The sequence below is a fragment of the Frigoribacterium sp. MEB024 genome, from assembly GCF_000878135.1.
In the GTDB taxonomy this organism is placed as follows: Bacteria; Actinomycetota; Actinomycetes; order Actinomycetales; family Microbacteriaceae; genus Frigoribacterium.
In genome coordinates, this window is the sequence record NZ_JXQZ01000001.1 from 115,344 (window position 1) to 173,014 (window position 57,671).

Consider the following 57,671-nt stretch of genomic DNA (forward strand, 5'->3'; position numbering starts at 1 on the left):
CGAAGAGGTCGAGCTCGCCATGCGCATCGAGGCGGGCCTGTTCGCCGACGACAAGCTCGCCAACAGCACCGGCCTGAGCCGCGAGCTCGAGCGTGAGCTGCGCTGGGTGTCGCGCGACGGCCAACGCGCCAAGAGCCACCTGCTCGGTGCCAACCTCCGACTCGTGGTCAGCCTGGCCAAGCGCTACACGGGCCGCGGCATGCAGTTCCTCGACCTGATCCAAGAGGGCAACCTGGGTCTGATCCGCGCCGTCGAGAAGTTCGACTACACCAAGGGCTTCAAGTTCTCCACGTACGCCACCTGGTGGATCCGCCAGGCCATCACTCGTGCCATGGCCGACCAGGCCCGCACGATCCGCATCCCGGTGCACATGGTCGAGGTCATCAACAAGCTCGCCCGCGTCCAGCGCCAGATGCTGCAAGACCTGGGACGCGAGCCCACGCCCGAAGAGCTCTCCCGTGAACTGGACATGACGCCCGAGAAGGTCGTCGAGGTCCAGAAGTACGGTCGCGAGCCCATCTCTCTCCACACGCCTCTGGGTGAAGACGGCGACAGCGAGTTCGGTGACCTCATCGAGGACACCGAGGCCGTCGTGCCCGCCGACGCCGTCGGGTTCACGATGCTGCAGAAGCAGCTCGAGTCGCTGCTCGACAGCCTGTCCGAGCGTGAAGCCGGCGTCATCCGCATGCGCTTCGGCCTGGGCGACGGCATGCCGAAGACCCTCGACCAGATCGGTGACACGTTCGGCGTGACGCGCGAGCGCATCCGCCAGATCGAGTCCAAGACGATGGCGAAGCTCCGCCACCCGTCGCGTTCGCAGTCGCTCCGCGACTACCTCGAGTAGGCCCGTGCGTTACCTGGTCCCCGTGCTGGCCGGCCGACTCGTCCGGGCGGTCGCCCGGTTGCGGGGCGGCGGGTCCGCGTACCCGGGGCAGACCGTCCTGAAGCTCGCGCCCGATTTCCTGACGCACGTCTCGTCGCAGTTCGAGCGCGGCGTCGTGTTCGTGCTCGGATCGAACGGCAAGTCGACGACGACGATGATGCTGACCGAGACGCTCCGGGCCCACGGGCTCAAGGTGTTCACGAACCCGACGGGTGCCAACCTGCCTCAGGGCATCGCGTCGGCCTTCCTCCGCGAGGTGACGCCGTTCGGTCGCGTCCGCGACGACATCGGCGTGATCGAGGTCGACGAGGCGTTCGCCGTCGAGTTGACGAAGTCCCTGCACCCCTCGACGGTGCTCATGCTCAACGTGCAGGTCGATCAGCTGTACCGGTTCTTCGAGACCGAGCGGGTCGGCACGATGATGACCGACACGGCTGCCGTGGCCACCGCCGCGGTCGTGACGAACCGCGACGACCAGCACCTGGGCCCGTACCAGGCCGTCGGTCGCCAGACGGTGACCCGTTTCGGTGTCTCACCCGAGGTCGTCTCCGCGTCACCCAACGGCCTCCAGAACGCCAACGACTTCAGCCGTGAGGCCGACACCTCGCTGACCGCCGAGACCGAGGTGACCGCTCTCACGGGCACGGGTGCCACCATCACCGTCTCCGGCACCCCGATCGACGTCCGGCTGCCGGCGCGTGGTCTGCACTACGCCGTGGACGCCGCGGCGGCCCTCCAGACGGCGTCGGTCGTCCTGGGGCACCCGGTCGACCCGACTGCCGTCCAGCGGGCCTTCGAGAGCATGAAGCCGGCCTACGGTCGCGGTGAGCGCATGTCCCTCGGCGCCGACGAGGCCGAGTTCATCATGTTCAAGAACGCGGCGAGCCTTCAGATGAACCTCGACGCACTCCCGCAAGGCGTCGAGCAGGTCATGTTGGCGATCGACGAGGGCACGCCCGACATCTCGTGGATCTACGACATCGACTTCTCGCACCTCGACCACGTCGACGTCCTCGCGGGAGCGAAGGCCTGGCAGTTGGCCTTGCGACTCGAGCACGAGGGCATCCCCGTCCACGTGATCGAAGAGGACATCTCGAAGGCCATCCGCCTCATGCGGGCCCTTCCGTCCCCGAGCGACAACACGAAGCACTTCGTGACGAACTACGAGCAGATGATGCTGGCCCGCCGCATCCTCGGCCACCCCGACCTGGAGAAGACCGCGTGAGCGACGACGTCCTCCGAATCGTCCACCTCTACCCGGAAGAGCTCGGTGTGAGCGGTGATCGGGGCAACGTGACGACGCTCGCGGTGCGCGCGCGCCGAGCCGGGGTCGACAGCTCGGTCCTCGAGTACCGGATCGGTGACGACGTGCCGACCGTTGCCGACGTGGTCGTGGTGGGGCACGGCCCCCTGTCGGGCGTCCGTGCCGTCGCCGCCGACGCTCGTCGCCTCGCGCCGGCACTCGAGTCGTTCGCCGCCTCCGGCGTCCCCGTGGTGGCAGTGGGGGGCGGTCTCGAGCTCCTGAGCCGCGGAGTCGAAGGCGTCGACGGCGAGTCGGTCGAGGGAGTCGGCTTCTTCGACGCCGTCGTCCGCCGTGGGGCTCCTCGGAGGACGAACTACCTGCAGGTGACCACCGACTACCAGGGTGACGAGATCACCCTCTTCGGCTTCGAGGACCACGCCGCCCACCTCGAGCTCGGCACGGACGCCGAGCCGTTCGGTTCCGTGGTCCACGGCGGCGGGAACGGCGACGGCCGCGAGGGGGTACGCCGAGGGGTGTCGTTCGGCACCCAGCTCAAGGGACCGGTTCTCCCTCTGAACCCCGCCCTGACCGATCGGGTCCTGCGAGTCGCGTTGAGCCGCCGCATGATCTCTTACTCGGCGGGCGCAGAGCACGCGAAGCTCGACGAGTACGCCGCCGCGTCGCAGAAGGTGATCGCCGACAACCTCGAACGCTCGTTCAAGGCCATGTGACGACCTCGGCACGGCAGCACGACGAAGGCCCCGCATCGATCGGATGCGGGGCCTTCGTCGTGCTGCCGACCTGGGCTGTGGTCCGGGGCGGCGTCGTGTCTCAGTGCGCGAGGAGCTTCGAACTCTCGTCGAGCCATTCGATGGCGGTGGGCTGCAGCTTCTCTTTGAACTTCGCGCCGTGGTGTGCGCAGAAGAGCAGTTCGCCGGTGGCCATGGTCGCGCGGATGTAAGCCTGGGCTCCGCAGCTGTCGCAGCGGTCTGCCGCGCTCAACTGGTAGCGGGAGCCGAGCTCGTCGACGGCGGTCTGGTCGGTGGCCATCTGAGTCATGTGATGCTCCTCCTGACGGTGGTGCGGTGGGTGAGACACTCATCAAAACACGCCGACGTCCGTATCGTGTGACATCGGCCCCGGATTTCGCTCATCGCGTAGCGGCGACCGGGCCGGAGAGTGTCGGAACTGCCGTGTCGGTAGCCCTCGGTAGGCTGTAACGCGGCCACCGCCTCCCCGCATTCCCGTCGTCGAGAGATGACGGCGGGCCCTTCAGGAGAACCATGCCCCCCACCTCGTCCGCACCCGCCTCCGACTACTCGGCCCGGCACCTCTCGGTGCTCGAAGGCCTCGAGGCCGTGCGCAAACGTCCCGGCATGTACATCGGGTCGACCGACTCGCGTGGCCTCATGCACTGCCTCTGGGAGATCATCGACAACTCGGTCGACGAGGCGCTCGGGGGGCACGGAGACACGATCGACGTCGTGCTGCACTCCGACGACAGCGTCGAGGTCCGCGACAGCGGTCGTGGCGTGCCGGTCGACATCGAACCCAAGACGGGCCTCAGCGGTGTCGAGGTCGTGTTCACGAAGCTCCACGCCGGGGGCAAGTTCGGTGGTGGCTCGTACACGTCGTCCGGTGGCCTCCACGGTGTCGGGGCCTCCGTCGTCAACGCGTTGTCGGAGCGGCTCGACGTCGAGGTCGACCGGGGCGGCAAGACGTACGCCATGTCGTTCCGCCGTGGCGAACCCGGCACGTTCGACGACGAGGGGGAGCCCACCCCCGATTCACCGTTCACCCCGTTCGTCTCGGGCAGCGTGCTCCGCGAGGTCGGCAAGACCAAGCGCGGTGTCACCGGCACCCGGGTGCGGTACTGGGCCGATCGGCAGATCTTCACCCGGGGGGCCTCGTTCCAGACCGACGAGCTGTCGGCAAGGGCACGACAGACGGCCTTCCTCATCCCGGGGCTCACGCTCACGCTGCGCGACGAGCGTGCCGGATCGCTCACCGACGGCGGCTTCCCCCTCGAGAGCACCTTCCGCTTCGACGGTGGGATCAGCGAGTACGTCGAGTTCCTGGCGCCCGACACGGCGGTGACCGACACGTGGCGCCTGACCGGGTCGGGCACCTACACCGAGACGGTGCCCGTGCTCACGGACGGTGGAGCCATGATCGCGACCGAACTCGAGCGCCAGTGCGACGTCGACATCGCACTGCGCTGGGGCGGGGGATACGAGACCGTCTTCCGCAGCTACGTGAACATCATCGCCACGCCGAAGGGCGGATCGCACCAGACCGGCTTCGAGACCGGGCTGCTGAAGTTCGTCCGTCAGCAGGTCGAGGCCAACGCCCGTCGCCTCAAGGTCGGCACCGACAAGATCGAGAAGGACGACGTCCTGGCCGGCCTGACGGCGGTGCTCACCGTGCGCCTCCCCGAGCCGCAGTTCGAGGGCCAGACGAAAGAGATCCTGGGCACGCCGGCCGTACGGGCCATCGTGGCGAACGTCGTGGCCACCGAGTTCGGCAAGCTGTTCACCTCGACCCGCCGTGAAGACAAGGCCCAGACCGCCCTCGTGCTCGACAAGGTCGTCGCCGAGATGAAGACCCGCATCGCCGCCCGGGCGCACAAAGAGACCCAGCGTCGCAAGAACGCCCTCGAGAACTCGACCCTGCCGGCCAAGCTCGTCGACTGCCGGTCGAACGACGTGGCGAACAGCGAGCTGTTCATCGTCGAAGGCGACTCCGCGTTGGGCACGGCCAAGGTCGCCCGGAACAGCGAGTTCCAGGCCCTCCTGCCGATCCGCGGCAAGATCCTGAACGTCCAGAAGGCCTCGGTCAGCGACATGCTGTCCAACCTCGAATGCGCCTCCATCATCCAGGTGCTGGGGGCCGGGTCGGGGCGGTCCTTCGACCTCGAGGCAGCCCGCTACGGCAAGGTCATCATCATGAGCGACGCCGACGTGGACGGTGCCCACATCCGGACGCTGCTGCTCACGCTGTTCTTCCGGTACATGCGACCGATGATCGAGGCCGGTCGCGTCTTCGCGGCCGTTCCCCCGCTGCATCGGGTGGTCGTGATGCACCCCGGCAGCAAGCCCAACGAGACGATCTACACGTACTCCGAGAAAGAGCTGCACGGCGTCCTCGCGGGGCTCAAGCGCACCAACAAGAAGTTCCAGGACCCCATCCAGCGGTACAAGGGTCTCGGCGAGATGGATGCCGAACAACTCCGGACCACGACGATGGAACGTCAGAACCGCATGCTGCGCCGCGTCAAGGTCGACGACGCCGAGAACGCCGCACGGGTCTTCGAGTTGTTGATGGGCAATGACGTCGCCCCTCGCAAGGAGTTCATCATCGACGGAGCCGGTCTCAGCCGCGACCGCATCGACGTCTGAGTCCCGACCGACTCGTGGCCGACGAGGACGGCGCCGCCTCTCGACTTCGAGGTGCGGTGCCGTCCCGGTCGGTCGTCCGAGGCGTCACTCGCCGGGTTCGGCGCCTGCCTCGAGGCCCGTGGCCGAGTCGGTGATGTGGGCCACCGAGGCCCCGACGGACCCGACGGGTGCGTCGAGGGGCATGCCGGAGCCGTCCCGGCGTGACAGCTCGGTCGGCAGGCTCCGGACGGAGCCGTCCGGGCCGACCGCCTGCGCGGGGGCCGGTCCGACCCAGGCCAGCGACAGGGCGTCTTCGCCCTTGAGCAGCGAGTGGGACCGGACGCCGCCGGTGGCGCGCCCCTTGCCCGGGTACTCGTCGAAGGCACTGAGCTTCGCACGTCCGGGGTCGGTGCCGGCGATCGTCGAGCTGCTCGACGACACCGTCGCGACGACGGCCTCGTGACCTGCGGGCACGGCGCCGAAAAAGATGACGCTCGCGTCGTCCGGGAGGTTGATGCCGGCCACCCCGCCGCCGGCGGGCCCCTGCGGTCGTACCGCCGAGGCGGTGAACCGGAGCAACTGCGTGGCGGAGGTGACGAAGACGAGTTCGTCCTCGTCGACCCCCTGGGCGACTCCGACCACCTGATCGCCCTTCTTCAGGGTGATGACCGGGAAGTCGGGTCGGGCGGGGTACTGGCCGGTCGCGACCCGTTTGACGACACCCCTGGCCGTGCCCAGCGCGATGCTCCGTTCCGCGGTGAGCGAGACGAGCCCGAGCACCCGTTCTTTCTTGTCGACCAAGCCGATGTAGTCCCTGATGGGCACCCCCGCACCGAGTTGGACCGACGTGGGTGGCACCGACGGGAGGTCGACGGGCGTGAGACGGATCAGACGCCCGAGGTTCGTCACGGCACCGATCTCGGTCCGCGTGGTCGTGTCGATCGACGACAAGACGGCATCGTGCTTGGTGCGGCGGGTCGGGGGAGTGGGGGCCGCGGAGTCGGGGTCGAGGTGGTCCACGCGCAGGACGCGACCCGTCGTCGAGAGGAACACCCGGGTCGGGGTGTCGGCGATCTCGAGGACGGGGGTGGACCTGCTGCCGCGACCCGTCGTGGCGACGCTCGGCTTGGCCTCGGTGAGGAGGGTCCGCCGCGGCGTGCCGAACTGCTCCGCCATCTCGCCGAGCTCGCTCGAGACGAGGGCACGGAGGCGGGCCGCGTCGGCCAACAGGTCCTTGAGGTCGGCGATGGCCGCGAGCAGCTCGTCACGTTCGGCCTCGAGTTCGATGCGACTGAACCTGGTCAGCCGGCGCAACTGCAGGTCGAGGATGTACTCGGCCTGGATCTCGCTGAGGTCGAACACCTCGCGCAGCCGAGCGCGGGCAGCGGCCGTGTCGTCGCTGGTCCGGATCACCTGGATGACCTCGTCGATGTCGACGATGGCGACGAGCAGGCCCTCGACGAGGTGGAGTCGGTCTTCTTTCTTCGCCAACCGGTAGCGGCTGCGACGCGTGACGACCGACAGGCGGTGGGCGACGTAGACCTCGAGCATCTCCTTCAGCCCGAGCGTGCGCGGCTGCCCCTCGACCAGGGCGACGTTGTTGATGCTGAAGCCGTCCTCGAGCGGCGTGTACCGGTAGAGCTGCTCGAGGACGGCTTCGGGGCTGAACCCCGTCTTGATCCCGATCACGAGACGGAGACCGTGCTTGTGGTCGGTGAGGTCGGTGACGTCCGTGATGCCGGTCAGCTTCTTCGCCTGCACCCCGTCCTTGATCTTCTCGATCACCTTCTCGGGCCCCACCAGGTACGGCAGCTCGGTCACCACGAGCCCGTTCTTCCGCGCCGTGATGCTCTCGACGCCGACCCGCGCCCGGGTCTTGAAGCTGCCCCGACCCGTCGCGTAGGCGTCGCGGACCCCCGCGAGCCCGGCGATCGTGCCGCCGGTGGGCAGGTCGGGCCCGGGCACGAACGCCATGAGGTCGTCGAGGCTCGCGTCGGGGTGGTCGATGAGGTGTCTCGCGGCGCCGACGACCTCGACGAGGTTGTGTGGCGCCATGTTCGTCGCCATGCCCACCGCGATGCCGCTCGCACCGTTCACCAACAGGTTGGGGAAGGCCGCGGGAAGCACCTCGGGCTGCATCAGCTGGTTGTCGTAGTTGGGGACGAAGTCGACGACGTCCTCGCCGAGTCCCTGCGTCATGGCCAGGGACGCCTCGGCGAGACGGGCCTCGGTGTACCGCGGTGCAGCGGGCCCGTCGTCCAGGGATCCGAAGTTGCCGTGCCCGTCGATCAGCGGCACGCGCATGGTGAACGGCTGCGCCTGACGCACCATGGCGTCGTAGATCGCGGTGTCGCCGTGTGGGTGGAGCTTGCCCATGACCTCGCCGACGACGCGCGCGCTCTTCACGTGACCGCGGTCGGGCCGCAGGCCCATCTCGGACATCTGGTAGAGGATGCGCCGCTGGACCGGCTTGAGGCCGTCCCGGGCGTCGGGGAGCGCCCGCGAGTAGATGACCGAGTACGCGTACTCGAGGAACGACCCCTGCATCTCGAGCGAGACGTCGATGTCCTCGATGCGTTCGCCGTGGTCGGGGCTGCTCGTGTTCTCGGTGGTGGTCATGCACTTCTCACGGATCGGGGTGGACGGGGCACCCGATCGTCGCTGTGCCAGACTGGGGCCGGTGTCCTCCATCGTACCGGCGCGCCCCCAGGGGGCCGTGAGCCTGGCCGACGTGGTGCCCTCGTGTCTCGCGTCCCTCCGCGGTGAGACCAACGCGCTCCACCTCCCTGCCGCACGGGCCGCCGTCGTCGTCCTGGTGGACGGTCTCGGCCAGGCGGCTCTCGGAGCCCGTCGAGGCCACGCCAGGACGTTGTCGAGCGTGAAGGGCAGCCTGTGGTCCGGGTGGCCCACCACCACCGCGGCGGCGCTCACCACGTTGACGACCGGGGCTCTTCCCGGCGAGCACGGCCTCGTCGGCTACTCGGCCCTCGACCCCGAGAACGATCGTGTGGTCAAGCAGCTCTCGGGCTGGGACGACCGCATGCGACCCGACGAGTGGCAGCGCCGTCCCACGCTGTTCGAGACGGCTCCCGACGTGGAGTCCCATGCCGTGGGCCCCAAGCGCTACCGATCGTCCGGCCTGACCGAGGCCATCCTGCGAGGAGCCACCTACGACGTGGCGGAGAGCGTGGGAGACCGCTTCGCGACCGCGGCGAGACTGGTCGAATCGACCCGCGCCTCCTTGGTGTACCTCTACGTCCCCGAACTCGACATGATCGCCCACCGCGCCGGATGGGAGTCCGACGAGTGGATCGACGCCCTCGAGGGCGTCGACGCCGAGGTGCGGGGGCTCGAGTCCACGGTCGCACCCGACGTCGGCGTGATCGTGACGGCCGACCACGGGATCGTCGACGTCGCCGAACGGCGACGCATCGTGTTCGGGGGGACGCCGGCCCTGGTCGACGGGGTGAGGCACGTGGCGGGGGAGCCTCGCTGCCTGCAGCTGCACCTCGAACCCGACGCGGACGAGTCCCGACGGAGTGCGTTGCTCGACGCCTGGCGGGCGGCGGAAGGGGACCGGGCCTGGGTGCTGACCCGAGCCGAGGCGGTCGAAGCCGGTTGGTTCGGGGCCGTCGACCCCGCCGTGCTGCCGCGCATCGGCGACCTCATCGTGGCTGCCCGTCGGGGGGTCGCCTACTACGACGGCCGAGATCGCGGCGGTGAGCCCGGCACGATGGTGGGCCACCACGGGTCGTGGTCCGACGACGAGACCCTGGTTCCCCTGCGCACGTTCGGTGCCTACCGGCGGTGACGGTCGCCGACCCTGGGCAGAGGGGTCAGGCGGGATCGTCGTCCGAGCGGGCGCCGAACACGATCTCGTCCCAGCTCGGCATCGAGGTGCGCCCACGCGACTTCTTCGCCGGCTGAGCAGCGCTGGGCATCTCGCGACGGCCCGCTCGTCCGCGGCTTCCCCGGATGCCCGTGGGCTGGACCGGCGCGTCGGCCGTCCCAGCGTCACCGTGGTCCGACGGGTGGGGCAGCACGGGCGTGGGCTTGGTGGCCCCCTCGGGCAGGTCGAAGTCGTCCAGGGGGACGTCGATCACGCGGATCGTCCCGGTGACCGGGTGGTCGGAACGCCCGTCGTCGTCCGAGAAGCGGGCGGCCTCGCGTTCTCCGCGACGCCGGCGCAAGGCCTCGAGCAGGTCGGCGGTCTGGTCGTGCCCGCTCGCGTCGTCCGGCGCCCGGTTGGCGGCGGCGAAGGAGGCGGTGCCCCGGACTCCGGGACGCAACCGATCGGTCGCGGTCTCGGCCGGCAGTTCGACGTCGTCGACCTGGTCCACCAGGAACGCCCCGCTGTCGAAACGACCCGAGGTGTCGTCGTGGCGTGGCTCGCGGGCCACGACCCGGAGGCGCGGCACGAGCGGCCCGGCCTCCTCGCCGTGCTGGGAGAGTCGGTGGGCGTCGCCGCCGAGGGGAGCCAGGACCGACTTCTTCGGGTCGAAGCGCCACGTCGCGTCGCGCTCGACCTCATGTGTCACGAAGGCCAGGTGGACCACCCAGCCGTGCTCGGCGTCCTTGTAGGCGCTCCACTCGCGTTGCGAGGTCTCGGCGCCGTCGAGTCGCTCGTCGATGACGGCTCCGAAGGTCGTCGCGTGCACGCCGGAGGCCGCATCGTCGGCGACGGACACCGTGACGGCCCGTGCGCTCTCGAGGACGAAGGCGCGCTCGGCCAGGACCGGTCCCTCGAAGCGGTGCACGTAGTCGAGGTCGGCGCCGGTCAGGTCGGCGACCTGCTGCGGAGTCTTGCCCGCCCGGACCAGGGCCTGGATCTCGCGTGGCGGAGCCTTCCGCTCGACCGGAGCGTCTCCCGGGTTGGCCGCCCGGAGCTGGGAGTGGAGGGTGTGGGTGACGGGAAGGCGGTACTCGCCACCGGCGTCGGTGGAGACGAGCAGAGCTCCGCTCTGGACGCCGATGACCCTGAGATCCTGCATTTTCCACGCCTTTCACCGTCGTGATACGGAGCCAAGAGTCGCACGTCGGCACCCGTTCTCGCGGGAATACGACGGGCGTGCCGTCAGTTCTTCCGAGGCGGCTGAAAGGCCGTGGGAACGGGTTTGCTATTCGACAACGAGTGATGCAAACTGCACCCGCCGAATCGGGCACACGAACGACCGAAGAACTGGATGGGCATGGCCACCGACTACGACGCACCTCGCAAGAACGACGACGACGGCTCGGAGTCGATCGAGGGGCTCAAAGAGAGGGTCCCCGACAAGATGACCGGCGTCGTCGACGACGACGCCGACAACCCGGGCTCGTTCGAGCTCGCCGGACAGGACCTCTCGGACCTCGACCTCGACGTCGTCGTCCTCCCCCCGCAGGTCGACGAGTTCACCTGTGTCGAGTGCTTCCTGGTGAAGCACCGCTCGCAGCTCGACCACGAGACGAAGCTGGGCGCTATCTGCCGGGAGTGCGCAGCCTGAGCTCCTCCAACCGCCGGACGACCTCGTCGGGACGACGGGTCGACACCAACCAATAGGGTGCCGGGTCGTCGAGGTCCGTCAACGAGATCTTGACCACCGGTCGCACCCACCCCCTGAAGAGGGTCCAGGCTCGCGCGTCGAGCCGGGGCCCTCTTTCTCGTGTCGCGTCGGCGCCGGTGAATCCCTCGGCCTCGCCGATCTCGTGCGCGTACAGCCGGGCGCGACCCGCGGTGAAGCCCTCGTCGTCGATCGTCAGCACGGGCGAGGTCAGGACGAGCAGGACGATGGCCGCTGCGTAGAACACGACGGCCATCACCACGCCCACGGTCGAGTTGATCGGCAGGAAGACCAGCAGGGTGGCCGGGACGAGCAACGCGCAGGCGAGGAAGACGGAGAGCGGCGGGAGCAGGCGCTCACGGTAGGGGTTCATGACATCCATTCGACCAGACTTCTGCACTACCCTCGACACGTGACCCAGACCCTCGACGTCCTCATCGCCGCCGAGGCGGGCTCCATGCCCGTCTACTCCCACCCGGGCGACGCAGGGGCCGACCTGGTCTCGACGCACGACCTCGTGCTGCGGCCCGGGCGCCGCGCACTCGTCGGCACGGGCGTGTCCATCGCCCTGCCCGAGGGTTTCGCCGCGTTCGTCATGCCCCGCAGCGGCCTGGCCGCCAAACACGGCATCACCGTCGTGAACGCCCCGGGCACCGTCGACGCCGGCTACCGCGGCGAGATCAAGGTCTCGCTGCTGAACACCGACCTCGAGGCCGAGCACCACGTCGCTGTCGGCGACAAGATCGCCCAACTCGTCATCATGCCGGTCGTCCGCGCGACGTTCGTCCCCGTCGCGACGCTCCCCGAGAGCGTCCGCGGGGTCGACGGGCACGGCTCCACCGGATACGCACACAACCCAGGAGGCACTGCGTGAGGAAGTCCAAACGCCGCGAGCAAGAACTGGCCGCCGTCGAGATCGACGTCGAGTCGGCGGACGTCGACGACGTCGAGATCGACATCGAGTCCCTCGACGACACCGAGGTCGAGGTGTTCGACGACTCCAAGTCGGCGCCCGAGGATCGCGCCGACGTCGGCCCCCTGGACGAGACCGAGGCCAACCCCGTCCGTCCGTACGTCGACCTCGGTGGCGTGAAGATCCTGCCCCGAGAGGGGCTCCACCTCCGACTCGAGGTCGAAGAGGGAAGCAAGCGGGTCGTCGCCGTCGGCCTCGACTTCGCCAAGTCGACGCTGCAGGTGCAGCCGTTCGCGGCTCCGCGCACGACGGGTCTCTGGAACGAGATCCGGGGCCAGATCAGCGAGCAGATCGAGAAGCAAGGGGGCACGACAGCCGAGGTCGAGGGGCCGTTCGGCCCCGAGGTCCGTGCCGAGATCCCCGTCATGGGTGGCGACCCCGGCACGACCAGGCGGGCCCGCTTCATCGGCGTCGACGGTCCTCGCTGGTTCCTCCGCGGCGTCATCGCGGGCGACGCGGCCCACGAGGGCGAGGCCGCCGAGAAGATCGAAGAGCTCTTCCGCAGCATCGTCGTGGTCCGCGGAACGACCCCGATGCCTCCGCGCGAGCTGATCCCGCTGGCCATGCCGAAGGCCGGCCCGACCGACGCCCCGGGCACCACGCCCTCGGTCGTCTGACCCGTCGTGTCCGCGTCCGACGAGCGGCCCGACCCGGCTGATCCGTCGCCGCTCGACGACCCCCGGGTCTCGCTCGCGGCCCAGTTGCAGGCTGCAGCCCGGCGGGCCGGCATCGGCCAGGTCGCACCCGGCGAGGTGCCCACGGCGTCCGCGCTGCTGACGGCCATCGGCGGGGTGCGAGGGCTCGTCGAGTCCATCGTCCCGGGCCTCGGTTTCGTGATCGTCTACACGATCACCCGCGACGTCGTGCCGTCGGTGCTGATCCCGCTGGCCCTTGCCGTGGGGTTCGTCGTCGCCCGGGCGGTCCAGCGAGGTCCGGTCGCCCAGGCACTCGCGGGCGTCTTCGGCATCGCCCTCTCCGCGGGGATCGCTCTGCTCTCCGGCCGGGCCGAGAACAACTTCGTCCCGGGGCTGCTGATCAACGCCGCCTCGCTCGCCGCCATGCTGGTCAGCATCGCCGTGCGCTGGCCGCTCATCGGCATCGTGGTGGGACTCCTCACGAACGACGGCACGGGATGGCGGGCCGATCGGGCCAAGCGGCGCGTGCTCGTCCTGGCCACGTGGCTGTGGGCCGGGCTGTTCGCCGCTCGCCTCGCCGTCCAGGTGCCCCTCTGGCTGGCCGGTGACGTGGCCCTGCTCGGCACGCTCAAACTCGTCATGGGCGTTCCCCTCTACGCCGGGCTGCTCTGGGTCACCTGGCTGCTCGTCCGGACGGTCTACCGCGGACGCGAGGCGGCGGACGACGCGCGGGGCCCCTCGGCCTGACCCGCGCCTCCTGGTGCTATGTTTTGTCTCGACATCGAGACAAATCGCTGGGATCGGCCCCGGGGACACCCCGCGGACTTAGGCTGACCTCGCTGGTGGGCGTCGCGCGCACCGGCCAAGATGAGGGCGTAGTCAGCAAGGGAGACGGCACGTGTCTGCAATCAACAGTTTCGGCTCGAAGAACACCCTCACGGTCGGGTCCACCGACTACGAGGTCTACCGCATCGACGCGGTCGAGGGTTCTTCGAAGCTTCCGTTCAGCCTCAAGGTCCTGCTCGAGAACCTGCTCCGCACCGAGGACGGTGCGAACGTCACGGGTGACCAGATCCGGGCCCTCGGGTCGTGGCAGCCCACGGCCGAGCCCGACACCGAGATCCAGTTCACGCCGGCGCGCGTGGTCATGCAGGACTTCACGGGGGTGCCCTGCATCGTCGACCTCGCCACCATGCGAGAGGCCGTCGCCGAACTGGGGGGAGACCCCACCAAGATCAACCCGTTGGCACCGGCCGAACTGGTCATCGACCACTCGGTCATCGCCGACCTCTTCGGCAGCGAGGACGCCCTCGAGCGCAACGTCGAGATCGAGTACGAACGCAACGGCGAGCGGTACCAGTTCCTCCGCTGGGGTCAGACGGCGTTCGACGACTTCAAGGTCGTTCCGCCGGGCACGGGCATCGTCCACCAGGTCAACATCGAGTACCTCGCGCGCGTCACGTACAGCCGCGAGGTCGGGGGCGTCCTGCAGGCGTATCCCGACACCCTCGTCGGCACCGACTCCCACACGACGATGGTGAACGGCCTCGGCGTGCTCGGCTGGGGCGTCGGCGGCATCGAGGCCGAGGCCGCCATGCTCGGTCAGCCCGTCTCGATGCTGATCCCCAAGGTCGTGGGCTTCAAGCTCTCCGGCTCGATCCCGACCGGCGTGACGGCCACGGATGTGGTGCTCACCATCACCCAGCAGCTGCGTCGACACGGCGTCGTGGGCAAGTTCGTCGAGTTCTACGGCGAAGGCGTGGCCGAGGTCCCGCTGGCCAACCGCGCCACCATCGGCAACATGAGCCCCGAGTTCGGCTCGACGGCGGCGATCTTCCCGATCGACGGCGTGACCCTCGACTACCTGCGTCTGACCGGACGCTCGGACGAGCAGATCGACCTCGTCGAGCAGTACGCCAAGCTGCAGGGTCTGTGGCACGATCCGTCGACCGAGCCCGTCTTCAGCGAGTACCTCGAGCTCGACCTCGCGACGGTCGTCCCGTCCATCGCCGGGCCCAAGCGCCCCCAGGATCGCATCGAGTTGACCGAGGCCAAGTCGCAGTTCGAGGTCGACCTCGAGAACTACGCCAGCACGGACCACTCGCACGTCGACGCCGCGGTCGAGGGCACGTTCCCCGCCTCCGACCCGATCGGCTTCACCGCCGAGGACGACGACGAGGCCCAGCCGCACTCGATCTCGCACACGTCGCACGCCCCGGCCAAGGTGTCCAAGCCGACGTCGGTCGCCCTCGATGACGGCTCGACGTTCACCCTCGACCACGGTGCGGTCGCCATCGCAGCCATCACGTCGTGCACCAACACGTCGAACCCTTCCGTCATGCTCGCCGCGGGCCTCCTCGCTCGCAATGCCAGCAAGAAGGGCCTGAAGGCCAAGCCGTGGGTCAAGACGACCCTCGCGCCCGGTTCGAAGGTCGTCACCGACTACTACGAGAAGGCCGGCCTGACGTCCTACCTCGAGGACCTCGGGTTCTACACGGTCGGGTACGGCTGCACGACCTGCATCGGCAACTCGGGTCCGCTCCTCGACGAGATCTCGACCGCGGTGCAGGACAACGACCTGGCCGTCACGGCCGTCCTGTCCGGCAACCGCAACTTCGAGGGTCGCATCAACCCCGACGTCAAGATGAACTACCTGGCGAGCCCGCCCCTGGTCATCGCGTACGCCCTGGCCGGGTCGATGAACTTCGACTTCGAGAACGACGCCCTGGGCACCGCCGACGACGGAACCGACGTCTACCTGCGGGACATCTGGCCCGACGCCGCCGAGGTGCAGCAGACGATCGACTCCTCCATCGACACCGGCATGTTCACCCACGAGTACGCGGGGGTGTTCGACGGTGACGAGCGCTGGCGCTCCTTGCCGACGCCCACCGGTGCCACCTTCGAATGGGACTCCGAGTCGACCTACGTCCGCAAGCCCCCGTACTTCGAGGGCATGACGATCGAGACCACCCCGGTCACCGACATCCGTGGCGCCCGCGTCCTGGCCAAGCTCGGCGATTCGGTCACGACCGACCACATCAGCCCCGCCGGGTCGATCAAGGTCGACAGCCCGGCCGGCCGCTACCTCGACGAGCACGGCGTCGACCGCAAGGACTTCAACTCCTACGGTTCCCGTCGTGGCAACCACGAGGTCATGATCCGGGGCACCTTCGCGAACATCCGCCTCAAGAACCAGCTGCTGGACGGCGTCGAGGGTGGCTACACCCGCGACTTCACGCAGGCCGAGGGCCCGCAGTCGTTCATCTACGACGCCAGCGCTCGTTACCAAGAGCAGGGGACACCCCTGGTCATCCTCGGTGGCAAGGAGTACGGCTCGGGATCGTCCCGGGACTGGGCCGCGAAGGGCACGAGCCTCCTCGGGGTCAAGGCGGTCATCACCGAGAGCTTCGAACGGATCCACCGGTCGAACCTGATCGGCATGGGCGTGGTTCCCCTGCAGTTCCCGCAGGGTGAGAGCTGGGAGTCGCTCGGACTCGACGGCACCGAGCAGATCGACATCGCCGGGATCGAAGAGCTCAACGAGGGCACGACGCCGAAGACGGTGCACGTGACCGCCACGCCGACCGCTCACTCGCCCGAGGGCAAGCAGCCGGTCGAGTTCGACGCCGTCGTGCGAATCGACACCCCCGGCGAGGCCGACTACTACCGCAACGGTGGCATCCTGCAGTACGTCCTGCGCAGCCTGGTCTGATCGACCGACCCCGCACCGACCAGACCCCCGGACGATCACCCGCGTCGTCCGGGGGTCGCACGGCGTTCTCGCCGGTCGCGTGCCTAGACTGGCGGGATGCCCGAGAGGGCCGAGAGGGAAGGCCAGCATGAGCCTGTTGCAGACGATCACGGGGCCTCGTGACCTCGACCGCCTGACGAACGAACAGATGGTCGAACTGGCCGCCGACATCCGCCGGTTCCTCGTGACCGAGGTGTCGAAGACCGGGGGCCACCTCGGGCCGAACCTGGGCGTCGTCGAGTTGACGTTGGCCATGCACCGGGTCTTCCACTCCCCGCACGATGCCTTCGTCTTCGACACCGGCCACCAGTCGTACGTCCACAAACTGCTCACCGGCAGGCAGGACTTCTCGGCCCTCCGCCTGCGGGGCGGTCTCGCCGGCTACCCGCAGCGGTCCGAGTCCGAACACGACATCGTCGAGAGCTCCCACGCATCGAGTTCGCTGTCGTGGGCCGACGGCATCTCACGAGCGTTCCAGCTCACGGGCCGCGACGACCGACACGTCGTCGCCGTCGTCGGCGACGGCGCGTTGACCGGGGGCATGACGTGGGAAGCCCTGAACAACATCAGCGACGACAACGACCGTCGCCTCACGATCGTCGTGAACGACAACGGCCGGTCGTACGCCCCGACCATCGGGGGAATGGCCCGCTTCCTCAACACCGTCCGCACCCGCCAGGCCTACCGCGAGCTCCACGTCGGCAGCCGGGCTGTCTTCGACCGGCTCGGACACCCGGGTCGCGCCGTCTACCGCGGTGTCCGAGGTGGACTGCACGGTTTCCTGAGCCGGTTCACCAACAACGAGGCGCTCTACTCGAACCTCGACATCAAGTACATCGGGCCGGTCGACGGTCACGACCAGGTGGCCATGGAAGAAGCTCTCCTCCAGGCGAAGAACTACGGCGCCCCCGTGATCGTGCACGCGATCACCGAGAAGGGCCGCGGGTTCGATCCCGCTCGCGCCGACGTGGCCGACCAGTTCCACGCGGTCGGTCAGATCGATCCCGAGACGGGCGAACCCCTCGAGACGGCCACCTCGCCGTCGTGGACGTCGGTGTTCGCCGACGAGATCGTCGACATCGCCGAGCACGACCCGAAGGTCGTCGGCATCACGGCCGCGATGCTGCGTCCCGTGGGCCTGCACAAACTCGCCGAGCGGTTCCCGAAGCGCGTCTTCGACGTCGGCATCGCCGAACAGCACGCGGTGACGAGCGCTGCGGGTCTCGCGTTCGGCGGCCTCCACCCCGTGGTCGCCCTGTACGCGACCTTCGTGAACCGCGCCTTCGACCAGGTGTTGATGGATGTCGCCCTCCACCGGGCGGGCGTCACCTTCGTCCTCGACCGGGCCGGCGTCACCGGGCCGGACGGTCCGAGCCACCACGGCATGTGGGATCTCGCGTTGCTGCAGATCGTGCCGCACATCCGGTTGGCTGCGCCCCGGGATGCGACACGCCTCCGCGAAGAACTCCGTGAGGCCGTCGCGGTCGACGACGCTCCCACGGTCATCCGGTTCTCCAAGGGAGCCGTCGGCGTCGAGCACGAAGCCGTCGAACGTCTCGAGGACGGTGTCGAGGTGTTGCGTCGCGCAGGGCACGACGACGTCCTCATCGTCTGCGTCGGCCCGATGGCCGGCATCGGGCTCGACGTCGCAGAGCGCCTGGAGGCCCAGGGCATCGGCGCGACGGTCGTCGACCCGCGATGGGTCGTCCCCGTGCCGGGCAGCATCATCGACCTCGCCGCGACCCACCGACTCGTCATCACGATCGAGGACGGTGTCCGGGTCGGCGGGATCGGCACCCGTGTGCGGCAGGACCTCCGTGGCGCAGGCGTCGACACGGCCGTGACCGAACTGGGCCTGCCCGACGAGTTCCTCGAGCACGGTTCCCGGGCCGAGATCCTCGAGGAGGCCGGCCTCACGCCACAGCACATCGCTCGCGACGTCGTGGCCCAGGTGCTCGGCAGCCGCATCCCCGTCGCGAGACCCCTGGACGAGACCACCGCCGCGTCGAGGCACGAGGACGCCCGACTCGACTGAGTCCCGGTGAGGTGACGTACGTCACCCACCGACGTCGAACGCTCCGTCTCGTCCGAGACGGGGCGTTCGACGTCGGTGGGCTCCTCGTCGTCCGCGGGCTACTCGACGCCGCGGATGGCCGGCTCGTGGAAGTCGCGATCTCGCACGCGCCGTGAGGCGCCGACGCGATCGAGGTACGGCGTGACCCCGCCCATCTGGAACGGGTACCCGGCTCCGAGGATCAGGCAGAGATCGATGTCCTCTGCGGCGGCCACCACGTGGTCGTCGAGCATGCGGCCGACCTCGTCGGCGAGGCCGTCCTCGATGCGGATGCGCAGCTCGTCGTCGGTGAGTGCCGTGCCCGGCCCGGCGGCGAGGGCGACGGCCTTCTTGTCGAACCCCTTGCGACGGCCCTTCGAGTCCCGCTCGAAGATGGTGCCGTGCTCGGCCAGACGGTGCAGTCCCTCACTGGCGAAGAACCGGTCGGGGAACGCGGCGTGGTGGGTGTCGAGCACGTGCGCCCCGACGGTCAGTCCCACCAGTTCGAGCAGCTCGAACGGCGTCATCGGCAGACCGAACGGGGCGGTCGCTCGATCGACCACCTCGAACGGCGTCCCCGTCTCGACGGCGTGCATGGCCTCGCCCAGCAACTTGGCCAGGATGCGATTGACGACGAAACCAGGGGTGTCCGCCGTGATGACGGCGTTCTTCCGGAGGGCCTTCGCCGTGACCATCGCCGTGCTGAGCGTCTCGTCGTCCGTCGCCGGGGTCTTGACGACCTCGACGAGGGGCATCACCGCGACCGGATTGAAGAAGTGGAACCCGACGAGGCGCTCGGGATGCGCGAGGCGCGCCCCGATCTGCTCGACGCTCAGCGACGAGGTGTTGGTCGCCAGCACCGCGGTGTCCGAGACGACGGCTTCGACGTTCGCGAACACCTCCTGCTTGACCGACAACTCTTCGAAGACGGCCTCGATGACCCAGTCGGCGTCGGCGAAGTCGCCGAGGTCGGTCGTGCCCGTGATCAGCGCCTTGAGTCGGTTGGACTCGTCACGCGAGATGCGTCCTTTGCCCTGCAACTCGTCGATCTCGCCCCTGATGCGGACGAGTGCCGTGTCGACGCGGGCCTGGTCGAGGTCGGTGATGACGACGGGCACGCGCAGGCGACGCACGAACAGCAAGGCGAACTGGCTCGCCATGAGGCCGGCGCCGACGATCCCCACCTTGCCGACTTTCCGGGCGAGGTCGGGCGAGGGGGCACCGGCGGGCTTCTTGGCACGCTTCTGGACGAGATCGAAGGCGTACATGCTCGCGTGGAACTGGTCTCCCGCCACGAGGTCGGCCAGTGCTTCGTCCTCCGCCGCGAAGCCGGTCGCCCGGTCGGTGTTCTTCGCGGCCTTGAGCAGGTCGAGCGCGGCGTAGGGCGACTTCGCGACGGTGCCGATCTTCGACTCGAGCGACTTGCGCGCCACCGAGATCGCGACGTCCCACTTGACCGCACGCTCGAGCTTGCCCGGGACGTTCGGTCGTTTGACGGTGACGCGGCCGGTCAGCACCCCGTCGGCCCACCGGATGCTGTCCTCGAGGAAGGACGCGGGGCCGAACATGACGTCGACGATGCCGAGTTCGAGCGCCTGGGCGGGCTTGAGCGTGCGGTTGTTCTTCAGGGGGTTCTCGATGACGACCTTGAGCGCGTTCTCGATGCCGATCAGGTTCGGAAGCAGCCAGGCGCCTCCCCAGCCGGGGATGATGCCGAGGAAGACCTCGGGCAGGGCGATGGCTGCCGCCGACGAGTCGACCGTCCGGTAGTCGGCGTGCAGACCGATCTCGACGCCGCCTCCGAGGGCGAGGCCGTTCACGAAGACGAACGTGGGCACCGCGGCGTCGTGCAGCTTGCCGAGGACGGCGTGACCGAGCCGGGCGAGTTCGCGGGCGACGTCTCGGCTGGGGATGGCGCTGACCTTGCTGAGGTCGGCGCCCGCCGCCAGGAAATACGGCTTGCCGGTGACGGCGATCGCCGCGATCTCACCCGAGGAGGCGCGGCTGCGGACGGCGTCGAGGGTCGCCCCGAACTCGTGCAGCGTCGCGGGACCCAGCGTGCTCGGCCGCGTGTGGTCGCGACCGTTGTCGAGGGTGATGAGGGCGAGCACGCCGCCGGAGGGCAACGGGACGTCGCGGACGTAGGAGTGCGTGACGACCTCGTCGGCCGACAGCTCGGTCAGTTGTTCGGTCGCCGAGCTCATGCGCGCGCCGCCTTCCGCGAGTAGTGGGGGTTCTCCCAGATGACGCTGCCGCCCTGGCCGAGGCCGATGCACATGGCCGTGAGGCCGTAGCGCACCTCGGGGTGCTGCTCGAACTGGCGGGCGAGCTGGATCATGAGCCGCACGCCCGAGGACGCGAGGGGGTGGCCCACGGCGATGGCGCCCCCCCAGGGGTTCACGCGCGGGTCGTCGTCGTCGATGCCGAAGTGGTCGAGCAGGGAGAGGACCTGCACCGCGAACGCCTCGTTCAGCTCGAAGAGGCCGATGTCGTCCATCGAGAGCCCGGCCTTGCGGAGGGCCTTCTCGGTCGACGGAACGGGGCCGATGCCCATGATCTCGGGCTCGACACCGGCGAAGGCGAAGCTGACCAGGCGCATCTTGGGGGCGAGCCCCAACTCTTTCGCGGCGGCGCCGGACGCCATCAGGCTGACCGTCGCCCCGTCGTTGAGGCCGGACGAGTTGCCGGCGGTGACGCGGCCGTGCGGTCGGAAGGGGGTGCGAAGACCGGCCAGCCCCTCCATCGTGGTCTCGGGACGAGGTGCCTCGTCGCGCGTGGCCAAGCCCCAGCCCTGGTCCGTCTTGATCGCCACCGGGACGAGGTCGGGTTGGATCTGGCCGGCGTCGTAGGCCGCCGCGAGCTTCTGCTGCGATCGCAGGGCGTAGCGATCGGACCGCTCTTTGGTCAGCTGGGGGAAGCGGTCGTGGATGCGCTCTGCGGTGTTGCCCATGTTCAAGGCCTCGCCGCTGACGAGCTTCTCGGCGACGAACCGGGGGTTCGGGTCGGCGGCGAACCCCATCGGGTGCCGACCCATGTGCTCGACCCCGCCGGCGAGGGCGACGTCGTACGCGCCGAAGGCGATGCCGCCGGCGACGCTCGTCACGCTCGTCATGGCGCCGGCGCACATGCGGTCGATGGCGTACCCGGGCACGGACTGGGGGAGCCCGGCGAGCAGCGCCGTCGTGCGCCCCAGGGTGAGGCCCTGGTCGCCCTGCTGCGTCGTCGCCGCGATCGCGACGTCGTCGATGCGTTCGGGCGGAAGGGACGGATTGCGTTCGAGGAGACCCTTCATCGCCTTGACGACCAGGTCGTCGGCTCGGGTCTGCCAGTACATGCCTTTGTCGCCGGCCCGACCGAACGGGGTGCGTACCCCGTCGACGAACACGACATCGTTGCTCTCGGCCACAGTGCCTCCAGTGTCAGGATCTGATGCCGATCTTAGGGACGACGTCTGGGGGCCGAGAATCGTTCGAGCAATCCTACGAAGCGCCGTCGCCCGTCGCCTCGGGCTCTTGGTGGGCGTCGACAAAGGCCTCGGCGACCGCCTCGGCGACGGCCTCGACCTGCCAGGCCCGGGCCCCCAGCTCGACCAGGGCGGTCGAGATGGTCGGTGCGTCGAAGGGGATGGGCGGATCCCAGGCCAGTCGCCTCAGGGTCTCGGGCGTGAGCAGGTTCTCGACCGGCAGGTCGAGCCCCTCGGCGATCGCGGTGACCTTGGGACGGACGGCCTTGTAGCGCGCGTCGGCGAGCGGGTTCTTGTCCGCCCAGGACCGAGGCGGGGGGAGGGTGTCGCTCGCCGGCCCCCGGTGGGAGGGCAGGTCCGTCGTCTCGCGGCCCCGTTCGATCGCCGCGAACCAGCGGTCGAGCTCGCTACGACTGGCGCGGCCGACGAACTCCTTGATGCCGGCCAGTGACCGTTTGTCGGTGGGCATGGCCTTGGTCGCGGCCACGAGGGAGGAGTCCGGGACGAGACGCCCCGGGGCCGTGTCGATCTCACGGGCGTAGTCGTCGCGGGCCTGCCAGAGCTCACGGGCCACGGCGAGCGATCGCGATCCGCGCACGCTGTGCAGCCCGGTCAGTCGACGCCACGGGTCGACCTTCGCCGGCTTGGCCTCGCGGCGCAGGGTCGCCTCGAACTCCTGACGCGCGATGTCGAGCTTGCCCGCGTCCGCGAGCACCGCCTCCATGGCGTCGCGCAGGTCGACGAGCAGCTCGACGTCGAGCGCGGCGTACACCAGCCAGCTCTGCGGCAACGGTCTCGTGGACCAGTCGGCGGCACTGTGCTCTTTGGCGAGGTGGATGCCCAGCAGCTGCTCGACGACGGCACCGAGCCCGACCTTGGGCAGACCGGCGAGGCGTGCGCCCAGTTCGGTGTCGAAGATGCGGCTCGGGTCGAGGCCTACTTCGCGCAGGCACGCCAGGTCCTGGCTGGCGGCGTGCAGCACCCACTCCTCGTCGCCGATGACGTCCTGCAGTTCGGCGAACGAGCCGATGGCGGGCGGATCGAGCAAGAACACCCCCGAGCCGCGTCGGAACACCTGGATGAGGTAGGCCCGCTGCGAGTAGCGATAACCGGAGGCGCGTTCGGCATCGATCGAGACCGGCCCGGTCCCGGCGCGGATCGCCTCGACGGCGGCCAGGTAGCCCTGCCGGTCGTCGATGACCGTGACCTCGCCGTGCAGCGAGTCGGCGGTCTCGACGACGGGTCGGACGGTGACCCGGGGTCGCGAGCCGCGCAGCGCGGAGCCGTCGGGTGCCGACTCGTCGGGTGCTGACTCGTCTGGTGTCGCTGTGGTCATGTCTCCGCTGTTCTCTCCGGGGGCGCTGTTCTGTTCCGGTGGTTCAGTCTCGTCCGACCCGCCGCGAGGCGAGGAGCGTGACGCCCTCGACCGTCGGGGGCAGACCTGCGAGCGTGCAGATCAACTCGCTCCAGGCCTCGATGTGGGGGGCCAGGTCGGTGGTGGTGGGGCTCCAGGACGCCCGGAGTTCGAGCTGGGCCCCGTCGCCGTGGCTGGCCAGCTCACCGTAGCCGGTCGAGAGGATCTTGGTCGCGGTGCCGGATGCCCGGTCGTACGAGGCCCCGCGGGCGTCGAGGCTGTCGACGAGCCAGGACCACGCGACGTCGGCCACGAACGGGTCGAGCGCGATCTCGGTCTCGAGGGGCGCCTGCGCGAAACCCACGACCCGGAACGGCCCGCCCCAGGCCTCGGGTTCGTCGTCGTCGTAGAGCAGCACGAAGCGGCCCGTGCCGAGATCGGGGTCGGGGCGGCCGGACGCACCGATGACGTCCCCGGCGAGGGCCAGCGCATGGGGGGCGAGGCCGTTCGGGGCGGGGATCTGGGTCACGGCGAGGGCATCCCGCGCGGCGGCACGGTGGACGGACTCGACGGCCGCGGCGAACGCGGGCGGCCGGGTCGGCGTCGGGGGGGTCTCGGACACCCTGGAAGACTAGGGTCGATCCCGAGGGCGACCCCCGCGGCACGCCGCGCCCGGCTCAGCAGATCCACAGGTCACCCTCGCCCCCACCTCACGCCGCACGAGGAGTCGCCCGTGAACCGCCCCGCACATGCCGAGCGACGGGGCGTCGGCCCGGTCGCCGTCGTCTCGATCGTCGTCGGGGGCACCGTGGTGGTGTCGTCCGCCGCCCTCGCCTCGGGGATCGTCGCCATCGCCCGCAAGATCGTCACGCCCGCCCGCCGCCGACGTGACGACGTGCGGGTCGAGGCCCATGACGCCGTCACCGGGACGATCACCCTCCGTTCGACGCCCGACACGCGCCTCCCCGGTCGCTACAGCTTCTGGTACGCCCGGGGCCGAGGCCACGCCCGGGTCGGCGACGTCGTCCGTGACGACGGCCGGTCCGTCGAGCGTCGCGTCGAGGGTGTCGACGGGCCCGGCCTCGAGCATGCCCACCGGGGTCGCATCGGCGGCTGGCTGTTCCCGACGCCGCGTGACGCGGGGCTCACGGGCGACGAGGTCGAGATCGACACCGAGGTCGGTCCGGCCCCCGCCTGGCTCGTCCCCGCCACGACCGGCCTCGCGGGCCCGTGGATGATCGGGGTGCACGGTCGCGGGGTCACCCGCGCCGAGACCATCCGGGCTGCTCCGGTCTTCCACCGGGAGGGCCTGACCTCGCTCCTCGTCTCGTACCGCAACGACGGAGAGGCGCCTCGATCGCCGGACGGCCGCTACGCCCTGGGCGATTCCGAGTGGCGCGACGTGGAGGCGGCGATCCGGTTCGCCCTCGACAGCGGGGCGACGTCCGTCGTGTTGATGGGATGGTCCATGGGTGGGGCGCTCGTGCTGCAGGCCGCGACTCGCTCCTCCCTGCGCGGCGTCGTCTCGGGCCTCGTGCTCGAGTCGCCCGTCGTCGACTGGAGGACGACCCTCGCCTACCAGGGGGCGGCCATGCGGGTGCCGCGGACCGTCCAGGGTCTGGTGCTGCGCCTCCTGGGTTCGCCCCTGCTCTGTCGGTTGGCCGGCAGCGCCGAGCCGATCGACTTCGACCGGCTCGACCTCGTCGCGCGGGCCGACGAGCTCGACCTGCCCGTACTGCTGCTGCACAGCGACGACGACGGTTTCGTCCCGTCCACCGCGTCACACGCGTTGGCCGAGGCGCGGCCCGATCTCGTCACCTTCGAGGTGTTCCAGGTCGCCCGGCACACCAAGCTCTGGAACCTCGACCCCGAGCGGTTCGAGCGGGCGATCGGTGAGTGGCTCGGTCGTCACCGACTCGCGGGGCCGCCGTCGACGGACCACCGCGCGTAGAGCGTGCTCTGCTCGTCGACCAGCAACTGGCCGAGCACGAGCGACGCGGGGTCGAAGCGTTCGCGACCGAAGACGGGCAGGCCGCTGCCGATCACGACGGGAGAGGTCGAGAGGCACAACTCGTCGACGAGGCCGTCGCGCAGGAACTGTCCGGCGAGCGAGGGGCCACCCTCGCAGACGAGCGAACGGAGGCGCTGGTCGCGCAGGCAACGCAGGATCGCGGCGGGCTCCAACCGTCCGTCGTCGTCCGGTGCCGTCAGCACGGTGGCGACCGCCCAGATCTCCTCGCCGAGGGTCGCACGGACCCGGTCGCGGGCGGATGCGGGGCACACGACGACGACCCGGCCGGCCTCCGACGGGTCCATGCGATGGCCCGAGAGGTCGCCCGACGACGTGACGACGACGAGTCGTGAGGACTTCGGCACCCGGTAGCCCTCGGCCCGCACGCTGGCCGCGCCGACGAGGACGCCGTCGGCGAGCGAGCGGATGGCCGCGAGGATCGTGCGGTCGGTGGCGTTGCTCAGGGTCTCCGAGGTGCCGTCGGAACCCGCGGCGTCACCGCTGACCGCGGCGATCAGGTTGAGTCGCAGCCAGGTCTCGCGGGGTGGGGCGTACAGCTCGCGGATCCGGGCGGGTGTCGAGTCCTCGTCGATGTCGAGCTCCAGCCCGACGTCGCCCGTCCGTTCGAGGGCGTGCAGCACCCGGAGCGTCACGCGCCGGCGGTCCGTTCGCGGATCTGGCGCTTGGCGCGACCGAGCAGGGCGGTCATGCCGCGGATCCGCAACGGGCTCACCGCCTCGGACAGACCGATGGTCTGCGGGTAGTCGTCGGGGACGTCGTCGAGCACCTGGGCGACGGTGAGCCCGTCGAGCCCCTGCGCGAGGATCGAGGCGAAGCCGCGCGTCGTCGGAGCCTCGCGCGGTGCGGTCGCGTGCAGGTGCACCCGGTCGTCGGTGACCTCGACGAACAGGAACACGGGGGACTGACACTCGACCACCCGTTCGAGCAGGTCGGGGTGGTCCGCGTAGCGGGCCGGCAGCTCGGGCAGCTCGTTCGAGAACTCGAGCAGCAGCTGCAGACGGTTCCGCACGTCGAGGGCGAGGAACTCCTCGCGGATGTCGACGAGCGCTTCGGGCAGGGCGGAGTCGGTCACCGGGCCGGCACCTCGCCCGGTTCGGTGCCCTGCACGATCGGCACGCGAACGGCGCTGCCCCACTCGGTCCAGGAACCGTCGTAGTTGCGCACGTCCTCGAAGCCCATCAGGTGCGTCAGGACGAACCACGTGTGGCTCGATCGCTCGCCGATGCGGCAGTAGGCGACGACCTGGTCGCCGTCCGAGAGTCCCGCGCCGTCGCGGTAGATGGCGTCGAGCTCGGCGAGCGGCCGGAAGGTGCCGTCGTCGGCCGCGGCCTTGCCCCACGGTACGTTCTGCGCGCTCGGGATGTGGCCGGCGCGAAGGGCTCCCTCGTCGGGGTAGGCCGGAGCCGTGGTGCGCTGGCCCGAGAACTCCTCGGGCGAACGAACGTCGATCAACGGCTTGCCGAGGTGCGCCAGCACGTCGTCCTTGTAGGCCCGGATCACGCTGTCGTCCCGCTCGACGACGGGGTAGTCGGTGGTCTCGACCGCGGGCGCCTCGGTCGTGTAGTCGCGACCTTCGGCCTCCCATGTGGCGCGGCCCCCGTCGAGCAGGCGGACGTCCTCGTGCCCGAAGAGCGAGAAGACCCAGAGGGCGTACGCGGCCCACCAGTTGTTCTTGTCGCCGTAGATGACGACCGTGCTGTCGCGCGAGATGCCGCTGCGGCTCATCAGCGCGGCGAAACCCTCGCCGTCGACGTAGTCGCGCTGCACCGGGTCGTTGAGGTCGAGGTGCCAGTCGATCTTGACGGCGCCGGCGATGTGACCGGTCTCGTACAGCAGGACGTCCTCGTCGGACTCGACGACGACGAGCCCGGGGGTGCCGAGGTGCTGCTGCAACCACTCGGTGCTGACGAGACGCTCGGGGTGGGCGTACTCGCCGAAACGGGCGGACGTGTCGTGCTCGACGGCCATGGTGTCTCCTTGTGCGGGTGTCGGGTGGAGCCGACGTCGGGCGACGGGTGGCGCCCGGCGGCGTAGGATCGCCTCTGGTCGGCCCCGTCGAGGTTACGCATGCCGCGTGACCGTCGCCCGGGAACCGTACGACTCTGACACAGATCCCCGCCCACACCGTTGCGAGGCCGCGCCCATGCCCCCCGAATCCGTCAGCACCCTCGTGTCGTTGACCGACCGCACCCCGACGATCACGGGGGCCGAGATCGTGACGCAACTCGTGCCTCCTCGTCAGTTCGCCGACGCCTCGCTCGAGAACTACCGACCCGACCCGGACTTCGCCTCACAGGCCGAGGCCATAGCCGCCGTGACCGCGTTCGGAGGCGCGGGTGCCGACGCCCCGCGGAGGGGTCTGTTCCGCAAGAAGCCGGCCGCCCCGGCCGTGCGTCCCGGCCTCTACCTCGACGGCGGCTTCGGTGTGGGCAAGACCCACCTGCTCGCCGCCCTCTGGAACCGCACGACCGGCCGTCGCTACTTCGGCACCTTCATCGAGTACACCGCGCTGGTCGGCGCCGTCGGCTACGCCGGTGCCGCGTCGCAGCTCAAGGGCGCCGCCCTGGTCTGCATCGACGAGTTCGAGCTCGACGACCCGGGCGACACGATGATGATGACCCGACTGCTCGGCGACCTGGCCGACGACGGCACCCGCATCGCCGCCACGTCGAACACCCCGCCCAACGCCCTGGGCGAGGGCCGGTTCGCCGCCGCCGACTTCCTCCGCGAGATCCAGGGGCTGAGTGACAAGTTCCTCACCCTCCGCATCGACGGGAACGACTACCGGCGGCGCGAGGTCGAGGCCCGGGCGCACGTGGCCGACGACGTCGACGCGGCGGCGGCCTCCCTCGGCGGCACCGTGTCGCTCGACGGCTTCGACGGCGTCGTCGCCCACCTCGCGACGGTCCACCCCAGCAAGTACGTCAAGCTCGTCGACGACCTCGACGCGGTCGGGCTCCGTGACGTCCACGTCCTCACCAGCCAGGTCGACGCGTTGAGGCTCGTGGCCTTCGTCGACCGCCTCTACGACGCTCAGATCCGGGTCGTCGCGTCGGGCACGCCCCTCGACCAGGTCTTCTCGGACGAGATGTTGGCCGGCGGCTATCGCAAGAAGTACCTGCGGGCCGTCTCGCGCCTGGTGGCGCTCACCTCGCTCTGAGGACATCCCCACCCGGTACGGGGCGAGCCGAAACACGTTGTTTACCTGCGCCCGAATCGTGTTACATCGGTGAAACAATCCCGCACACGGCTGGAAACCTCACCCCGCGACACTGGTGGCGCACCGGACGAGAGCGTTCGTCACCACAGCCCGCGAACCCGCGCGGTCGACCTCGACGTCGGTGCCTCCCTGGCTCAGAAACTCGAGAGGTGACCCACCCATGGACCAAGGCAACACCGCCTTCATGTTGATCTGTGCGGCACTCGTGCTGCTCATGACCCCCGGCCTGGCCTTCTTCTACGGCGGCCTCGTCAAGGCCAAGAGCGTCATCAGCATGATGATGCTGAGCTTCGGGGCGATGGGCCTCATCGGCGTCCTGTGGGTGCTCTTCGGCTACGCGATCGCCTTCGGCAACCCGACCTCCATCCCCGGTGGCAGCGAGAGCTTCGTGGGCATCCAGGGCCTGTTCGGCCTCGACGTCGCGAACCTCGGCCTCGGCGCCGCCTTCGAGGACAGCCTCGACCCCACCGGCGCCTACCCGACGATCGCCTTCGCCGCGTTCCAGGCCACCTTCGCGATCATCACGGTCGCCCTCATCTCGGGCGCCATCGCCGACCGGGCCAAGTTCGGCGCGTGGATGATCTTCGCGGGCGTCTGGGCCACGGTCGTCTACTTCCCCGTCGCCAGCTGGGTCTTCAACTTCACCAAGGACGCCGACGGCAACACGGTGGGTGGCTGGATCGCCGCCATGGGCGTCATCGACTTCGCGGGCGGCACGGCCGTCCACATCAACGCCGGTGCCGCGGCCCTCGCCCTGGCCCTCGTCCTCGGCAAGCGCGTCGGCTTCGCCAAGGGTGCCGACAAGCCGCACAACCCGCCCTTCGTCCTGCTGGGTGCCGGCTTGCTCTGGTTCGGCTGGTTCGGCTTCAACGCCGGCTCCGAGCTCGCCGCCGACGGCGTCGCCGCCCTGGCGTTCCTCAACACCATCGCCGCCCCCGCCGCCGCCGTGCTCGGCTGGCTCGTCGTCGAGAAGCTGAAGGACGGCAAGGCCACCTCGGTCGGCGCCGCCTCGGGTGCCGTCGCCGGTCTCGTCGCCATCACCCCGGCCTGCGCCGCCCTCACCCCGGGGTGGGCCGTCGTCCTCGGCGTCGTCGCGGGTGCCGTCTGCGCCCTGGCCATCGACCTCAAGTTCAAGCTCGGCTTCGACGACTCGCTCGACGTCGTGGGCATCCACCTCGTCGGTGGCCTCATCGGCACGCTGTACCTCGGCATCTTCGCCAACGACACCGGTCTGATCTTCTCGCACACCTTCACGCAGCTCGGCATCCAGGCACTGTCGGCGTTGGCCGTCATGCTCTACTCGTTCGTCCTGGCCTTCGTGATCGGCTTCGTGATCGAGAAGACCATCGGCTTCCGCGTGAAGAACGAGGACGAGGTGGCTGGCATCGACCTCGCCCTGCACGGCGAAGAGGGCTACGTCCTCGAGAACTCGCGCGCCTGACCCACCCCGCACGACGAACGGCCCCGGTCCTCGGACCGGGGCCGTTCCGCGTGCGGGCCACGCACACCGCGGCAGAGCGCAGGAGGCGCGGTGCGAGACCCCCTCGCACCGCGCCTCCTGCGGGTGGTCGCCTCGTGCGACCGGGCCCGGCTCTCAGGTCAGCGAGAACCAGACCGTGGCCTCGCCCGGCACCTCGGTGACGCCGGCGAGCGTGTCCTGCAGCGGCTCGCTGGACGCGAGCACACGCGCGCCGGTGGGAAGGTCCACCGGGCCGCCGCCGAAGTTCGTCAGCGCGTGCCAGCCGTGGTGGCGGGCGACGTGGACGACCTCGTCCGAGGCGTCGTCCACCCAGGCGAACTCCTCACCCCGCTGCAGCTCTCGACGGAGCGCCAAGGCGCGCCGGTAGATCGACAGCGTGGACTCGTCCTCGTCGTCCTGCACCGAGACGGCGAGGTCCTCGAACCACTCGGGCTGCGGCAGGTGCGGGGCGTGGTCGCCGAAACCCAGGGCGGGCTCGCTCGTGTCCCAGGGCAACGGCACCCGGCTGCCGTCACGGCCCTTGCGCCGGTGGCCCGTACGCGTCCAGACCGGGTCCTGCAACTGGTCGGGGCGCAGGTCGGCCACCTCGAACAGGCCGAGTTCCTCGCCCTGGTAGACGTAGGCCGAGCCCGGCAGGGCGAGCATCAGCAACGTCGCGGCACGGGCCCGACGGAGACCCGCGTCGGGGTTCAGGGTCGGACGTCGTCCGTCGCTCAGGACGAAGGCGTCGAGGTCCTGCCCCTTCGGCAGGCCGTAGCGCGTGGCGTGACGGACGACGTCGTGGTTCGAGAGCACCCAGGTGCTCGTCGCCCCGCTGACGGCCGCCTGCTCGAGGGTCGACGCGATGATGGTCCGGTACTGGTCGGCGTCGAAGTCGGCGCGCGTCAGGGCGAAGCTGAAGGCCTGGCCGAGCTCGGTGGGGCGGGCGTAGAGCGGCACCCGCTCGGGCTGCACCCAGGCCTCGGCCACGGCGCTCCGGGGCGGGTCGTACTCGTCGAGGACCCGGCGCCACCCCTCGAAGATCGTGTGCACCTCGTCACGGTCGTAGAGCGGGTCGCTGCCGTCGACCGGCAGGACCTGACGTTCGGCCGCGTCGCGGAGGGGTTCGGTGAGGTCCTTCGCGAGCCCGTGCGCGACGTCGACCCGGAAGCCGTCGACCCCACGGTCCGACCAGAACCGCAGCGTGCGCTCGAAGTCGGCGCGCACCTCGGGGTTGCTCCAGTCGAGATCGGGCTGTTCGGGGGCGAAGAGGTGCAGGTACCACTGCTCGGGGGTGCCGTCGGGGCGCTGCAGCCGGGTCCAGGCGCCACCGCCGAAGTTCGACACCCAGGTGGACGGGGGAGTGGCACCGTCGTCGCCGAGGCCGTCCCGGAAGACGTAGCGGGCACGGGCGGCGCTGCCGGGTTCGGACGCCACCGCCTCACGGAACCACTCGTGATCGCTGGAGGTGTGGTTGGGGACGATGTCGACGACGACCTTGAGCCCGGCCGCGTGGAGGGTGGAGACCATCTCGTCGAAGTCGTCGAGGGTGCCCAGGCGAGGGTCGACGTCACGGTAGTCCACGACGTCGTACCCGCCGTCGGCGAGCGGGGACGGGTAGAAGGGGCTCAGCCAGACGGCGTCGACCCCCAACCGTTGCAGGTAGGGCACGCGCGAGGTCACGCCGGGCAGGTCGCCGATGCCGTCGCCGTTCGCGTCGGCGAAGCTCCGCGGGTACACCTGGTAGACGACGGCCTGCCGCCACCAGTCGGCGTCGGCAACGGGCGACGGGTGGGTCGTGGACGCACGGGAGGCGGGGGAGTCGGTCATGGGCCGAGGATGCCACGTCTCGGGAGCGGGCGGCGTCGATGCCCCGGCGGCAGCACCGGATCGGGGATCTCGGTCCAGGAGCGACGAGAGGCCCTGCGGATGCAGGGCCTCTCGTTGGTCGTGGTGGGCGATACCGGGCTCGAACCGATGACCTCTTCCGTGTGAAGGAAGCGCGCTACCAACTGCGCCAATCGCCCGTGTGGGACTCGACGATGCTAGTGCATCGCGGGGCTCGAACGCCATTCCGCCGGTCGCCGGGGCACCTCTCGTGAGCTGCCCCGCGACCGATCGAGACACGAACTTCCCTCGATTTGGTTTCTGCCCCAGGGTGTGGGTATTGTTCTTTTGCACGCAGAAATGCAAAGCGAAATGCGGATGTGGCGCAGCGGTAGCGCATCACCTTGCCAAGGTGAGGGTCGCGAGTTCGAATCTCGTCATCCGCTCGAGTGTAATGCTCACCAGAGGGTGGTCCACCGACTGGTGGCCTCCCTCTGGGGGGCTACTCGTATGGTGGAGTGGCCGAGAGGCGAGGCACCGGCCTGCAAAGCCGTTCACGCGGGTTCAAATCCCGTCTCCACCTCCATTCGATCCAGGCCTAGGTCTAGAATCGATGTTGCAATTGAATAGTGCGATTCGAGAACTCGTTCTCGGTTCGTTGAGACATGAGCGATTGGCGCAGCGGTAGCGCGCTTCCCTGACACGGAAGAGGTCGCTGGTTCGATCCCAGTATCGCTCACACACAGAAAGCCCCGGCCTCGGCCGGGGCTTTCGTCATGTCGGGGCTCCCACGGTCGAGAGCGCTTCACCTCCCGGGCCGACACGATCGGACATGCCGCTCTCCTCACGAGGGGAGCGGCATGTCGTGGCCTCTAGGGGGTGCCGGTTCCTGTCCCGAGACCGATTCCGTTGCCCCGGCCGTTTCCGTTGCCGTTGTTGCCCGGCCCGCCGTTCCCGTTCCCGTTGCCGTTTCCGCTGTTGCCGGGCCCGCTGTTGCCGCCGGGAACGTCGACCGTCGGGGGCGTCACGGGGTCGACCGTCGGCTGCGTCGTCGGCTCGACCGGCGCCTCCTGGGTGGGGCTCACCTCATCGGAGGGAGCCGGGTCCGCCGGTGACTCGTCGGTGGAGTCGTCGGACGGCGACGGCGAGTCCTCGTCCGACGACTCGGACGGCGTCGTCGACGGATCCGTCTCGACGCTCGGACTCGTGCTCTCCGTCGGATCGACCGTTCCATCGTCGCGGGTGGCGGCCCAACCGATGCCGGCCGCCAGGAGCACCGCGACGACGATCGCCGCCAGCACGAGCGGCCAGCGCCGGCGCTTCCGCTTCCCGTCGTCGGGCTCGACGTCGGCGACGAGGCCCGTCGCGTCCGCCCTGGAGGCCGCTCCCGCTCCGAGCACCTGCGTGCGAGCGTCGTCCCGGGTTAGGGCCCGGGTGGGCGTGTCGCCGCCGGGCAGAGCGGCCGTCGGCACGTCGGGAGCGGCCATGACGCGCGTGACGGCGTCGGTGGACCCGGCTCCCTCGACGGCCAGCGTGCGGGCCGCACGGGCGACCTCCGTGGCGGCCGGGCGGCCCTCCGGTGCACGCGAGGTCATGCGCGTCAGCAGCTCCGCCCACCCCGAACCGATCGAGGCCGGGATCTCGGGGTCTCGAGTCAGGCGAGCCATCACGGACTCGACGACCGAACCCGTGAAGACGCGTTGCCCGGTCAGCGCCTCGACCAGGACCAGACCGAGCGAATAGACGTCGGACGCGGGGGCCGGCGGTCGCCCCTCGGCCTGCTCCGGGCTGACGAAGGCGGCGGTGCCCATCAAGGTGCCCGTGGCCGTCACCCGCGTCGAGTCGATCAGGTAGGCGATGCCGAAGTCGGCGAGCTTCGCCCTGCGGGGCTCGCCCTCGTGGTGCGGTGCCGCGAGCAGGATGTTCGCGGGCTTGACGTCCCGGTGGACGACGCCCGCACGGTGGACCGCCGCCAGGCCGTCCGCGACGTCGCCGAGCAGCGCCGCGGCCTGGGCGTGTGACAGCGGCCCGTCGGCGAGCACGGCCTGCAGGGTCGGACCGTCGACGTACTCCATCACGAGGTAGGCGTCGTCGTCGTGGCCGTCGCCCTCGACCCGGGCGTCGTAGAGCGTGACGAGCCCCGGGTGGTTGAGGGAGGCGAGGAGGCGCACCTCGCTGACCTGCCGACTGAGGTCGTGGACGTCGTGCCCGTCCGACGAGAAGAGCTTGACGGCGACCACCCGACCGAGGTCGAGGTCGTTCGCTCGGTAGACGGCCCCCATGCCACCGCGACCGACGATCGCGTCGAGGCGGTAGCGACCGCCGACGGTCGTGCCGAGGCGGGGGTCGGCCTGCTCGCGGGGGCTCATGCGCGCGCTCCCGACGACGCGGCGGGGAGCACCGGAGACGTGTCACCACCCGACCCACGACCCACGACACGACGGAGAGCCACGGCATCGAGCACCGTCTCGGCCACGGCGGTCTTCGTCCCCTCGGCCTCGGACACCACCTCGCCGTCGGCGTCGATCACCACGACCGCCGTGTCGTCGCTGCCGAAGCCGGTCGTCCACCCCACCGTGTTGAGGACCAACAGGTCCGCTCCCTTCCGCCGCTGCTTGGCGCGCCCGAGCGAGAGCAGTTCATCCCGGTCGGCCGCCGTCTCGGCCGCGAAGCCGACGACCACCTGCCCCACGGCCCGACGGGCCACGAGCCCGGCCAGGACGTCCGGGGTGCGCACCAGACGGACGGTCAGTTCGTCGCCCGATTCGTCCTTCCGGATCTTCCCGTCGGCCACCGAGACGGGCCGGTAGTCGGCGACCGCCGCGGCCATCACGATGACGTCGGCGACCGGCGCGTGCTCGGTCATCGCGGCCTCGAGTTCGAGGGCCGTGCCGACCTCGACGACGTCGACGACGTCGCCCGTCTCGAGCATCTGCCGCACGGCTCCGTCGAGGGCAGCGGCGACGACGGTGACGCGGGCGCCGCGTCGGGCAGCGGCCAGGGCGAGAGCCGCTCCCTGCTTGCCGCTGGATCGGTTGCCGACGAACCGCACGGGATCGAGGGGCTCGCGGGTGCCGCCGAGGGAGACGACCAGCCGCAGGCCGTCCAGGTCGCCGACCCGCGCCTCCTCGTCCCGATCGCCCGGGACGGCGTCGGGGGAGGCCGCGCGACCGGTCGCGTCGGAGAACCGGGCGAGGGCCGTGGCGACGATCTCGTCGGGCTCGACGAGCCGCCCGGGTCCGACGTCGCCCCCGGTCAGCGGTCCGTCGCCCGGGCCGACGACGGTCACCCCGCGCGACCTCAGCAGGTCGACGTTCGCGACCGTGGCCGGATTCAGCCACATCTCGGTGTGCATGGCGGGTGCGACGACGAGCGGTGCGGTGCTCGCGAGGATCGTCGTGCCGAGCAGGTCGTCCGACAGCCCGTGGGCGATCTTGGCGAGGGTGTGGGCGGTCGCCGGTGCCACGACGATCAGGTCGGCCCGTTGCCCCAGCGCCACGTGCCGTACCTCGGCGACGTCGTCGAAGACGGACGTGTGCACGGGGTTGCGGCTCGTGGCCTCCCAGGTGGGCGCCCCGACGAAGCGAAGGGCGGCCTCGGTCGGCACGACGTGCACGTCGTGACCTCGGAGCACGAGGCCGCGGACGACCCCCACGGCCTTGTACGCCGCGATGCCGCCCGAGACGCCGACGACGACGGACAAGCGACGCGGGGCGTCGGCGGGGGAGGAGCGGGGGTGGTCGTGCGTCACGGTGGGCCTCGTCGATCCATGCGTCGGTCGGCCGACCCGGAGCCGGGTCGGTAGCGTTGCCCCCCACGATGCCGCATCCCGCGGCCGAGCGTCGGCCCCGACCCGACGAGACCCCACCCTGAGGACCCCATGTGCACCGTCGTCGTCGCCGTCCAGCCGAGCGAGCCCTGGCCCGTCGTCTTCCTGGGACTCCGTGACGAGTCGCCCGACCGCCCCTGGGACGAGCCGGGCCCCTGGTGGCCCGACCTCGGCGAGCGGGTGACCGGGGTACACGACCGCGAGGCGGGCGGCGCGTGGTTGGCCACCGCCCGGGGGCCGAGTCGTGCGAGCGTCGTGTTGAACCGTCACGAGACGCCCGCACCGCCGGCCGGCGGATGGACCACCCGAGGCGCCCTGCCCCTGAGGGCGGCCGCCGGCGGCGTCCTGCCCGACGGCCCGCAGACGACCCGCACCTTCAACCTGCTCACGGCGGACGCAGGAGGCGCGGTGCACTCCGTCTGGGACGGCATCGCCACCGAGACGGTCCGCCTCGCCCCCGGGGTGCACCTGCTCACGCACGCCGCCCCCGACGACCGGTCCGTGCCGCGTGTCGCTCGTTGGCTGCCTCGGTTCCGTGACGTCGCGCCTCCGACCGGTCCGTTGCCGGCGGCGACCGAGGGCGAGGGCAGCTGGACGCCGTGGCTCGACCTGCTGCGCGAGAGCAGCGCCCTGCCGACGGACGACGTCGACGCGCTCGTGCGGGCCGACCTGGTCGACGGGCACCTCTTCCACTCGCTGTCGCTCAGCACCGTCGCCGTCTCGGCCGACGACGTGGCCCACCGGCACGTGCGCCTCGACGGCGCCCCCTCGGTGGCGGAGGCGATCGCGCGACGCTGACGGGTGCGTGGCGACGCCGCCGGGTGCGCGACGACGCCCGGCCTCCGTGGCCGCCACGTCATGCGGAGTCATCGGGAATCCCGTCCGCCCCCGCGGCGTTAGTGTCGGGAGGCTCGTCCGACCCCCGAGCCGCAGCAAAGGAACCCTCGTGAAGATCACCGCCGTCCGCACCGTCCGTCGACTCGCCTCCGTCGGCGTCGTCGCCGCCGCCGCCATCGCGCTGGCCGCCTGCGCGCCCGCCTCCACGGACGGGGTCGTCCAGTCCACCGGCAGCGCGACCGCGGACACGAGCGCGGCGAAGAGCCTGTCCGACATCCAGGCGGCCGGCGAGCTCGTCATCGGCACCGAGGGCACCTACCAGCCGTTCACCTACCACGAGGGCGGGGCCGGCGCACTGACCGGCTACGACGTCGACGTCGCCACGGCCGTCGCCGAGAAGCTCGGCGTCACCCCGACCTTCGAGGAGACGCAGTTCGACGCCCTGCTCGCCGGGCTCACCGCCGGCCGCTTCGACCTCGTGGCGAACCAGATCTCGATCACCGACGAGCGTGAGGCCACGTACGACTTCTCGACGCCCTACACGGTCAGCCGCGGTGTCGTCATCACTCCCGCCGACAACACCGACATCACCTCGCTCGCCGACCTGAAGGGCAAGACGACGGCCCAGTCGCAGTCGAGCAACTTCTACACGACCGCCAAGGACGCGGGCGCGGACGTGCAGGTCGTCGAGGGCTGGGCCCAATCGGTCGCGCTCCTCGAGCAGGGCCGCATCGACGCGACGGTCAACGACGAACTGACCTTCCTCGACTACGTCAAGACCAACCCCGACCAGGCCGCCGGCATCAAGATCGCGGCGACCACCGACGACGTGTCGCGCTCGGCCCTGGTCACCACCAAGGGCAGCGACGACCTCGTGACGGCGATCGACGACGCCCTCGCCGAGCTGAAGGCCGACGGCACGCTGGCGACCATCAGCGAGAAGTACTTCGGCCAGGACGTCAGCGAGTAGGCGTGCAGTCCTCCGTCGACCTCTTCTGGCGGTCGCTCTGGCCGATCGTGTCGGGGGCGCTCGTCGCGTCGATCCCGCTCGCCTTCGCGTCGATGGCGATCGGGCTGGTCATCGCCGTCGTCATCGCGCTGATGCGCCTGTCGGGCAAGGCGGTGCTCGCGGGCATCGCCCGGGTCTACATCTCGATCATCCGGGGCACGCCGCTGCTCGTGCAGCTCTTCGTCGTCTTCTACGGCCTTCCGTCGATCGGCGTCAAGCTCGATCCGTGGCCCAGCGCCATCATCGCGTTCTCCTTGAACGTCGGCGGGTACGCGGCCGAGGTCATCCGCGCGGCCATCCTCTCGGTGCCCAAGGGGCAATGGGAGGCCGCCCACACGATCGGCATGTCGCGGGGGCTCGCCCTGCGGCGGATCATCCTGCCGCAGGCGGCCCGCGTCTCGGTGCCGCCGCTGTCGAACACCTTCATCAGCCTGGTCAAGGACACCTCGTTGGCGAGCGTCATCCTCGTCGTCGAGCTCTTCCGTCAGGCGCAGCAGATCGCGACGGTCTCGAACCAGTTCCTGCTCATCTACCTCGAGGCCGCCCTGGTCTACTGGGTGATCTGCCTGATCCTGTCGTTCGGGCAGGACGCCCTCGAGAAGAGATTGGACCGCCACGTTGCCCGCTGACGTCACCCCGCCCCGGCCCTCCGGCGCGACCGGTGCCCCCGTGCTGACCGTCCGAGGCCTGCACAAGGCGTTCGGCGCGAACGAGGTGCTGCGCGGCATCGATCTCGAGGTGCACCGCGGACGCGTCGTCGCCATCATCGGCCCTTCGGGGTCGGGCAAGACGACCGTGCTGCGGTCGCTCAACAGCCTCGAGGTGCCCGACGGGGGAGTCGTCACGCTCTCCGACGGCCGCTCCATCGACTTCGGCACGACGGTCGGCAAGCGCGACCTGCTGGCCCTCCGCGACCGCTCGTCGATGGTGTTCCAGCACTTCAACCTGTTCCCGCACCTCACGGTGCTGCAGAACGTCGTCGAGGGACCGGTGCGCGTCCAGGGACGCGATCCGAAGGAGGCGCGGGCCGAGGCCGAGGCGCTCCTCGCGCGCGTGGGCCTCGCCGAGAAGGCCGGCGCCTACCCGGCCGAGCTCTCGGGAGGCCAGCAGCAGCGCGTGGGCATCGTGCGCGCGCTCGCCCTGCGGCCCGAACTCCTGCTCTTCGACGAGCCGACCTCGGCCCTCGACCCCGAACTGGTCGGTGACGTGCTCACCGTCGTGAAGGAACTCGCCGACGAGGGCTGGACGATGATCGTCGTCACCCACGAACTCGAGTTCGCCCGACGGGTGGCCGACGAGCTGCTCTTCATGGACGCCGGCGTCGTCGTCGAGCGGGGCCGTCCCGCCGACGTGCTGTCCCGCCCGCGCGAGGCCCGGACGCAGCAGTTCCTGCAGCGGGTGCTCAAGCCGCTCGACGACTGACGGGGCGTCCGCTCGCGAGTCGACCCGCGCCTCCTCGTCCACCGGACCAGGAGGCGCGGGTCGTCACCCCGCAGATGCTCAGCCGAACAGGCGGTGCGAGGCGATGCGCGCGCCCTCGCCGAGCGAGGCCAGCTTGGCCACGGCGATCTGCGGATGGATGCGACCGCCGAGACCGCAGTCGGTCGAGGCGACGACGTTCTCGGGTCCGACCAGCGACGCGAACCGTTCGATGCGGTCGGCCACGAGTTCGGGGTGCTCGACCACGTTCGTGGCGTGGCTGACGACCCCCGGCACGATCTTCTTGCCCGCGGGCAGCTCGACGTCGCGCCAGAGTTTCCATTCGTGGTCGTGACGGACGTTGGCCGCCTCGAACGAGTACGAGCCCGCGTCGATCTCGAGCATGAGGTCGACGATGTGGCGGAACTCGACGTCGGTCGTGTGCGGGCCGTGCCACGAGCCCCAACAGAGGTGGAACCGCACCTGCTCGGGCGGCAGGCCCCGCAGGGCGTGGTTGAGCGCCTCGACCCGGATGCGGGTGAACGCGCGGTAGTCCTCGACGCTCGGCTCGGGGTTGATCTGGTCCCAGTTCTCGGCGATCGAGGGGTCGTCGATCTGCACGGTCAGGCCGGCCTCGACGATCGCCGTGTACTCCTCACGCAGCACCTCGGCCCAGGCCCAGATGTGCTCTTCGTCGGTGGCGTAGAAGTCGTTCGCGATGCGGGCTCCGCTGCCCGGTGACAGCGAGGTGATGAAGCCCGAGCGCGAACCGCTCGCCTCGAGGCCGGCCTTCAGGTTGGCGATGTCCGAGGCGATGGCGGCCCGTCCGACGTACGCCAGCGGGCCCGTCGTGCTCGGGAACGGCGTCGCGCCCGAGCCCGTGCCGATGCCCGAGGTCGGGTCGGTGTAGGCGTCGTGGAACGTCTGCCAGTCGCGACGGTCGGGGAACGACGTCAGCCGCACGTCGCCGGGGGAGGACCGCACGGCCGGCTGGCTGAAGATGTCCGACCCCGTCAACGCGAGACCGCTCACGCGCTGGAACGAGTACGACCACCAGGCGCCGTAGTCGACGGCGCTCGTCATCGCCTTGCCGTACTCGCCGTCGCCGACGATGGTGATGCCGAGATCGTTCTGGCGCCGGACGAGATCGACGACGGCGTCGGTCAGCAGGGCGTCGAACTCGGGCGTGCGCTCGAGGGTGAAGCCGTCCTCGCCGAGGGCGCGCGCGTCGTTCGCGGCGATCAGCTCGGGTGTGCGCGGCAGGCTTCCCGCGTGGGTGGTCTCGATGCGGCCGGGGGTGGTCGTCATGGTGTGCTCCGTTCGTCGCCACCACTCTGGCCCCGACCCCCGACGTGTGCGACGTGCTCGACACGCGGCGTCACAGCCACGGGGTCGGGAACACCGCGCGGCCGTCGGCCGTTGCGTCCCGTGTCGGCCGGAGCCGGGCCCCCCGGGGTGCCTCGCTACGATCGACGGGAAGGGACATCGTGACCACCACCTCCTCCGCACCATCCACCGCCCGTCCGGGGCTGTCCGACGAGGACGCCCGCCGTCTGCGCGCCGACTTCCCGCTGCTTCGGCAGGAGGTCAACGGCGAGCCGCTCGCCTACCTCGACTCGGGGGCGACCGCCCAGCGGCCCGCATCCGTGCTCGCCGCCGAGCGCCGCTTCCTCGAGACGACGAACTCGGCCGTGCACCGTGGGGCGCACACGCTCGCGGCCATGTCGACCGAGGCCTACGAAGAGGCACGCGAGACCGTCGCCCGCTTCGTCGGTGCCGACGTCGACGAGATCGTCTGGACCTCGAACGCGACCGACGCGCTCAACCTCGTGGCGTACGGCGTCGCGAACGCCACGCACGGCCGGGGCGGTGAGGCCGCGCGTCGCTTCGCCCTCGCGCCCGGTGACGAGATCGTCGTCACCGAGGCCGAGCACCACGCGAACCTCGTCCCGTGGCAGGAACTCGCCGCGACGACGGGCGCCACGGTGCGTTTCGTGCCCGTCCGCGACGACGGCACCTGGACCACCGCCGACGCGGCGTCCGTGATCGGACCCCGCACGCGCCTCCTCGCCTTCGCCCACGTCTCGAACGTCACCGGCTTCGTCGCGCCCGTCGCCGAGCTCGTGGCGCTGGCGCGCGCCGTCGGCGCCCTCGTCGTCCTCGACGCGTGCCAGTCGGCGCCGCACCGCCCCGTCGACCTGCACGGCCTCGACGTCGACTTCGCCGCGTTCTCGGGCCACAAGATGTTGGGGCCCACGGGCATCGGCGTCCTCTACGGCAAGGCCGAGCTGTTGAACGCCCTGCCGCCCTTCCGTACCGGCGGGTCGATGATCACGACGGTCACGATGGAGGGCGCCGAGTACCTCCCCGCCCCGCAGCGCTTCGAGGCCGGTACGCAACCCGTGTCGCAGGCCGTGGCCCTCGCCGAGGCCGTGCGTTACCTCGACGCCGTCGGCATGGGCCGCGTGCGCGAGCACGAAGAGGCCCTCGCCGACCTGCTCGTCCGCGGTCTCGACGCGCTCGACGGCGTCACGGTCGTGGGACCGCCCGCCGGGGTGCCCCGGTCGGGACTCGCCAGCTTCGTCGTCGACGGGGTGCACGCCCACGACGTCGGCCAGTTCCTCGACGCCCGGGGGATCGCCGTGCGCGTCGGCCACCACTGCGCCCAACCGCTCCATCGTCGCCTCGGAGTGACGGCCACGACGCGCGCCAGCACGTACCTGTACTCGTCGAGCGACGAGGTCGACCGGCTGGTCGCCGGGGTCGCCGAGGTCCGCGACTACTTCGGCGTCGCGGGCCCGACGGCCGCCGACGAGAAGGCCGAGGAGGCGCGGTGAGCGCCGCCCTCGACGGCCTGTACCAGCAGGTCATCCTCGATCACGCCAAGGCGCGGCACGGCGACGGCGAGCTGCCCGGAGCCGACGCGCAGCACCACGAACGCAACCCGACCTGCGGTGACGAGATCACCGTCCGCATCGCCCTCGAGCCGGGCACCGACCGCATCGCCGACCTGCGCTGGCAGGGCGCGGGGTGCAGCATCTCGATGGCCTCGGCCTCCGTGCTGGCGCAGTTGGCCCCGGGTCGCACGCTGCCCGAGCTCGACGCGCTCGTGGGGGAGTTCCGCGAGATGATGCGGTCCCGGGGTGCCGGTGAGCCCGACGACGAGGTGCTCGGCGACGCCGTCGTGTTCCACGGGGTCTCGAAGTTCGTCATGAGGGTCAAGTGCGGCATGCTCGCCTGGGTCGCGGCCGAGGCCTGCTCGACCGAGCTGCGCGCCGCCTGAGCCGTCCCGCGGGCGCGTCGTCCACCGGGGCGGTCCCGGCCGGACGGTGGTCGGTCGACGGCTAAAGTGGTCCCCGCCCCTCGACGATAGGAACCACCGCCGTGTCCGACCAGACCGACCTCGACCCGACCGCCTCCCCAGCCCCGTCCGGCCTCTCGGCCGTCGAGGCCACCGAGACGACGACCGGCTTCGAGCTGTTCACCGACAAGGCGGTCGTGGCCGTCCGCGTGGCCGGCGAGCTGCGAGACCTGGCGACCGAGCTGCAGGCGGGCGACGTGGCCGAGCCGGTCACGATCGACTCACCCGACGGCCTGGCGATCCTGCGCCACTCGGCGGCGCACGTCATGGCCCAGGCCGTGCAGCAGATCAACCCCGAGGCGAAGCTCGGCATCGGGCCGCCCGTCACCGACGGCTTCTACTACGACTTCGACGTCGCCGAGCCCTTCACCCCCGACGACCTCAAGGCGATCGAGAAGGGCATGGAGCGCATCATCCGCCAGGGCCAGCGCTTCCGTCGCCGCGTCGTCAGCGACGACGAGGCCCGCGAACTGCTCGCCCACGAGCCGTTCAAGCTCGAGCTGATCGGGCTCAAGGGCGGCTCGGCCGACGAGCTCGGAGCCGACGGCGAGTCGGTCGAGGTCGGCGGGGCCGAGCTCACGGTCTACGACAACCTCGACCCGAAGACCGGCGAGGTCGTCTGGTTCGACCTCTGCCGCGGGCCGCACGTGCCCAGCACGCGCCTCCTGGGCAACGCCACCAAGCTGATGCGTGTGGCGGCCGCCTACTGGCGCGGGTCCGAGAAGAACCCCCAGCTGCAGCGGATCTACGGCACGGCGTGGCCCACCAAGGACGACCTCCGCGCTTACCAGGCCCGACTCGAGGAGGCCGCCAAGCGCGACCACCGCAAGCTCGGCGCCGAGCTCGACCTCTTCTCGTTCCCCGACGAGATCGGCTCGGGTCTCGCGATCTTCCACCCCAAGGGCGGCATCATCCGTCGCCAGATGGAGGACTACTCGCGCGAACGCCACGAGAAGGCCGGGTACGAGTTCGTCTACACGCCGCACATCACCAAGGCGGCTCTCTTCGAGACCTCGGGCCACCTGGGTTGGTACAAAGACGGCATGTTCCCGGCGATGCACCTCGACGAGGCGCGCAACGACGAGGGCGAGATCACCCGTCAGGGCGCGGACTACTACCTGAAGCCGATGAACTGCCCGATGCACATCCTGGCGTACCGCTCGTCCGCGAAGTCGTACCGCGACCTGCCGCAGCGCTTGTTCGAGTTCGGCACGGTGTACCGCAACGAGAAGTCGGGCGTCATCCACGGCCTCACCCGCGTGCGCGGCATGACGCAGGACGACGCGCACATCTTCACCACCCGTGACGACATGGCGGCCGAGCTCAAGGGCACGCTCGACTTCGTCCTCAGCCTGCTGCGCGACTACGGACTCGACGACTTCTACCTCGAACTCTCCACGAAGGACCCCGAGAAGTACGTGGGCGACGACGCCACCTGGGACGAGGCGACGGCGACCCTGCGACAGGTCGCGGAAGAGACCGGTCTCGAGCTCGTGCCCGATCCCGCCGGCGCGGCGTTCTACGGGCCCAAGATCTCGGTCCAGGCGCGAGACGCGATCGGGCGCACCTGGCAGATGTCCACGGTCCAGCTCGACTTCAACCTGCCCGAGCGATTCGACCTCGAGTACACGGCGGCCGACGGGTCCCGGCAGCGACCGGTGATGATCCACCGGGCGCTGTTCGGCTCGATCGAGCGTTTCTTCGGCGTGCTCACCGAGCACTACGCGGGTGCGTTCCCGGTCTGGCTCGCACCGGTCCAGGTCGTGGCGATCCCCGTCGCCGACGAGTACGGCGACTACCTCGACGGGGTCGTGGCGCGCCTCCGCGACGTCGGCGTCCGGGCCCAGGTCGACCACAGCGACGACCGCATGCCGAAGAAGATCCGGACGCACACCAAGGCCAAGGTGCCGTTCCAGCTGATCGCCGGCGAGGACGATCGTGCGGCCGGTGCCGTCAGCTTCCGCTACCGCGACGGCTCGCAGGAGAACGGCGTGCCGCTCGACGAGGCGATCGCGAAGATCGTCGCGGCCATCGAGACCAAGGCCCAGGTCTGAGCGTGGGCGCCGACGGGACCACGGCCGAGCGCTCCTCCGACTTCGCCGCGGTCCCCGACGCCTTCCAGCGACTCTGGACGCCCCATCGCGCCGTCTACGTCGAGGCGGGCCAGGACGCCCACGACGACTCCTGCCCGTTCTGCAGTGCCCCGTCGAGGTCCGACGACGAGGCCCTCATCGTGGCGAGGGGCGAACACGCCTACGTGTTGCTCAACCTCTACCCCTACAACCCTGGCCACCTGTTGGTCTGCCCGTACCGGCACGTCTCGACCTACGACCTCGCGACGACCGACGAGGTGGCCGAGATCGCGTCGCTGACGCAGACCGCCATGCGGGTCCTCACCCGGGTGTCGCACGCGCAGGGCTTCAACATCGGCATGAACCAGGGGCAGGTCGGCGGAGCCGGCATCGCCGCCCACCTGCACCAGCACGTGGTGCCCCGTTACGGCGGCGACTCGAACTTCTTCCCGATCATCGCGCAGACGAAGGCCGTCACGCAGTTGCTCGGCGACGTCCGCGTCGCGGTCGCCGAGGCCTGGCCGACCGGAGGCGCCGGTCCTGTCCCGGCGGCGTCACCCGACCGCTGATCGGGCCTAAGATAGGGGCCATCATGAGCGACACGACCCCTGCCTCCAGCCAGTCCTCCACCACCGGTTCGAGCCGCGTCAAGCGCGGTCTCGCCGAGATGCTCAAGGGCGGCGTCATCATGGACGTCGTCAACGTAGAGCAGGCGAAGATCGCCGAAGACGCCGGAGCGGTCGCCGTCATGGCCCTCGAGCGCGTTCCCGCCGACATCCGGTCGCAGGGCGGGGTCGCCCGCATGAGCGACCCCGACATGATCGACGAGATCGTCGCCGCCGTGTCGATCCCCGTCATGGCAAAAGCCCGCATCGGCCACTTCGTCGAGGCGCAGATCCTGCAGACCCTCGGCGTCGACTACATCGACGAGTCCGAGGTGCTGAGCCCCGCGGACTACGTGAACCACATCGACAAGTGGAACTTCACCGTCCCCTTCGTGTGCGGGGCCACCAACCTGGGCGAGGCGCTCCGCCGCATCACCGAGGGTGCGGCCATGATCCGCTCCAAGGGCGAGGCCGGCACGGGTGACGTGTCGGAAGCGACCAAGCACATCCGCACGATCTCCAAAGAGATCGCCCAGCTGCGGGGCCTCAAGGCCGACGAGCTCTACGTCGCCGCCAAAGAGCTGCAGGCTCCCTTCGAGCTCGTGAAAGAGATCGCCGAGACCGGCAAGCTGCCCGTCGTCCTCTTCACCGCCGGGGGCGTCGCGACGCCCGCGGACGCGGCGCTCATGATGCAGCTCGGCGCCGACGGCGTCTTCGTCGGTTCGGGCATCTTCAAGTCGGGCAACCCGGCCGACCGCGCGAAGGCGATCGTCAAGGCCACCACCTTCTTCGACGACCCCCAGGTCGTGGCCGACGCCTCGCGAGGTCTCGGCGAGGCCATGGTGGGCATCAACGTGCCCGATCTCCCCGCACCCCACCGCCTCGCCGAGCGCGGCTGGTGACCCCCGGGGTCGATCGTCGGTGACCACCGAACCAACGCCTCGAGTCGGAGTCCTGGCCCTGCAGGGCGATTTTCGTGAGCACCTGGCCGTCCTCACCTCGCTGGGGTCCGAGGCCGTCCCGGTCCGCCGTGCGTCCGAGCTCGACGAGATCGACGGCCTGGTGATCCCGGGTGGCGAGTCCAGCGTCATGGACAAGCTGTCGCGCATGTTCGGCCTCGACGAGCCCCTCCGACGCGCCATCGGGTCAGGTCTTCCTGTCTACGGCACGTGTGCCGGGCTCATCATGCTCGCGGACCGCATCGTGGACGGCATCCCGGGGCAGCAGAGCCTCGGCGGCCTGGACGTCTCGGTGCGGCGCAACGCCTTCGGCTCGCAGACCGAGTCGTTCGAGACCGACGTCGACGTCCCCGTGCTCGACGGCCCGCCGGTGCACGCGGTGTTCATCCGGGCCCCGGTGGTCGACGAGGTCGGGCCGGCCGCGACGGCCATCGGCGTCCTCGAGGACGGCCGGGTCGTCGCCGTCGAGCAGGGCCCCCTGATGGGCACCTCGTTCCACCCCGAGGTCACCGACGACCTCCGGTTCCACGCGCGGTTCCTCGACAAGGCCCGTGCGCGGGCGTCGCGGTAGACTCGTCGCGATCCACGTCAGCATCTGAAGGAGCACCGTGTCCGGGCATTCCAAGTGGGCAACGACCAAGCACAAGAAGGCTGTCATCGACAGCCGCCGTGCCAAGTCGTTCGCCAAGCTCATCAAGAACATCGAGGTCGCGGCCAAGCAGGGCGGTGCCGACATGTCCGGCAACCCCACGCTGGTCGACGCCGTCCAGAAGGCCAAGAAGACCTCGGTCCCCAACGACAACATCGACCGTGCCATCAAGCGCGGCGCCGGTCTCAGCGGTGAGAGCGTCGACTACCAGACGATCATGTACGAGGGCTACGGGCCCAACGGCGTCGCCCTGTTGATCGAGTGCCTCACCGACAACAAGAACCGCGCGGCCGCCAACGTCCGCACGGTGATGTCCCGCAACGGTGGCACCATGGCCGACCCCGGCAGCGTGGCCTACAACTTCAGCCGCAAGGGCGTCATCGCCGTCATGAAGACCGACGACCTCACCGAGGACGACGTCCTCACGGCCGTCCTCGACGCCGGGGCCGAAGAGGTCACCGACCGCGGTGAGGGCTTCGAGATCGTGACCGAGGCCTCCGACCTGGTCCCGGCCCGCTCGGCCCTCCAGGACGCCGGCATCGACTACGACTCGGCCGACATCGAGTTCGTTCCCGGGCTCAAGATCGAGGTCGACCTCGAGACGGCCCGCAAGGTCTTCCGCCTCATCGACGCCCTCGACGACGACGACGACGTGCAGAACGTCTATGCGAACCACGACGTCCCCGCCGACGTGCAGGCCGCGCTCGACGACGAAGACTAGGCCGAGGCGGTGACGCTCCGGGTGCTCGGCATCGACCCCGGGCTCACCCGGTGCGGGGTCGGGGTGGTCGAGGTCGACGCCCAGCGGCGCGCGACCCTGGTCGACGTCCAGGTCATCCGCACCGCCCCCGACCTCGCCCTCGAGTTGCGTCTCCTCGCCCTCGGTCGCGGTCTCGAGGCGCTCATCGACGAACACCGGCCGGACGCCATGGCGATCGAGCGGGTCTTCGCCCAGCAGAACGTCCGCAGCGTCATGGGGGTTGCGCAGGTCAGCGGCCTCGCCCTGCGTGCCGCAGCCGAACGCGAGATCCCCGTCACGCTGCACACGCCGTCCGAAGTGAAGGCGGCCGTGACCGGGTACGGGTCCGCCGACAAGAAGCAGGTCGGCACGATGGTCGCCCGCTTGCTCGGGCTCGCCGAGGCCCCCCGGCCGGCGGACGCCGCCGATGCCTTGGCCCTGGCCATCTGTCATGCCTGGCGGGGCGCGCCCGTCGCCGCCCGCGCCTCCTCGGGGTCGCTCACCCCTGCCCAGCGAGCGTGGCGCGACGCCGAGAAGTCGGTGCGCACTCCTAGGCTGGGGGCATGATCTCGAGTGTCCGCGGTACCGTCCTGTCCGCGTCCGGCACGTCGGTCGTGGTCGAGGTCGGCGGGGTGGGCCTCCGGGTGTCGGTCACCCCGCAACTCGCGCTGACGGTTCGCGTCGGCGAGCAGGCGCTCGTCCACACGGCGTTGATCGTCCGAGAAGACGACCTCTCGCTCTTCGGGTTCGCCGACCGGGAAGAACTCGAGGTCTTCGACCTGCTGCGCAGCGTCACCGGCGTCGGGCCGAAGTCCGCCCAGGGCGTCCTGTCGACGCTCACACCTCATCAGGTCGCCACCGCTGTGGCCGACGACGACGACGCCGCGTTCCGTCGCGTCTCGGGCATCGGTCCCAAGACGGCCAAACTCATCGTCCTGTCGTTGGCCGGCAAGCTCGACGTCGCACCGACCGCGCCGACCGTCACGGCCGCGTCCACGACCGCTGCCGACGTGCTCGTCGCGCTGGTCGGGCTCGGCTGGTCCGAGCGTGAGGCCCAGGTCGCCATCGACACCGTCGTGGCCGACCGGGGCGACGTCGTCGCGGTGGCCGTGCCGCAGCTGTTGCGCGCGGCTCTCGGTCACCTCGGGCCGCAGAAGTCCCCCGGGGCCCGCGCGTGACCGACGACGACCTGACCCGACCCACCCTCGAGTCCGAGGCCGAGTTGGCCTTCGAGGGGGCGCTGCGGCCCACCTCGCTCGGCGAGTTCGTCGGGCAGACCAAGGTCCGGGGCCAGCTCGAGCTGTTGCTCAAGGCCGCGACGATGCAAGGCCGCACGCCCGACCACATCTTGCTCGCCGGGCCGCCCGGGCTCGGCAAGACGACCCTGGCGATGATCGTCGCCCACGAGGGGGCACGCCCGCTGCGCATGTCGTCGGGTCCCGCGATCCAGCACGCCGGTGACCTCGCCGCCGTCCTCTCCGCACTCGTGCCGGGCGAGGTGCTCTTCATCGACGAGATCCACCGCATGGCGAGACCCGCCGAAGAGATGCTCTACCTCGCGATGGAGGACTATCGCATCGACATCATGGTGGGCAAGGGAGCGGGCGCGACCAGCATCCCGCTCGAGCTGTCACCCTTCACGCTCGTCGGCGCCACCACCCGCAGCGGACTGCTGCCGAATCCCCTGCGCGACCGCTTCGGCTTCACGGCGCACCTCGAGTTCTACGACGAGGCCGAATTGACCGAAGTCCTCCGTCGGGCCGCGACGCTGCTCGGCATCGTCATCGACGGTGCCGCCCTGGCCGAGATCGCCGGACGCTGCCGCGGCACCCCCCGCATCGCGAACCGACTGCTCCGACGCGTTCGCGACTACGCGCTCGTCCACGGGCGTGACGCAGACCTGACGACCGTGCGCGAGGCGCTCGACCTCTACGACGTCGATTCGTTGGGGCTCGACCGCCTCGACCGCGAGGTCGTCCAGACGGTGTTGACCCGCTTCGGCGGCGGGCCCGTCGGCCTCAACACGCTCGCGGTCTCGGTGGGCGAAGAGGCCGACACGATCGAGTCCGTCGTCGAACCCTTCCTGGTCCGCGTCGGCCTGCTCACCCGTACGCCCCGAGGACGCATCGCGACTCCCGAGGCCTGGCGGCACTTCGGCCTGGCGCACGCCTCAGGGGCGCTCTTCGGCGATGACCTATAATTCCTGCAGGTCCGAGGCCGTCGCTCGCTGAAGCGAGTCCCGCTCGGCCCACACCCCCAACAGCGAAAGGGAGTTCCGCATGGATCCCGCAACCCTCATCATGGTCCTCCTCCTGGTGGTCCTCGTGTTCTTCATGTTCCGCAACAAGAAGAAGCGCGACCGTCAGCAGGCCGAACTGCAGAACAAGCTCGTCCCCGGGGTCGAGGTCATGTTGTCCTTCGGCGTCTACGGCACCGTCGTCTCCATCGACGACGAGAACAACGTGGCCGAGGTCGAGGTCTCACCCGGCACCGTCCTCAAGGTCCACCGTCAGACCCTGGGCCGCGTCGTCGAACCGGTCATCGACGAGCCCGTCGCCGACGACGCCGACTCGCTGACCGATGGCAGCACCGAGCGTGACCGCGTCATCGGCGACGCGCCCGAGTTCGGTGAACGCGCCTCGTCCGCACCGGTCGACTCGACCGTCGCCAAAGACACCGACAACAAGGCCTGACCTGACCACCGTCCCGGCTGCCTGGCGCGGTCGGGTCCGATGCACGGCGCGCGCTCCGGGTGAGCGCGCGCTCCCATGAGAAAGCAGAGTTCCTCCGTGGCACGCTCGACGCCGGTGAAGAAAGCAATACGATCCCTGACCTGGTTGTTGGTCATCATCGCCGGCCTCACGGCCCTGAACGGCACGGCCACGTTCTTGAACGACTCGGGTCGCGACGGGTGGTGGAACGGAGCCAGCTGGGTGCCCGAGCTCGCCCTCGACCTCCAGGGCGGGACGCAGATCACCCTCGCGGCCCAGCTCCAGAGCGGCGAGACGGTGTCCTCGCAGCAACTCGACCAGGCCGTCACGATCATCCGGCAGCGCATCGACTCGGCCGGCGTCTCGGAATCCGAGATCACCAAGCAGGGCACGCAGAACATCGTCGTCTCCATCCCGGGGCGACCCGACAACGCGACCCTCGAGCGCATCGAGGCATCCGCCAAGCTGACCTTCCGTCCGGTGCTCTACACCGAGGCGGTCTCGAACGCCGCGGTCGGCGGAGAGGGCGACGGTGCCACGGCCAGCCCGACCGCCACGCCGTACACCCCCAATCCCGACCTCGAGAGCACGCCGACGGCCTCGCCGACGAACGCGTCCGACCTGTCGTGGATCACCCCTCAGCTGGCCGACCTCTACCAGAACTACGACTGCGCAGCCGAGAACGACCTGGCCACGGCGCGTGACGACGAGCCCCTCGTGACCTGCTCCACCGACGGCACGGCCAAGTACATCCTCGGTCCGGTCGAGGTGCAGGGCTCCGACATCAGCGACGCCACGAACGGCCTCGCCGCCGACTCGCAGGGCAACTCGACGAACACCTGGGCGGTCAACCTCGAGTTCAACGGTCAGGGCACCGACCGCTTCTCCGAGGTCACCTCTCGCCTGGTCTCGTTGCAGGCGCCCCAGAACCAGTTCGCCGTGACCCTCGACAACCAGGTCATCACGGCTCCCTCCGCCAACGCGGCCATCACCGACGGCCGGGCACAGATCACGGGCCAGTTCACGCAGGACTCCTCGAAGACCCTCGCCGACCAGCTCAAGTTCGGCGCCCTGCCGTTGAGCTTCTCGGTCCAGAGCAACGAGACGATCACCGCGACGCTCGGACAGACCCAGCTGGTCAGCGGTCTGATCGCCGGGCTCATCGGCCTGATCCTGGTCGTCATCTACTCGCTCATCCAGTACCGTGCCCTCGCGTTCGTGACGGTCCTGTCGCTCGTGATCGCCGCGGTCCTCACCTACCTCGTGATCGCCATCCTGTCCTGGCGCGAGGGCTACCGTCTCTCGCTCGCGGGGGTGACGGGTCTGATCGTGGCGATCGGCATCACGGCCGACTCCTTCATCGTCTACTTCGAGCGCATCCGCGACGAACTGCGTGACGGTCGCATCCTCGAGAGCGCCGTCGAATCGGGCTGGAAGCGCGCCATCCGCACCATCGTGGCCTCCGACACGGTCAACTTCCTGGCGGCCATCACGCTCTTCATCCTCGCCGTCGGCAACGTCAAGGGTTTCGCGCTCACCCTGGGCATCACCACGGTGATCGACCTCATCGTCGTCTCGCTGTTCACCCACCCCATGCTCCAACTGATCGCCCGGACGCGGTTCTTCGGCGAGGGGCACTCGTTCAGCGGGCTCAACCCCCGTGCCCTCGGCGCCGTCTACCGGGGGAGGGCACAGTTCCGCACCCCTGCTGCCGTCGGTCGCAAGGGAGCGGGCGGCCGCGAGGCCGTCAAGCGTCAGACCATCGCCGAGCGCAAAGCCGCCGAGAAGAACACCGAGCGGGTCGACACGTCGACCGCCGGTGAAGGGAAGAAGGACTCCTGATGGCCAGTTTCTCGAAGTTCGGCAACGACCTCTACACGGGTGCCCGTTCGTACGACATCGTCGGTCACCGTCGGCGTTGGTACTGGATCGCGGCCCTCGTGATCCTCATCTCGGTCACCGTCCCGTTCCTTCGCGGCGGCTTCCACTTCGGCATCGAGTTCACGGGCGGATCCGAGTTCCAGATCGCGCAGCCGGCCGAGCTGGACCAGGACGTCGCCTCGTCGACCGTCGACGAGGTCGTCCCGGGGTCGAACCCTCGGGTCACCCAAGTCGGCACCGACACGATCCGGGTACAGACCTCGCAGCTCGAGGCCGCCCAGACGAACGACGTGGCCGCTGCCTTGGCCACGGCGTACGACGTCCCCGACGACCGGGTCACCTCGTCCTTCATCGGTGCCTCGTGGGGCGCCGACATCACGAGCCAGGCCATCAAGGGGCTCGTGATCTTCCTGATCCTCGCGGCGATCGGCATGACGCTCTACTTCCGCACCTGGAAGATGTCGCTGGCGGCCATGGCCGCGCTGCTGCACGACCTCGTGTTGACCGCGGGCATCTATGGCATCGTCGGCTTCGAGGTCACTCCGGCGGCGGTCATCGGCTTCCTCACGATCCTCGGCTACTCGCTGTACGACACCGTGGTGGTGTTCGACAAGATCCGGGAGAACACCACCGACGACGGTGAGGGTTCACGACGCACGTTCGGGCAGTCCGTGAACCTGGCGGTCAACCAGACACTCGTCCGATCCATCAACACGTCCGTCGTGGCGCTCCTTCCGGTCGCGGCCATCCTCTTCATCGGGGCGTTCGTCCTCGGCGCCGGCACCCTTCGAGACATCTCGCTGGCCCTGTTCATCGGCATCCTGGTCGGCACCTATTCGACGATCTTCATCGCCTCGCCTCTGTACGCCACCCTTCGCCTGCGTGAGCCCGACATCGCCAAGCGGGACGCCCGGAAGCTCGAGGCTCAGAAGACCGAGCCGCTCAGCGTCGACGAGACGGTGGGCGCATGATCGGCCATGATCGCCGACCCGAGATCGGGGCCGCCGCTGCGATCGACGCCCTGTCCGAGGGCACCTACCTGCTCGACGTCCGGGAGCAACACGAGTGGGACGAGGCGCACGCGCCCGGTGCGACGCTCATCCCGCTCTCGGAGTTGAACGATCGGGTCGACGAGGTTCCCACCGACCGCCCCGTCCTCGTCGTCTGCCACTCCGGCATGCGCTCGGCCCGCGCAACGGATGCCCTTCGCGGCATCGGCGTGGACGCCCGGAACGTGGTCGGCGGGATGCTCGCCTGGCGCGACGCCGGCGGCGCGGTCGTGGCCGGAGACGATCACCCCGAGTCGTCGGCCGACTGACGGCTGACGGGTACCCTTGACCCCACGGAGTCCACGTCCGACCACGACGGTCGGTGGTGTCACTCCGCCCCGAGAGAACGAGGTGCTGCCGTGACCGAGATCACCACACGGAACAACTCCGCATCGTCCGAGGCGTCCGGTGGTCAGAACACGGCCTCGTTGCGTACGCTCCTGCCCCGCCTCTTCTCACGGAGCCAACCCGCCGGAGCAGTCGACCGGTTGATCAAGACGGTGCGCATGCACCATCCCAAGGCCGACATCGTCCTCATCGAGCGGGCGTACTCCGTCGCCGAGAAGGCCCACACGGGTCAACTCCGCAAGAGTGGCGAGCCCTACATCACCCACCCGGTCGCCGTGGCACAGATCCTCGCCGACCTGGGCATCGGTTCCAAGACCATCGCGGCAGCGCTCCTCCACGACACCGTCGAGGACACCGACTACACCCTGGCCATGCTGCAGCGCGACTTCGGTGACGAGATCGCGATGCTCGTCGACGGCGTCACGAAACTCGACAAGCTCAAGTACGGCGACAGTGCCCAGGCAGAGACCGTCCGCAAGATGGTCGTCGCGATGTCGAAAGACATCCGCGTACTCGTCATCAAGTTGGCCGACCGGCTGCACAACGCGCGCACCTGGGGCTTCGTCGAGTCCGCGTCGGCCACCCGCAAGGCCACCGAGACCCTCGAGATCTACGCTCCGCTGGCCCACCGACTCGGCATCCAGACCATCAAGTGGGAGCTCGAGGACCTGTCGTTCGCCGTCCTCCATCCCAAGCTCTACGTCGAGATCGACAACCTGGTCAAGCAGCGCACACCGCAGCGCGAGCAGTTCGTCCAGAACGTCATCAACGCCGTGAAGTCCGACCTCAAGTCGACGAAGATCCGCGGCGACGTGATGGGTCGTCCCAAGCAGTACTACTCGATCTACCAGAAGATGATCGTCCGTGGTCGCGAATTCGACGAGATCTACGACCTCGTCGGCATCCGCATCCTCGTCAACTCGCTCCGTGACTGCTACGCGGTGCTGGGGTCGATCCATGCCCGGTGGAACCCCATCCCGGGCCGCTTCAAGGACTACATCGCGACCCCGAAGTTCAACCTGTACCAGTCGTTGCACACCACCGTGATCGGGCCCAAGGGGCGACCGGTCGAGATCCAGATCCGGACCCACGAGATGCACCAGCGGGCCGAGTTCGGCGTCGCCGCCCACTGGAAGTACAAGCAGCGCATGAACGGCGGGCGGGACGACCAGGGCGGAGCCAAGACCGAGACCGACATGGCCTGGCTCGCGCACATCTCGGACTGGCAGGCCGAGACCGCCGATCCCAGTGAGTTCCTCGACAGTCTCCGATTCGAGATCGGCGCCAAAGAGGTCTACGTCTTCACCCCTCAGGGCAAGGTGATCGGTCTTCCGTCGGGAGCCACCCCGGTCGACTTCGCCTACGCCGTGCACACCGAGGTCGGCCACCGCACCATGGGAGCGAAGGTCAACGGGCGACTCGTCCCGCTCGAGAGTGTCCTCTCGAGCGGCGACGTCGTCGAGGTCTTCACCTCGAAGAACCCCGACTCCGGGCCGAGTCAGGACTGGCTCGCGTTCGTCAAGAGCCCCCGCGCCCGGAACAAGATCAGGCAGTGGTTCACGAAGGAGCGCCGTGACGAGGCCATGGAGCAGGGCAAGGACGCCATCGCGCGAGCCATGCGGAAACAGAACCTGCCGCTGCAGAAGCTGATGACGCAGGACAGCATCGCCGAAGTCGCCGCCACGATGCGGTACGACGACGTGTCCAGCCTCTACGCCGCCGTCGGTGAGGGACACATCTCGACCCAGTCCGTCATCGAGAAGATCCTCGCGGCGGTCCACACGCAGACCGAGGTCGACGAGGGCGAGTTCGAGTTCCCCAGCCAGGGGCGGGCACGGCCGTTGCGCAACAGCGACTCGGGCGTCCTGGTCCGCGGGGCGCCCGACATCTTGGTGAAGCTCGCCAAGTGCTGCACGCCCGTACCCGGCGACCAGATCGTCGGATTCGTGACCCGTGGTCAAGGTGTCAGCGTCCACCAGGCCAACTGTCACAACGTCCAGGGCCTGTTGAAAGAGCCTGAGCGGATGATCGAGGTCGAGTGGGCACCGTCATCCAAGAGCGTCTTCATGGTGCAGATCCAGATCGAAGCCCTCGATCGCAGCGGATTGCTGTCGGACGTCACCCGTGTGCTCTCGGAGCACCACGTGAACATCCTCTCCGCGACGGTCTCCACCTCGACCGAACGGCTCGCCCTCAGTCGATTCGTGTTCGAGATGGGTGACACCACGCACCTCGACCGCGTCCTGAACGCCGTACGACGCATCGATGCCGTCTACGACGTCTACCGCGTCAGCGCCGGCTGAGTCACCGTCGGCGCAGCCCGACGGGGCGGGTGCGTCGTCTCGGTGAGATTCGTCCTTCACCTGAGCGAGACGATCGGCCGCGCAGACCCGATCGAGGCGGTCGACCGTCCGCGCTCGGTGGGGGAGGCGCCCACGTCGATCGAGGACGGCGACCGCAGCGGTGGACGTGACGCCTTGCTGAGTCGACACATCCCGTGCGGCCGTCTCGTCCTGCGGCGTCCAGTTCTCACGGCGGGCGAGGTCGACCACGGTTCGGGCCGGTGTCGTGACGGCAACACCGTCGACGACGACGATCTCGTCGTCGTCGATGACGACCTGTCGGATGACCGCCCCCCGGCCCCGATTTTTCACCCTCGCCGGCGATGCCACCAGCCCGGAGTGGGGGAGCGGCGCCGGCCCTCGGGCTCCCCAGACCCAGGCGGCCGTCCGCTCGGCAGCGACGACTCCGGCTCCGAGGGCGAGCCCGACCGCGATGGCCCGACCCACGTGATCGTCGATCTCGGCGACGCTGCGCCACGAATCACCGACGGCGTAGACCTGGCCGTCCAGCGCTGCCGCCCGCAGTTCGGTTTCGGGCAGGTGGGCGTCGGTCAGGACCAGGGGGAGTCGCTCAGTCATGTGCCCACCCTGGCCGACCTCGCCGGCGAAGACGGACCGCCCGACCCTCCCTGTGGAGAGTCGGGCGGTTCACGACGTCGGTGGGCGACCGGCCCCCTGGCGGTCAACCGATGGCGTCGAGCCAGACCTTCCGGGCGTCGAGCGCTTCACGGGCCTCCTTGACCCGACGCGCATCCCCGCTCGCCTCGGCCGATGCGAGCTCGGCCTCGAGCTTGCCGATGGCATCCTGCAGCTGGCTCGCGAGGCCCTGCGAGCGTGCCTGACGCTCGGGGTTGTTCTTCTCCCAGAACTGCTCGTCGAGTTGGCGCACGTGGGATTCGACCTTGCGGAGGCGATCCTCGACGACCCGCACCTGCTCACGGGGAACGCGACCGATCTCGTCCCACCGCAGCTGGATCGAGGTGAGGGCCTCTCGGGCCGGGACCCGATCCGTGACCGTCAGGATCTTCTCGGCCTCGGTGAGCAACTCGAGCTTGAGCTCGAGGTTGCCTTCGTACTCGGCAGCGTCCTGGGCGACGACCTCGGACTTGGCGGCGTAGAGCACGTCGCCCGCCCGCTTGAACTTCGCCCACAGGGCGTCGTCGTACTTCTTGCCGGCGCGCCCGGCACGCTTCCAGTCGTCGAGCAGCCCCCGGTAGGCGGGGATGCCGTCGACGCCCTTCGGCGCGAGGGCCTCGGCCGACTCGACGAGGGCTTGTTTGCGCTGACGGGCGTCCCGATGCGTGGCGTCGAGCTCGGCGTAGAAGGCCTTGCGGTGTTGGTCGATCGTCGTGCGCGCGGCTCGGAAGCGCTTCCAGAGATCGTTGCCCTCGCCCTTCGGGATGCGCGGGCCGTCCTGTTGGTGTTTCTGCCAGCGCGCGAAGATGTCGTCGATGGTGGCCGTCACCTGCTTCCACTGCACGCGGGCGGGGTCCTGAGCGGCCAGGGTCTCGGCCTCGACGACGAGTGCCGTGCGATGGGCGACCGCTTCGGTCAGCGCCTTCTGCGCCTCCGCGCTCTGCTGCTGTGTGAGCTCGTCCACGGTCGAGTCGAGTGCCGACACACGAGTACGGAGGGCCTCGAGGTCTCCGACCGCGCTGGGTTCGACGAGCTGCTCACGCAGGTGGGTGACGGTCTTGACGACGTCCCCCGCCGATGCGCCGCGCTTGATCCGCTGCTCGAGCAACGTCACCTGGCCGGCGAGCTCGACGAACTTCCGCTCGTAGTACGCGAGAGCCTCGGCAGGCGTCGCGTCGGGGTACTGCCCCACGGCGCGTTCGCCGTCGCCTTCGCGGACGTAGACCGTGCCGTCGTCGTCGACGCGGCCCCAGGGTGCCTGATCGTCAGTAGCCACTTTAATCCCTTGCTGAAAGTGCTCGTCGCGGAACCAGGACAGGCCGCCGCGATGGGTGCCCAGCCTATTGCACGGCGGACCGCGGCGGACTACTCGATGGTGGCACCCGTGATCGTGGTCGCCACGACGGGGGCTC

50 protein-coding genes and 4 tRNA genes (2 of these 54 cut by a window edge) are annotated in these 57,671 nt (G+C 69.9%); 36 read left to right on the plus strand and 18 right to left on the minus strand.

The window, feature by feature from the left end:
* The 3 genes in view from SZ60_RS00505 to SZ60_RS00515 are tightly spaced (at most 4 nt apart) and all read left to right on the plus strand, a layout consistent with a single transcriptional unit that may run on beyond the window.
* Positions 1-844, plus strand: partial view of an RNA polymerase sigma factor gene (locus SZ60_RS00505; RefSeq protein WP_043592854.1) — the 3' portion only. 416 nt of this gene lie to the left of the window's left edge; 844 of the gene's 1,260 nt are visible here — the last part of the coding sequence; the start codon falls outside the window, past its left edge; its stop codon occupies positions 842-844.
* 4 nt (positions 845-848) lie between these two features.
* Positions 849-2,108 carry a MurT ligase domain-containing protein gene (locus tag SZ60_RS00510; RefSeq protein WP_043592674.1) on the plus strand — a complete coding sequence of 420 codons (1,260 nt, stop codon included), beginning with the start codon at positions 849-851 and terminating at the stop codon, positions 2,106-2,108.
* The gene (locus tag SZ60_RS00515; RefSeq protein ID WP_043592675.1) at positions 2,105-2,857 is read left to right on the plus strand and encodes a hypothetical protein; all 753 of its coding nucleotides are present in this window, start codon (positions 2,105-2,107) and stop codon (positions 2,855-2,857) included. Before SZ60_RS00510 ends, SZ60_RS00515 begins: the two co-directional genes overlap by 4 nt.
* Before the next feature lie 100 nt (positions 2,858-2,957).
* On the opposite strand, the gene SZ60_RS00520 is transcribed toward SZ60_RS00515, so the two are convergent.
* Complete coding sequence (locus tag SZ60_RS00520; RefSeq protein WP_043592677.1) at positions 2,958-3,185, minus strand: hypothetical protein; 228 nt, start codon at positions 3,183-3,185, stop codon at positions 2,958-2,960.
* A 224-nt stretch (positions 3,186-3,409) separates the two neighbouring features.
* Between SZ60_RS00520 and SZ60_RS00525 the strand changes: the two genes are divergently transcribed.
* Entirely contained in the window at positions 3,410-5,524 is a 2,115-nt protein-coding gene (locus tag SZ60_RS00525; RefSeq protein ID WP_043592679.1) for a type IIA DNA topoisomerase subunit B, read from the plus strand.
* An 84-nt stretch (positions 5,525-5,608) separates the two neighbouring features.
* Here the strand turns inward: SZ60_RS00525 and SZ60_RS00530 are convergent, their stop codons facing one another.
* Complete coding sequence (locus SZ60_RS00530) at positions 5,609-8,122, minus strand: DNA topoisomerase (ATP-hydrolyzing) subunit A (protein WP_043592681.1); 2,514 nt, start codon at positions 8,120-8,122, stop codon at positions 5,609-5,611.
* A gap of 61 nt (positions 8,123-8,183) precedes the next feature.
* Here SZ60_RS00530 and SZ60_RS00535 point away from each other — a divergent pair, with 61 nt between their 5' ends.
* Positions 8,184-9,314 carry an alkaline phosphatase family protein gene (locus SZ60_RS00535; RefSeq protein WP_043592856.1) on the plus strand — a complete coding sequence of 377 codons (1,131 nt, stop codon included), beginning with the start codon at positions 8,184-8,186 and terminating at the stop codon, positions 9,312-9,314.
* A 25-nt stretch (positions 9,315-9,339) separates the two neighbouring features.
* Here the strand turns inward: SZ60_RS00535 and sepH are convergent, their stop codons facing one another.
* A complete protein-coding gene (gene sepH, locus SZ60_RS00540; RefSeq protein WP_043592682.1) occupies positions 9,340-10,494 on the minus strand; it encodes a septation protein SepH in 1,155 nt (384 codons plus the stop codon).
* A gap of 198 nt (positions 10,495-10,692) precedes the next feature.
* Between sepH and SZ60_RS00545 the strand changes: the two genes are divergently transcribed.
* Positions 10,693-10,986 carry a DUF4193 domain-containing protein gene (locus SZ60_RS00545; protein ID WP_043592858.1) on the plus strand — a complete coding sequence of 98 codons (294 nt, stop codon included), beginning with the start codon at positions 10,693-10,695 and terminating at the stop codon, positions 10,984-10,986.
* On the opposite strand, the gene SZ60_RS00550 is transcribed toward SZ60_RS00545, so the two are convergent.
* The gene (locus SZ60_RS00550; protein ID WP_043592684.1) at positions 10,961-11,416 is read right to left on the minus strand and encodes a DUF3093 domain-containing protein; all 456 of its coding nucleotides are present in this window, start codon (positions 11,414-11,416) and stop codon (positions 10,961-10,963) included. The genes SZ60_RS00545 and SZ60_RS00550 overlap by 26 nt on opposite strands.
* A 39-nt stretch (positions 11,417-11,455) precedes the next feature.
* Between SZ60_RS00550 and dut the strand changes: the two genes are divergently transcribed.
* The 5 genes from dut (at position 11,456) to dxs (ending at position 18,440) form a co-directional block, all read left to right on the plus strand.
* A complete protein-coding gene (gene dut / locus SZ60_RS00555; protein WP_197073470.1) occupies positions 11,456-11,917 on the plus strand; it encodes a dUTP diphosphatase in 462 nt (153 codons plus the stop codon).
* A gap of 77 nt (positions 11,918-11,994) precedes the next feature.
* Positions 11,995-12,633 carry a DUF3710 domain-containing protein gene (locus tag SZ60_RS00560; RefSeq protein WP_043592861.1) on the plus strand — a complete coding sequence of 213 codons (639 nt, stop codon included), beginning with the start codon at positions 11,995-11,997 and terminating at the stop codon, positions 12,631-12,633.
* 6 nt (positions 12,634-12,639) lie between these two features.
* On the plus strand, positions 12,640-13,398 hold the full coding sequence (locus SZ60_RS00565; RefSeq protein WP_043592686.1) for a DUF3159 domain-containing protein: 759 nt from the start codon (positions 12,640-12,642) through the stop codon (positions 13,396-13,398).
* A gap of 151 nt (positions 13,399-13,549) precedes the next feature.
* A complete protein-coding gene (acnA, locus tag SZ60_RS00570) occupies positions 13,550-16,366 on the plus strand; it encodes an aconitate hydratase AcnA (protein ID WP_043592687.1) in 2,817 nt (938 codons plus the stop codon).
* Positions 16,367-16,493: 127 nt separating this feature from the next.
* Positions 16,494-18,440, plus strand: coding sequence for a 1-deoxy-D-xylulose-5-phosphate synthase (gene dxs / locus SZ60_RS00575; protein WP_043592689.1), 1,947 nt, complete (start codon positions 16,494-16,496; stop codon positions 18,438-18,440).
* Between the two features lie 98 nt (positions 18,441-18,538).
* Here the strand turns inward: dxs and SZ60_RS00580 are convergent, their stop codons facing one another.
* The 4 genes from SZ60_RS00580 to SZ60_RS00595 form a co-directional block, all read right to left on the minus strand.
* Entirely contained in the window at positions 18,539-20,662 is a 2,124-nt protein-coding gene (locus SZ60_RS00580) for a 3-hydroxyacyl-CoA dehydrogenase NAD-binding domain-containing protein (RefSeq protein WP_043592690.1), read from the minus strand.
* Complete coding sequence (locus tag SZ60_RS00585; RefSeq protein ID WP_043592692.1) at positions 20,659-21,864, minus strand: thiolase family protein; 1,206 nt, start codon at positions 21,862-21,864, stop codon at positions 20,659-20,661. The genes SZ60_RS00580 and SZ60_RS00585 overlap by 4 nt, the downstream gene beginning before the upstream one ends.
* A 73-nt stretch (positions 21,865-21,937) precedes the next feature.
* Positions 21,938-23,257 carry an HRDC domain-containing protein gene (locus SZ60_RS00590; protein ID WP_082059744.1) on the minus strand — a complete coding sequence of 440 codons (1,320 nt, stop codon included), beginning with the start codon at positions 23,255-23,257 and terminating at the stop codon, positions 21,938-21,940.
* Positions 23,258-23,300: 43 nt separating this feature from the next.
* Positions 23,301-23,897 carry a DUF3000 domain-containing protein gene (locus tag SZ60_RS00595; RefSeq protein WP_043592694.1) on the minus strand — a complete coding sequence of 199 codons (597 nt, stop codon included), beginning with the start codon at positions 23,895-23,897 and terminating at the stop codon, positions 23,301-23,303.
* A 111-nt stretch (positions 23,898-24,008) separates the two neighbouring features.
* Here SZ60_RS00595 and SZ60_RS00600 point away from each other — a divergent pair, with 111 nt between their 5' ends.
* Positions 24,009-25,226 carry a S9 family peptidase gene (locus SZ60_RS00600; protein ID WP_231567008.1) on the plus strand — a complete coding sequence of 406 codons (1,218 nt, stop codon included), beginning with the start codon at positions 24,009-24,011 and terminating at the stop codon, positions 25,224-25,226.
* Here the strand turns inward: SZ60_RS00600 and SZ60_RS00605 are convergent.
* Genes SZ60_RS00605 through SZ60_RS00615 form a run of 3 tightly spaced genes read right to left on the minus strand, consistent with a single transcriptional unit; the run spans position 25,184 to position 27,275 of the window.
* On the minus strand, positions 25,184-25,939 hold the full coding sequence (locus SZ60_RS00605) for a dihydrofolate reductase family protein (protein ID WP_052505058.1): 756 nt from the start codon (positions 25,937-25,939) through the stop codon (positions 25,184-25,186). The two genes, SZ60_RS00600 and SZ60_RS00605, sit on opposite strands and share 43 nt — an antisense overlap.
* On the minus strand, positions 25,936-26,379 hold the full coding sequence (locus SZ60_RS00610; protein ID WP_043592696.1) for a SufE family protein: 444 nt from the start codon (positions 26,377-26,379) through the stop codon (positions 25,936-25,938). The genes SZ60_RS00605 and SZ60_RS00610 overlap by 4 nt, the downstream gene beginning before the upstream one ends.
* Entirely contained in the window at positions 26,376-27,275 is a 900-nt protein-coding gene (locus SZ60_RS00615; protein ID WP_043592698.1) for a sulfurtransferase, read from the minus strand. Before SZ60_RS00615 ends, SZ60_RS00610 begins: the two co-directional genes overlap by 4 nt.
* A gap of 175 nt (positions 27,276-27,450) precedes the next feature.
* On the opposite strand from SZ60_RS00615, the gene zapE reads away from it, so the two are divergent.
* Both zapE and SZ60_RS00625 read left to right on the plus strand, forming a co-directional pair.
* Positions 27,451-28,467 carry a cell division protein ZapE gene (gene zapE, locus SZ60_RS00620; protein ID WP_043592699.1) on the plus strand — a complete coding sequence of 339 codons (1,017 nt, stop codon included), beginning with the start codon at positions 27,451-27,453 and terminating at the stop codon, positions 28,465-28,467.
* Between the two features lie 220 nt (positions 28,468-28,687).
* Positions 28,688-29,968, plus strand: coding sequence for an ammonium transporter (locus SZ60_RS00625; protein WP_043592701.1), 1,281 nt, complete (start codon positions 28,688-28,690; stop codon positions 29,966-29,968).
* 153 nt (positions 29,969-30,121) lie between these two features.
* On the opposite strand, the gene SZ60_RS00630 is transcribed toward SZ60_RS00625, so the two are convergent.
* On the minus strand, positions 30,122-31,816 hold the full coding sequence (locus tag SZ60_RS00630) for an alpha-amylase family glycosyl hydrolase (protein ID WP_043592702.1): 1,695 nt from the start codon (positions 31,814-31,816) through the stop codon (positions 30,122-30,124).
* Between the two features lie 121 nt (positions 31,817-31,937).
* A tRNA-Val gene (locus SZ60_RS00635) sits at positions 31,938-32,013 on the minus strand.
* Between the two features lie 174 nt (positions 32,014-32,187).
* Here SZ60_RS00635 and SZ60_RS00640 point away from each other — a divergent pair.
* The 3 genes from SZ60_RS00640 (at position 32,188) to SZ60_RS00650 (ending at position 32,552) form a co-directional block, all read left to right on the plus strand.
* Positions 32,188-32,259 (plus strand) — tRNA-Gly (locus SZ60_RS00640).
* A 66-nt stretch (positions 32,260-32,325) separates the two neighbouring features.
* Positions 32,326-32,399: transfer RNA gene (locus SZ60_RS00645), tRNA-Cys, on the plus strand.
* 81 nt (positions 32,400-32,480) lie between these two features.
* Positions 32,481-32,552: transfer RNA gene (locus SZ60_RS00650), tRNA-Val, on the plus strand.
* Between the two features lie 133 nt (positions 32,553-32,685).
* On the opposite strand, the gene SZ60_RS00655 is transcribed toward SZ60_RS00650, so the two are convergent.
* Together SZ60_RS00655 and coaBC are read right to left on the minus strand one after the other, a co-directional pair.
* A complete protein-coding gene (locus SZ60_RS00655) occupies positions 32,686-34,182 on the minus strand; it encodes a serine/threonine-protein kinase (protein ID WP_043592704.1) in 1,497 nt (498 codons plus the stop codon).
* Positions 34,179-35,516 carry a bifunctional phosphopantothenoylcysteine decarboxylase/phosphopantothenate--cysteine ligase CoaBC gene (gene coaBC / locus SZ60_RS00660; RefSeq protein WP_082059753.1) on the minus strand — a complete coding sequence of 446 codons (1,338 nt, stop codon included), beginning with the start codon at positions 35,514-35,516 and terminating at the stop codon, positions 34,179-34,181. The genes SZ60_RS00655 and coaBC overlap by 4 nt, the downstream gene beginning before the upstream one ends.
* A gap of 177 nt (positions 35,517-35,693) precedes the next feature.
* On the opposite strand from coaBC, the gene SZ60_RS00665 reads away from it, so the two are divergent.
* The 4 genes from SZ60_RS00665 to SZ60_RS00680 all read left to right on the plus strand — a co-directional run bounded on the left by SZ60_RS00665 (position 35,694) and on the right by SZ60_RS00680 (position 38,910).
* On the plus strand, positions 35,694-36,440 hold the full coding sequence (locus tag SZ60_RS00665; RefSeq protein ID WP_052505059.1) for an NRDE family protein: 747 nt from the start codon (positions 35,694-35,696) through the stop codon (positions 36,438-36,440).
* A gap of 154 nt (positions 36,441-36,594) precedes the next feature.
* Entirely contained in the window at positions 36,595-37,449 is an 855-nt protein-coding gene (locus SZ60_RS00670) for an amino acid ABC transporter substrate-binding protein (RefSeq protein WP_043592870.1), read from the plus strand.
* A 2-nt stretch (positions 37,450-37,451) separates the two neighbouring features.
* On the plus strand, positions 37,452-38,117 hold the full coding sequence (locus SZ60_RS00675; RefSeq protein ID WP_043592706.1) for an amino acid ABC transporter permease: 666 nt from the start codon (positions 37,452-37,454) through the stop codon (positions 38,115-38,117).
* Positions 38,107-38,910, plus strand: a complete 804-nt coding sequence (locus SZ60_RS00680) for an amino acid ABC transporter ATP-binding protein (RefSeq protein ID WP_043592707.1) — start codon at positions 38,107-38,109, stop codon at positions 38,908-38,910. Before SZ60_RS00675 ends, SZ60_RS00680 begins: the two co-directional genes overlap by 11 nt.
* Positions 38,911-38,988: 78 nt before the next feature.
* Here SZ60_RS00680 and SZ60_RS00685 read toward each other — a convergent pair whose 3' ends face one another.
* Positions 38,989-40,215, minus strand: a complete 1,227-nt coding sequence (locus tag SZ60_RS00685; RefSeq protein WP_043592709.1) for a cobalamin-independent methionine synthase II family protein — start codon at positions 40,213-40,215, stop codon at positions 38,989-38,991.
* A 176-nt stretch (positions 40,216-40,391) separates the two neighbouring features.
* Here SZ60_RS00685 and SZ60_RS00690 point away from each other — a divergent pair, with 176 nt between their 5' ends.
* The 15 genes from SZ60_RS00690 to SZ60_RS00760 all read left to right on the plus strand — a co-directional run bounded on the left by SZ60_RS00690 (position 40,392) and on the right by SZ60_RS00760 (position 55,584).
* Complete coding sequence (locus SZ60_RS00690) at positions 40,392-41,744, plus strand: aminotransferase class V-fold PLP-dependent enzyme (RefSeq protein ID WP_369700675.1); 1,353 nt, start codon at positions 40,392-40,394, stop codon at positions 41,742-41,744.
* Positions 41,741-42,190 (plus strand): Fe-S cluster assembly sulfur transfer protein SufU, encoded by a 450-nt coding sequence (gene sufU / locus SZ60_RS00695; protein ID WP_043592710.1) that lies wholly within the window; start codon positions 41,741-41,743, stop codon positions 42,188-42,190. Before SZ60_RS00690 ends, sufU begins: the two co-directional genes overlap by 4 nt.
* A 194-nt stretch (positions 42,191-42,384) precedes the next feature.
* On the plus strand, positions 42,385-44,322 hold the full coding sequence (gene thrS / locus SZ60_RS00700) for a threonine--tRNA ligase (protein ID WP_231567016.1): 1,938 nt from the start codon (positions 42,385-42,387) through the stop codon (positions 44,320-44,322).
* A gap of 2 nt (positions 44,323-44,324) precedes the next feature.
* A complete protein-coding gene (locus SZ60_RS00705) occupies positions 44,325-44,909 on the plus strand; it encodes an HIT domain-containing protein (protein WP_043592713.1) in 585 nt (194 codons plus the stop codon).
* Between the two features lie 23 nt (positions 44,910-44,932).
* Positions 44,933-45,847 carry a pyridoxal 5'-phosphate synthase lyase subunit PdxS gene (gene pdxS, locus SZ60_RS00710; RefSeq protein ID WP_043592715.1) on the plus strand — a complete coding sequence of 305 codons (915 nt, stop codon included), beginning with the start codon at positions 44,933-44,935 and terminating at the stop codon, positions 45,845-45,847.
* Positions 45,848-45,866: 19 nt separating this feature from the next.
* Positions 45,867-46,475 (plus strand): pyridoxal 5'-phosphate synthase glutaminase subunit PdxT, encoded by a 609-nt coding sequence (gene pdxT / locus SZ60_RS00715; RefSeq protein WP_043592717.1) that lies wholly within the window; start codon positions 45,867-45,869, stop codon positions 46,473-46,475.
* A gap of 37 nt (positions 46,476-46,512) precedes the next feature.
* A complete protein-coding gene (locus SZ60_RS00720) occupies positions 46,513-47,274 on the plus strand; it encodes a YebC/PmpR family DNA-binding transcriptional regulator (protein ID WP_043592719.1) in 762 nt (253 codons plus the stop codon).
* A gap of 9 nt (positions 47,275-47,283) precedes the next feature.
* The gene (ruvC, locus tag SZ60_RS00725) at positions 47,284-47,859 is read left to right on the plus strand and encodes a crossover junction endodeoxyribonuclease RuvC (protein WP_043592720.1); all 576 of its coding nucleotides are present in this window, start codon (positions 47,284-47,286) and stop codon (positions 47,857-47,859) included.
* Positions 47,856-48,470 carry a Holliday junction branch migration protein RuvA gene (ruvA, locus tag SZ60_RS00730; protein WP_043592722.1) on the plus strand — a complete coding sequence of 205 codons (615 nt, stop codon included), beginning with the start codon at positions 47,856-47,858 and terminating at the stop codon, positions 48,468-48,470. The genes ruvC and ruvA overlap by 4 nt, the downstream gene beginning before the upstream one ends.
* Entirely contained in the window at positions 48,467-49,492 is a 1,026-nt protein-coding gene (gene ruvB / locus SZ60_RS00735) for a Holliday junction branch migration DNA helicase RuvB (RefSeq protein WP_043592723.1), read from the plus strand. Before ruvA ends, ruvB begins: the two co-directional genes overlap by 4 nt.
* Positions 49,493-49,571: 79 nt before the next feature.
* Positions 49,572-49,985, plus strand: coding sequence for a preprotein translocase subunit YajC (gene yajC, locus SZ60_RS00740; protein ID WP_043592725.1), 414 nt, complete (start codon positions 49,572-49,574; stop codon positions 49,983-49,985).
* 96 nt (positions 49,986-50,081) lie between these two features.
* The gene (gene secD / locus SZ60_RS00745) at positions 50,082-51,845 is read left to right on the plus strand and encodes a protein translocase subunit SecD (protein ID WP_043592727.1); all 1,764 of its coding nucleotides are present in this window, start codon (positions 50,082-50,084) and stop codon (positions 51,843-51,845) included.
* Positions 51,845-52,855: a protein translocase subunit SecF gene (gene secF / locus SZ60_RS00750; RefSeq protein WP_043592728.1), complete on the plus strand. Its 1,011-nt coding sequence runs from the start codon at positions 51,845-51,847 to the stop codon at positions 52,853-52,855. The genes secD and secF overlap by 1 nt, the downstream gene beginning before the upstream one ends.
* Positions 52,852-53,202, plus strand: coding sequence for a rhodanese-like domain-containing protein (locus SZ60_RS00755; protein ID WP_043592730.1), 351 nt, complete (start codon positions 52,852-52,854; stop codon positions 53,200-53,202). Before secF ends, SZ60_RS00755 begins: the two co-directional genes overlap by 4 nt.
* A gap of 237 nt (positions 53,203-53,439) precedes the next feature.
* A complete protein-coding gene (locus tag SZ60_RS00760; protein WP_231567017.1) occupies positions 53,440-55,584 on the plus strand; it encodes a bifunctional (p)ppGpp synthetase/guanosine-3',5'-bis(diphosphate) 3'-pyrophosphohydrolase in 2,145 nt (714 codons plus the stop codon).
* A 721-nt stretch (positions 55,585-56,305) separates the two neighbouring features.
* Here the strand turns inward: SZ60_RS00760 and SZ60_RS00765 are convergent.
* Positions 56,306-57,535 (minus strand): DUF349 domain-containing protein, encoded by a 1,230-nt coding sequence (locus tag SZ60_RS00765; RefSeq protein ID WP_043592731.1) that lies wholly within the window; start codon positions 57,533-57,535, stop codon positions 56,306-56,308.
* Positions 57,536-57,624: 89 nt separating this feature from the next.
* Positions 57,625-57,671, minus strand: the 3' end of a protein-coding gene (locus SZ60_RS00770) for a peptidylprolyl isomerase (RefSeq protein ID WP_231567010.1). It continues 628 nt past the right edge of the window; the window shows 47 of its 675 coding nt (coding positions 629-675); its start codon lies off the right edge, out of view; its stop codon occupies positions 57,625-57,627.

Bases quoted from the DNA above. Each gene is read 5' to 3' on its own strand.
- SZ60_RS00520 (WP_043592677.1), bottom strand. From the start codon at position 3,185: ATGACTCAGATGGCCACCGACCAGACCGCCGTCGACGAGCTCGGCTCC.
- SZ60_RS00525 (WP_043592679.1), top strand. From the start codon at position 3,410: ATGCCCCCCACCTCGTCCGCACCCGCCTCCGACTACTCGGCCCGGCAC.
- SZ60_RS00530 (WP_043592681.1), bottom strand. From the start codon at position 8,122: ATGACCACCACCGAGAACACGAGCAGCCCCGACCACGGCGAACGCATC.
- sepH (WP_043592682.1), bottom strand. From the start codon at position 10,494: ATGCAGGATCTCAGGGTCATCGGCGTCCAGAGCGGAGCTCTGCTCGTC.
- SZ60_RS00545 (WP_043592858.1), top strand. From the start codon at position 10,693: ATGGCCACCGACTACGACGCACCTCGCAAGAACGACGACGACGGCTCG.
- SZ60_RS00550 (WP_043592684.1), bottom strand. From the start codon at position 11,416: ATGAACCCCTACCGTGAGCGCCTGCTCCCGCCGCTCTCCGTCTTCCTC.
- dxs (WP_043592689.1), top strand. From the start codon at position 16,494: ATGAGCCTGTTGCAGACGATCACGGGGCCTCGTGACCTCGACCGCCTG.
- SZ60_RS00580 (WP_043592690.1), bottom strand. From the start codon at position 20,662: ATGAGCTCGGCGACCGAACAACTGACCGAGCTGTCGGCCGACGAGGTC.
- SZ60_RS00590 (WP_082059744.1), bottom strand. From the start codon at position 23,257: ATGACCACAGCGACACCAGACGAGTCAGCACCCGACGAGTCGGCACCC.
- SZ60_RS00615 (WP_043592698.1), bottom strand. From the start codon at position 27,275: ATGGCCGTCGAGCACGACACGTCCGCCCGTTTCGGCGAGTACGCCCAC.
- zapE (WP_043592699.1), top strand. From the start codon at position 27,451: ATGCCCCCCGAATCCGTCAGCACCCTCGTGTCGTTGACCGACCGCACC.
- SZ60_RS00625 (WP_043592701.1), top strand. From the start codon at position 28,688: ATGGACCAAGGCAACACCGCCTTCATGTTGATCTGTGCGGCACTCGTG.
- SZ60_RS00630 (WP_043592702.1), bottom strand. From the start codon at position 31,816: ATGACCGACTCCCCCGCCTCCCGTGCGTCCACGACCCACCCGTCGCCC.
- SZ60_RS00655 (WP_043592704.1), bottom strand. From the start codon at position 34,182: ATGAGCCCCCGCGAGCAGGCCGACCCCCGCCTCGGCACGACCGTCGGC.
- SZ60_RS00665 (WP_052505059.1), top strand. From the start codon at position 35,694: ATGTGCACCGTCGTCGTCGCCGTCCAGCCGAGCGAGCCCTGGCCCGTC.
- SZ60_RS00685 (WP_043592709.1), bottom strand. From the start codon at position 40,215: ATGACGACCACCCCCGGCCGCATCGAGACCACCCACGCGGGAAGCCTG.
- pdxS (WP_043592715.1), top strand. From the start codon at position 44,933: ATGAGCGACACGACCCCTGCCTCCAGCCAGTCCTCCACCACCGGTTCG.
- ruvA (WP_043592722.1), top strand. From the start codon at position 47,856: ATGATCTCGAGTGTCCGCGGTACCGTCCTGTCCGCGTCCGGCACGTCG.
- yajC (WP_043592725.1), top strand. From the start codon at position 49,572: ATGGATCCCGCAACCCTCATCATGGTCCTCCTCCTGGTGGTCCTCGTG.
- secF (WP_043592728.1), top strand. From the start codon at position 51,845: ATGGCCAGTTTCTCGAAGTTCGGCAACGACCTCTACACGGGTGCCCGT.
- SZ60_RS00755 (WP_043592730.1), top strand. From the start codon at position 52,852: ATGATCGGCCATGATCGCCGACCCGAGATCGGGGCCGCCGCTGCGATC.
- SZ60_RS00760 (WP_231567017.1), top strand. From the start codon at position 53,440: ATGCACCATCCCAAGGCCGACATCGTCCTCATCGAGCGGGCGTACTCC.